This is a genomic window from Micromonospora sp. LOL_014 (assembly GCF_048060245.1).
GTDB lineage: Bacteria > Actinomycetota > Actinomycetes > Mycobacteriales > Micromonosporaceae > Micromonospora_E.
Map to the genome: position 1 here is coordinate 1 of NZ_JBHMIP010000015.1, position 54,392 is coordinate 54,392.

Annotated in this window: 62 protein-coding genes, 2 pseudogenes and 1 riboswitch (1 of these 65 running past the window's edge); of the genes and pseudogenes, 34 read left to right on the forward strand and 30 right to left on the reverse strand. The window is 70.4% G+C overall.

The features are described from left to right. Positions 1–136: 136 nt before the first annotated feature. A pseudogene (locus tag ACFHW1_RS14790) lies at positions 137–538 on the reverse strand (IS1380 family transposase); the annotation flags it as partial. Between the two features lie 557 nt (positions 539–1,095). On the opposite strand from ACFHW1_RS14790, the gene ACFHW1_RS14795 reads away from it, so the two are divergent. The 4 genes from ACFHW1_RS14795 (at position 1,096) to ACFHW1_RS14810 (ending at position 4,686) form a co-directional block, all read left to right on the forward strand. Further along, positions 1,096–1,470 carry a hypothetical protein gene (locus ACFHW1_RS14795; protein WP_416615620.1) on the forward strand — a complete coding sequence of 125 codons (375 nt, stop codon included), beginning with the start codon at positions 1,096–1,098 and terminating at the stop codon, positions 1,468–1,470. Between the two features lie 42 nt (positions 1,471–1,512). Next, the gene (locus ACFHW1_RS14800) at positions 1,513–2,109 is read left to right on the forward strand and encodes a hypothetical protein (protein ID WP_416592267.1); all 597 of its coding nucleotides are present in this window, start codon (positions 1,513–1,515) and stop codon (positions 2,107–2,109) included. 453 nt (positions 2,110–2,562) lie between these two features. Continuing rightward, the gene (locus ACFHW1_RS14805) at positions 2,563–3,111 is read left to right on the forward strand and encodes a hypothetical protein (RefSeq protein ID WP_416553543.1); all 549 of its coding nucleotides are present in this window, start codon (positions 2,563–2,565) and stop codon (positions 3,109–3,111) included. Positions 3,112–3,282: 171 nt separating this feature from the next. Continuing rightward, entirely contained in the window at positions 3,283–4,686 is a 1,404-nt protein-coding gene (locus ACFHW1_RS14810; protein WP_416553545.1) for an MFS transporter, read from the forward strand. Here the strand turns inward: ACFHW1_RS14810 and ACFHW1_RS14815 are convergent. From ACFHW1_RS14815 to ACFHW1_RS14855, 9 genes are all read right to left on the reverse strand, one after another. Next, positions 4,655–6,355, reverse strand: coding sequence for a glycoside hydrolase family 13 protein (locus tag ACFHW1_RS14815; protein WP_416615621.1), 1,701 nt, complete (start codon positions 6,353–6,355; stop codon positions 4,655–4,657). The genes ACFHW1_RS14810 and ACFHW1_RS14815 overlap by 32 nt on opposite strands. A gap of 111 nt (positions 6,356–6,466) precedes the next feature. Beyond that, positions 6,467–7,528, reverse strand: a complete 1,062-nt coding sequence (locus tag ACFHW1_RS14820; protein ID WP_416553549.1) for a LacI family DNA-binding transcriptional regulator — start codon at positions 7,526–7,528, stop codon at positions 6,467–6,469. 46 nt (positions 7,529–7,574) lie between these two features. Next, complete coding sequence (locus ACFHW1_RS14825) at positions 7,575–8,543, reverse strand: carbohydrate ABC transporter permease (RefSeq protein WP_416553551.1); 969 nt, start codon at positions 8,541–8,543, stop codon at positions 7,575–7,577. A 5-nt stretch (positions 8,544–8,548) separates the two neighbouring features. After that, positions 8,549–9,622 (reverse strand): carbohydrate ABC transporter permease, encoded by a 1,074-nt coding sequence (locus ACFHW1_RS14830; protein WP_416553553.1) that lies wholly within the window; start codon positions 9,620–9,622, stop codon positions 8,549–8,551. Between the two features lie 89 nt (positions 9,623–9,711). After that, positions 9,712–11,058 carry an ABC transporter substrate-binding protein gene (locus ACFHW1_RS14835; RefSeq protein WP_416553555.1) on the reverse strand — a complete coding sequence of 449 codons (1,347 nt, stop codon included), beginning with the start codon at positions 11,056–11,058 and terminating at the stop codon, positions 9,712–9,714. A gap of 163 nt (positions 11,059–11,221) precedes the next feature. Next, on the reverse strand, positions 11,222–11,680 hold the full coding sequence (locus ACFHW1_RS14840; protein WP_416553557.1) for a TspO/MBR family protein: 459 nt from the start codon (positions 11,678–11,680) through the stop codon (positions 11,222–11,224). A gap of 186 nt (positions 11,681–11,866) precedes the next feature. Next, positions 11,867–12,010, reverse strand: a complete 144-nt coding sequence (locus ACFHW1_RS14845; protein WP_199757467.1) for a GPGG-motif small membrane protein — start codon at positions 12,008–12,010, stop codon at positions 11,867–11,869. A gap of 49 nt (positions 12,011–12,059) precedes the next feature. Beyond that, positions 12,060–12,749 carry a metallophosphoesterase family protein gene (locus tag ACFHW1_RS14850; RefSeq protein WP_416553773.1) on the reverse strand — a complete coding sequence of 230 codons (690 nt, stop codon included), beginning with the start codon at positions 12,747–12,749 and terminating at the stop codon, positions 12,060–12,062. A gap of 29 nt (positions 12,750–12,778) precedes the next feature. Then, positions 12,779–13,069 (reverse strand): hypothetical protein, encoded by a 291-nt coding sequence (locus tag ACFHW1_RS14855; RefSeq protein ID WP_416553559.1) that lies wholly within the window; start codon positions 13,067–13,069, stop codon positions 12,779–12,781. A 272-nt stretch (positions 13,070–13,341) separates the two neighbouring features. On the opposite strand from ACFHW1_RS14855, the gene ACFHW1_RS14860 reads away from it, so the two are divergent. Together ACFHW1_RS14860 and ACFHW1_RS14865 are read left to right on the forward strand one after the other, a co-directional pair. After that, entirely contained in the window at positions 13,342–14,025 is a 684-nt protein-coding gene (locus tag ACFHW1_RS14860; RefSeq protein WP_416553561.1) for a dTMP kinase, read from the forward strand. Positions 14,026–14,467: 442 nt separating this feature from the next. Then, a complete protein-coding gene (locus tag ACFHW1_RS14865) occupies positions 14,468–15,460 on the forward strand; it encodes a sigma-70 family RNA polymerase sigma factor (RefSeq protein WP_416553775.1) in 993 nt (330 codons plus the stop codon). 120 nt (positions 15,461–15,580) lie between these two features. Here ACFHW1_RS14865 and ACFHW1_RS14870 read toward each other — a convergent pair whose 3' ends face one another. Beyond that, complete coding sequence (locus ACFHW1_RS14870) at positions 15,581–16,540, reverse strand: NlpC/P60 family protein (RefSeq protein ID WP_416553563.1); 960 nt, start codon at positions 16,538–16,540, stop codon at positions 15,581–15,583. 10 nt (positions 16,541–16,550) lie between these two features. Next, positions 16,551–16,682: riboswitch (cyclic di-AMP (ydaO/yuaA leader) on the reverse strand. Positions 16,683–17,155: 473 nt separating this feature from the next. On the opposite strand from ACFHW1_RS14870, the gene ACFHW1_RS14875 reads away from it, so the two are divergent. Then, complete coding sequence (locus ACFHW1_RS14875) at positions 17,156–17,692, forward strand: DUF6232 family protein (protein WP_416553565.1); 537 nt, start codon at positions 17,156–17,158, stop codon at positions 17,690–17,692. Positions 17,693–17,739: 47 nt separating this feature from the next. Here ACFHW1_RS14875 and ACFHW1_RS14880 read toward each other — a convergent pair whose 3' ends face one another. Next, positions 17,740–18,621: a helix-turn-helix domain-containing protein gene (locus tag ACFHW1_RS14880; RefSeq protein WP_416553567.1), complete on the reverse strand. Its 882-nt coding sequence runs from the start codon at positions 18,619–18,621 to the stop codon at positions 17,740–17,742. 246 nt (positions 18,622–18,867) lie between these two features. Between ACFHW1_RS14880 and ACFHW1_RS14885 the strand changes: the two genes are divergently transcribed. Then, positions 18,868–19,083: a DUF397 domain-containing protein gene (locus ACFHW1_RS14885; protein WP_416553569.1), complete on the forward strand. Its 216-nt coding sequence runs from the start codon at positions 18,868–18,870 to the stop codon at positions 19,081–19,083. A gap of 126 nt (positions 19,084–19,209) precedes the next feature. Here ACFHW1_RS14885 and ACFHW1_RS14890 read toward each other — a convergent pair whose 3' ends face one another. Further along, on the reverse strand, positions 19,210–19,539 hold the full coding sequence (locus ACFHW1_RS14890; protein WP_416553571.1) for a DUF3817 domain-containing protein: 330 nt from the start codon (positions 19,537–19,539) through the stop codon (positions 19,210–19,212). 25 nt (positions 19,540–19,564) lie between these two features. After that, the gene (locus ACFHW1_RS14895; RefSeq protein ID WP_416553573.1) at positions 19,565–19,999 is read right to left on the reverse strand and encodes a hypothetical protein; all 435 of its coding nucleotides are present in this window, start codon (positions 19,997–19,999) and stop codon (positions 19,565–19,567) included. A gap of 151 nt (positions 20,000–20,150) precedes the next feature. Here ACFHW1_RS14895 and ACFHW1_RS14900 point away from each other — a divergent pair, with 151 nt between their 5' ends. After that, positions 20,151–20,507 carry a DUF6158 family protein gene (locus tag ACFHW1_RS14900; RefSeq protein ID WP_416553575.1) on the forward strand — a complete coding sequence of 119 codons (357 nt, stop codon included), beginning with the start codon at positions 20,151–20,153 and terminating at the stop codon, positions 20,505–20,507. 3 nt (positions 20,508–20,510) lie between these two features. Beyond that, the gene (locus tag ACFHW1_RS14905; protein WP_416553577.1) at positions 20,511–20,840 is read left to right on the forward strand and encodes a hypothetical protein; all 330 of its coding nucleotides are present in this window, start codon (positions 20,511–20,513) and stop codon (positions 20,838–20,840) included. Between the two features lie 51 nt (positions 20,841–20,891). On the opposite strand, the gene ACFHW1_RS14910 is transcribed toward ACFHW1_RS14905, so the two are convergent. Continuing rightward, complete coding sequence (locus ACFHW1_RS14910) at positions 20,892–21,095, reverse strand: hypothetical protein (RefSeq protein ID WP_416615622.1); 204 nt, start codon at positions 21,093–21,095, stop codon at positions 20,892–20,894. 6 nt (positions 21,096–21,101) lie between these two features. Next, entirely contained in the window at positions 21,102–21,314 is a 213-nt protein-coding gene (locus tag ACFHW1_RS14915) for a hypothetical protein (protein WP_278167595.1), read from the reverse strand. Positions 21,315–21,454: 140 nt separating this feature from the next. On the opposite strand from ACFHW1_RS14915, the gene ACFHW1_RS14920 reads away from it, so the two are divergent. Continuing rightward, positions 21,455–21,745 (forward strand): GlsB/YeaQ/YmgE family stress response membrane protein, encoded by a 291-nt coding sequence (locus tag ACFHW1_RS14920; RefSeq protein ID WP_123600346.1) that lies wholly within the window; start codon positions 21,455–21,457, stop codon positions 21,743–21,745. 106 nt (positions 21,746–21,851) lie between these two features. On the opposite strand, the gene ACFHW1_RS14925 is transcribed toward ACFHW1_RS14920, so the two are convergent. Next, entirely contained in the window at positions 21,852–22,937 is a 1,086-nt protein-coding gene (locus ACFHW1_RS14925; RefSeq protein ID WP_416553579.1) for a 3-deoxy-7-phosphoheptulonate synthase, read from the reverse strand. A gap of 333 nt (positions 22,938–23,270) precedes the next feature. Here ACFHW1_RS14925 and ACFHW1_RS14930 point away from each other — a divergent pair. Then, positions 23,271–23,619: pseudogene (locus ACFHW1_RS14930) on the forward strand (translocation protein TolB); the annotation flags it as partial. Positions 23,620–23,657: 38 nt separating this feature from the next. Here ACFHW1_RS14930 and ACFHW1_RS14935 read toward each other — a convergent pair. Continuing rightward, positions 23,658–23,921 carry a hypothetical protein gene (locus tag ACFHW1_RS14935; RefSeq protein WP_416553581.1) on the reverse strand — a complete coding sequence of 88 codons (264 nt, stop codon included), beginning with the start codon at positions 23,919–23,921 and terminating at the stop codon, positions 23,658–23,660. A 65-nt stretch (positions 23,922–23,986) separates the two neighbouring features. Here ACFHW1_RS14935 and ACFHW1_RS14940 point away from each other — a divergent pair, with 65 nt between their 5' ends. The 5 genes from ACFHW1_RS14940 (at position 23,987) to ACFHW1_RS14960 (ending at position 29,535) form a co-directional block, all read left to right on the forward strand. Beyond that, complete coding sequence (locus ACFHW1_RS14940) at positions 23,987–25,279, forward strand: M16 family metallopeptidase (protein ID WP_416553583.1); 1,293 nt, start codon at positions 23,987–23,989, stop codon at positions 25,277–25,279. Beyond that, positions 25,276–26,619: a M16 family metallopeptidase gene (locus tag ACFHW1_RS14945; RefSeq protein WP_416553585.1), complete on the forward strand. Its 1,344-nt coding sequence runs from the start codon at positions 25,276–25,278 to the stop codon at positions 26,617–26,619. Before ACFHW1_RS14940 ends, ACFHW1_RS14945 begins: the two co-directional genes overlap by 4 nt. Before the next feature lie 706 nt (positions 26,620–27,325). Next, on the forward strand, positions 27,326–27,637 hold the full coding sequence (locus tag ACFHW1_RS14950) for a TraR/DksA family transcriptional regulator (protein ID WP_416553589.1): 312 nt from the start codon (positions 27,326–27,328) through the stop codon (positions 27,635–27,637). 120 nt (positions 27,638–27,757) lie between these two features. Further along, positions 27,758–28,384, forward strand: a complete 627-nt coding sequence (locus ACFHW1_RS14955) for a GNAT family N-acetyltransferase (RefSeq protein ID WP_416553591.1) — start codon at positions 27,758–27,760, stop codon at positions 28,382–28,384. A 125-nt stretch (positions 28,385–28,509) separates the two neighbouring features. After that, positions 28,510–29,535, forward strand: coding sequence for an aspartate-semialdehyde dehydrogenase (locus ACFHW1_RS14960; RefSeq protein WP_416553593.1), 1,026 nt, complete (start codon positions 28,510–28,512; stop codon positions 29,533–29,535). A 61-nt stretch (positions 29,536–29,596) separates the two neighbouring features. On the opposite strand, the gene ACFHW1_RS14965 is transcribed toward ACFHW1_RS14960, so the two are convergent. Next, a complete protein-coding gene (locus ACFHW1_RS14965) occupies positions 29,597–30,733 on the reverse strand; it encodes a PP2C family protein-serine/threonine phosphatase (protein WP_416553595.1) in 1,137 nt (378 codons plus the stop codon). A gap of 161 nt (positions 30,734–30,894) precedes the next feature. Between ACFHW1_RS14965 and ACFHW1_RS14970 the strand changes: the two genes are divergently transcribed. Together ACFHW1_RS14970 and ACFHW1_RS14975 are read left to right on the forward strand one after the other, a co-directional pair. Next, complete coding sequence (locus ACFHW1_RS14970) at positions 30,895–31,311, forward strand: CBS domain-containing protein (RefSeq protein WP_416553597.1); 417 nt, start codon at positions 30,895–30,897, stop codon at positions 31,309–31,311. A 156-nt stretch (positions 31,312–31,467) separates the two neighbouring features. Continuing rightward, on the forward strand, positions 31,468–32,775 hold the full coding sequence (locus ACFHW1_RS14975) for an NAD(P)/FAD-dependent oxidoreductase (protein ID WP_416553599.1): 1,308 nt from the start codon (positions 31,468–31,470) through the stop codon (positions 32,773–32,775). Between the two features lie 15 nt (positions 32,776–32,790). On the opposite strand, the gene ACFHW1_RS14980 is transcribed toward ACFHW1_RS14975, so the two are convergent. Genes ACFHW1_RS14980 through ACFHW1_RS14990 form a run of 3 tightly spaced genes read right to left on the reverse strand, consistent with a single transcriptional unit; the run spans position 32,791 to position 34,630 of the window. Then, positions 32,791–33,474: an ABC transporter permease gene (locus tag ACFHW1_RS14980; RefSeq protein ID WP_416590620.1), complete on the reverse strand. Its 684-nt coding sequence runs from the start codon at positions 33,472–33,474 to the stop codon at positions 32,791–32,793. After that, positions 33,471–34,295 carry an ATP-binding cassette domain-containing protein gene (locus ACFHW1_RS14985; protein WP_416553603.1) on the reverse strand — a complete coding sequence of 275 codons (825 nt, stop codon included), beginning with the start codon at positions 34,293–34,295 and terminating at the stop codon, positions 33,471–33,473. Before ACFHW1_RS14985 ends, ACFHW1_RS14980 begins: the two co-directional genes overlap by 4 nt. Beyond that, positions 34,292–34,630, reverse strand: coding sequence for a PadR family transcriptional regulator (locus ACFHW1_RS14990; RefSeq protein ID WP_278167623.1), 339 nt, complete (start codon positions 34,628–34,630; stop codon positions 34,292–34,294). The genes ACFHW1_RS14985 and ACFHW1_RS14990 overlap by 4 nt, the downstream gene beginning before the upstream one ends. Positions 34,631–34,681: 51 nt before the next feature. Here ACFHW1_RS14990 and ACFHW1_RS14995 point away from each other — a divergent pair, with 51 nt between their 5' ends. Continuing rightward, positions 34,682–35,389: an NADPH-dependent F420 reductase gene (locus ACFHW1_RS14995; RefSeq protein WP_416553605.1), complete on the forward strand. Its 708-nt coding sequence runs from the start codon at positions 34,682–34,684 to the stop codon at positions 35,387–35,389. A gap of 112 nt (positions 35,390–35,501) precedes the next feature. Continuing rightward, the gene (gene ahcY / locus ACFHW1_RS15000) at positions 35,502–36,971 is read left to right on the forward strand and encodes an adenosylhomocysteinase (protein WP_416568917.1); all 1,470 of its coding nucleotides are present in this window, start codon (positions 35,502–35,504) and stop codon (positions 36,969–36,971) included. A 13-nt stretch (positions 36,972–36,984) separates the two neighbouring features. On the opposite strand, the gene ACFHW1_RS15005 is transcribed toward ahcY, so the two are convergent. Next, the gene (locus tag ACFHW1_RS15005) at positions 36,985–38,436 is read right to left on the reverse strand and encodes a glycoside hydrolase family 3 N-terminal domain-containing protein (protein WP_416553609.1); all 1,452 of its coding nucleotides are present in this window, start codon (positions 38,434–38,436) and stop codon (positions 36,985–36,987) included. A gap of 179 nt (positions 38,437–38,615) precedes the next feature. On the opposite strand from ACFHW1_RS15005, the gene ACFHW1_RS15010 reads away from it, so the two are divergent. From ACFHW1_RS15010 to ACFHW1_RS15025, 4 genes are all read left to right on the forward strand, one after another. Beyond that, the gene (locus ACFHW1_RS15010) at positions 38,616–39,791 is read left to right on the forward strand and encodes an ROK family transcriptional regulator (RefSeq protein ID WP_416553611.1); all 1,176 of its coding nucleotides are present in this window, start codon (positions 38,616–38,618) and stop codon (positions 39,789–39,791) included. 73 nt (positions 39,792–39,864) lie between these two features. After that, on the forward strand, positions 39,865–40,674 hold the full coding sequence (locus tag ACFHW1_RS15015) for an ABC transporter ATP-binding protein (RefSeq protein ID WP_416553613.1): 810 nt from the start codon (positions 39,865–39,867) through the stop codon (positions 40,672–40,674). 12 nt (positions 40,675–40,686) lie between these two features. Continuing rightward, on the forward strand, positions 40,687–41,577 hold the full coding sequence (locus ACFHW1_RS15020; RefSeq protein ID WP_416553615.1) for a ribokinase: 891 nt from the start codon (positions 40,687–40,689) through the stop codon (positions 41,575–41,577). A 70-nt stretch (positions 41,578–41,647) separates the two neighbouring features. Then, entirely contained in the window at positions 41,648–42,055 is a 408-nt protein-coding gene (locus ACFHW1_RS15025; protein WP_278167634.1) for a YccF domain-containing protein, read from the forward strand. A 68-nt stretch (positions 42,056–42,123) separates the two neighbouring features. Here the strand turns inward: ACFHW1_RS15025 and ACFHW1_RS15030 are convergent, their stop codons facing one another. Beyond that, entirely contained in the window at positions 42,124–42,555 is a 432-nt protein-coding gene (locus ACFHW1_RS15030) for a DNA-binding protein (RefSeq protein WP_416553617.1), read from the reverse strand. Between the two features lie 79 nt (positions 42,556–42,634). After that, entirely contained in the window at positions 42,635–43,408 is a 774-nt protein-coding gene (map, locus tag ACFHW1_RS15035; protein WP_416553619.1) for a type I methionyl aminopeptidase, read from the reverse strand. Between the two features lie 77 nt (positions 43,409–43,485). Between map and ACFHW1_RS15040 the strand changes: the two genes are divergently transcribed. Continuing rightward, the gene (locus tag ACFHW1_RS15040) at positions 43,486–43,752 is read left to right on the forward strand and encodes a helix-turn-helix domain-containing protein (RefSeq protein ID WP_416553621.1); all 267 of its coding nucleotides are present in this window, start codon (positions 43,486–43,488) and stop codon (positions 43,750–43,752) included. Positions 43,753–43,766: 14 nt separating this feature from the next. Here the strand turns inward: ACFHW1_RS15040 and ACFHW1_RS15045 are convergent, their stop codons facing one another. Beyond that, entirely contained in the window at positions 43,767–44,534 is a 768-nt protein-coding gene (locus ACFHW1_RS15045; RefSeq protein ID WP_416590615.1) for a hypothetical protein, read from the reverse strand. 4 nt (positions 44,535–44,538) lie between these two features. Then, on the reverse strand, positions 44,539–45,138 hold the full coding sequence (locus ACFHW1_RS15050) for a DUF6232 family protein (RefSeq protein WP_416553625.1): 600 nt from the start codon (positions 45,136–45,138) through the stop codon (positions 44,539–44,541). Between the two features lie 94 nt (positions 45,139–45,232). Here ACFHW1_RS15050 and ACFHW1_RS15055 point away from each other — a divergent pair, with 94 nt between their 5' ends. The 4 genes from ACFHW1_RS15055 (at position 45,233) to ACFHW1_RS15070 (ending at position 49,740) form a co-directional block, all read left to right on the forward strand. Continuing rightward, positions 45,233–46,006, forward strand: a complete 774-nt coding sequence (locus tag ACFHW1_RS15055; protein WP_416553627.1) for an enoyl-CoA hydratase-related protein — start codon at positions 45,233–45,235, stop codon at positions 46,004–46,006. Positions 46,007–46,150: 144 nt separating this feature from the next. Further along, positions 46,151–47,773 (forward strand): acetolactate synthase, encoded by a 1,623-nt coding sequence (locus ACFHW1_RS15060; RefSeq protein ID WP_416615625.1) that lies wholly within the window; start codon positions 46,151–46,153, stop codon positions 47,771–47,773. A gap of 114 nt (positions 47,774–47,887) precedes the next feature. Beyond that, positions 47,888–48,928, forward strand: a complete 1,041-nt coding sequence (locus ACFHW1_RS15065; RefSeq protein WP_416615627.1) for an ATP-binding cassette domain-containing protein — start codon at positions 47,888–47,890, stop codon at positions 48,926–48,928. Then, positions 48,925–49,740: an ABC transporter permease gene (locus ACFHW1_RS15070; protein ID WP_416553633.1), complete on the forward strand. Its 816-nt coding sequence runs from the start codon at positions 48,925–48,927 to the stop codon at positions 49,738–49,740. The genes ACFHW1_RS15065 and ACFHW1_RS15070 overlap by 4 nt, the downstream gene beginning before the upstream one ends. 39 nt (positions 49,741–49,779) lie before the next feature. Here the strand turns inward: ACFHW1_RS15070 and ACFHW1_RS15075 are convergent, their stop codons facing one another. Genes ACFHW1_RS15075 through ACFHW1_RS15085 form a run of 3 tightly spaced genes read right to left on the reverse strand, consistent with a single transcriptional unit; the run spans position 49,780 to position 50,959 of the window. Next, positions 49,780–50,205: a PLD nuclease N-terminal domain-containing protein gene (locus ACFHW1_RS15075; protein ID WP_123600376.1), complete on the reverse strand. Its 426-nt coding sequence runs from the start codon at positions 50,203–50,205 to the stop codon at positions 49,780–49,782. 36 nt (positions 50,206–50,241) lie between these two features. Next, complete coding sequence (locus tag ACFHW1_RS15080; RefSeq protein WP_416553637.1) at positions 50,242–50,577, reverse strand: DUF202 domain-containing protein; 336 nt, start codon at positions 50,575–50,577, stop codon at positions 50,242–50,244. After that, complete coding sequence (locus tag ACFHW1_RS15085; protein WP_416553639.1) at positions 50,570–50,959, reverse strand: YidH family protein; 390 nt, start codon at positions 50,957–50,959, stop codon at positions 50,570–50,572. Before ACFHW1_RS15085 ends, ACFHW1_RS15080 begins: the two co-directional genes overlap by 8 nt. 33 nt (positions 50,960–50,992) lie before the next feature. Between ACFHW1_RS15085 and ACFHW1_RS15090 the strand changes: the two genes are divergently transcribed. From ACFHW1_RS15090 to ACFHW1_RS15105, 4 genes are all read left to right on the forward strand, one after another. Continuing rightward, positions 50,993–51,397: a hypothetical protein gene (locus ACFHW1_RS15090; protein WP_278167647.1), complete on the forward strand. Its 405-nt coding sequence runs from the start codon at positions 50,993–50,995 to the stop codon at positions 51,395–51,397. Positions 51,398–51,618: 221 nt separating this feature from the next. Further along, positions 51,619–52,398 carry an electron transfer flavoprotein subunit beta/FixA family protein gene (locus ACFHW1_RS15095; RefSeq protein WP_416553641.1) on the forward strand — a complete coding sequence of 260 codons (780 nt, stop codon included), beginning with the start codon at positions 51,619–51,621 and terminating at the stop codon, positions 52,396–52,398. Positions 52,399–52,412: 14 nt separating this feature from the next. Further along, positions 52,413–53,375, forward strand: coding sequence for an electron transfer flavoprotein subunit alpha/FixB family protein (locus ACFHW1_RS15100; protein WP_416553643.1), 963 nt, complete (start codon positions 52,413–52,415; stop codon positions 53,373–53,375). Between the two features lie 104 nt (positions 53,376–53,479). After that, positions 53,480–54,392: the 5' portion of a cysteine desulfurase family protein gene (locus ACFHW1_RS15105; RefSeq protein ID WP_416615629.1), read on the forward strand. It continues 284 nt past the right edge of the window; 913 of the gene's 1,197 nt are visible here — the first part of the coding sequence; it begins with the start codon at positions 53,480–53,482; its stop codon lies beyond the right edge, outside the window.

Here is a 54,392-nt window from a genome sequence, read left to right on the forward strand (position 1 = left end):
CCGACAGCAGCCACACAACCGCAGGCCACACCCCAAGATCAACTTAAGCTACGCAGCATTGCGTCTAGGCCGAGTTTCGTCAGGCCACCGGTGAGTCGCAGGATGGTCAGGCCGTGGACGGTGAACCAGACAGGGTGTCGGCGCCGGTCAGGATCGGTGCCCGGCCGGCCAGACCGATCAGGGTGTCGCGGGCGGCGGCCTGTAGCTGCCGCACGTGCCCGTGGGTGAACGTACGCAGGAACGATCCGAGCGTCGACGGCGCGTACACGCTGCCGAACAGCGACCGCATGCCACCGTGCCGGGCGATGTCGAGGTCGTCGATGCTGTCCGCGCCCGCGAGCATCCCGGCCATGATCGTGGCGACCTTCCCGGCGGGGTTCGCGCCCTTGTCCGTCGGCAGCCGCACCCGGTCGGTGACCGCGTCATGCAGACCGGCCTGCTCGGCCAGGCGCATCACCGGAACGAGACCGGCACACGACACCAGATTCGGATCGTCGAACGTCGCGCGCACCACCGGCGCGTCCTGGCGTGTTCTCACCTGCGAGGTGCCCTTTCGAGCCGAACATAGAAGCTTCGCAAATCCTATCATTCCAGCTCAGAGGGCACCTTCTACCCTCGGGGCTTCGCCAACCCGGCCTTCATCGGTGGATCGAGGCTCAGGCAACTGCCGCCTGCCAAGCCCACTAACACGGACCCGCTGACCATGAATATTACTCATGTTCTGGTTGTGTGTTGACCAGCGCGGGTACCCTACCTACCGACAAGACTGGTTCTCTGACGAACACTCTAGCTGTCTCGGCCGAATTTCAGACCATCGACCAGGCAGCCTAATGGCTGCTCTGACCGGCAGTTACTTGACGGCGTACTGGTGCTGCTTATGCTGCATCGTGCAGATCGAGGGCTGGCGCGAGCTGTGATGCCATTGTACGCTCGTCGGAGCGGACAACCATAACTTATGCGTCAGTTCCGATTCGAGGAGATGAATGCTTGCGATGCATGCGGAGTATCGGGAATCTGCCCCATCGAACTGCTATAGGAGTGCAAGATTCGGAAGGCTCGTCGTTTGTATCCCGTGCCGATAGGTTAGGGCACGTCTTGATCGTCGCTCTATTTGCGGCATTTGTGATCCTAACTACCGCCTCGCTGGCGCAGGCCGCTACCTATTTCTATTACGCCAATGATACGCCCACCGCAGAGCTTCAGCACCGCTACTCGAGTGTGCGACCTTCAATTTCCGGCGGTATGGCCAGCTCTATGCTAGGTGGTGACGCCGGATCTGCGTACAACGTCATCGAGACGTACTATTCCTACCCTGGCTATCAGACCGTTGGTTATGCTTCTTCGGGAGGGACGGTCTACTTGTCGCATGCCCAGGTGGTGGATGCTTCACAGAAGTTTCATTGGGATTGGCCGATCGCAGGCGGAACGATTCCCGGGGAACTGGATCTGACCTGTGCCTCAAGAAATTGATCGTAAACCCTACGGGCAGTCACGAAATGATGGGAGTTTCGAGTGCGAGTTCCGGCTCTCGGCGTAACGGCTGGCGTCGCGGCATTGATCGTGATTTCGACTGCGCTTCCGGCGCTTGCCCAGGATGCGCCCCGCGTGGAAGTCGAGAGAATGTTGCCTATTCTGGCGCTTCCACAATCTGTGCAGGATCGTGTGCCGGAGGATGTCGACCTGGGTCATCTCGGCAACGTCTCACGAGAGTCGGTGCGATTTCTTGGCGAAGATGATATCGCGGATTACTGGGTGGGGCGCTCTGGAAACACGCAGGTGTGTTTGATCGTCAAGATTTCTGGAGGAAATGGTGTATCGGCTTCTGCATGTGCTTCCCTGACAGATTTTTACCGGACGGGACTCGGGCTCGGTGCTGGCGAAAGCGTGAACGGTTCTGAGGGCTCTATCGAAGCTTATTTACTGCCTGCGGACATCGATCCGATCGATCTTGGTGCTGCGCGCCACATGAAACAAGCTTGGCAAGGAAGGCCTGATGCTCACTTGCTGACTGTCCGACCTCAGGTCGGATCCAACTGGAAGGGGTCCGAAGTCGAGCGAGACAATGGAATCTCCTTCCGGTTTACCCCTATCTCATCCAAGGGGAGATGAGAAGTGATCCTCATGCTCGATACGCTCTCAAGGCGCGAATCCATTCGCGTCTAGGAGTGATCATTTTCCTATCTGCTGCGCTCTTGGGTATCGCTGCCCCTGTCGCACGTGCGGCGAGCTATCAGTACGCCGACGACATTTCTACTCCCGAGCTTCACCCTCGAACTTCTGGGCTTCGATCGAGTGTTACAGGCGGTAGGGTTGCTTCAAGTCTAGGAGTTGGAACTAGCACGGTCGTAACCTATCACGACTACCCTGGGTATACCGAGATTGCCTACGCTGTCGGCGATTCTCCGCACTTTGTCAGCCTCTATCATGGGCACACCACCAATGCCCATAGCAAGTGTTATTGGTACGCTGGCGGCGTAGGTGGTTCAGCTGAGCTGGACTGTTGGGTATTTTCCTAATTACATGGCCGAGGTCGTTCGTAATGATGGGTATAGGTAGCAAAAGGTGAAGGCTCTGGCGTGGGGAATTTGTGGATTAGCTCTTGGCGTGCTGTTTGTTTTTGTCGTCGGCATCCTTAGTGTCCAGGTAGCTGGGCTGCGAGCAGGTGCGGTCTTCGATCTGAACAATGTGGTAGTGGCGGTTACTTCTCCACGGGTTCCGTTCCTGCAGATCTTTGCAATCGCCACGCTTGGTGGTTTGGTCACGTACTCATTTGTCCTGGGTGTTCGCAAGCTTGTCCGACCCTCGTGGTTGGCGCTTGTTTCTGGATTTGCTGTTTCGGTTGTAGTGCTGATTTTCTGGTCTTTTGTTATTGCGCCTAGTGTAAGTGTGGGTCGCGACCTGCCTCTCGGGATATTGGAAGGGTGGGAGGGTTGGATACAGGAAGGAGGCATGAATCCAGCTGTGCATGTAGTCTTCTTGTTAGCACTCGGCTCTTTGTGGCAGTTTCGACGTGCCTTCCAGCATCCGCCCGCTGCTAACCGCAGCGAGGAGGCGCCGGAGGGCAGTCAGATCATTATTCCCCGGGATTCCGACGAGCCTGGTGGCGGCTGAAGGCTCCCCGTTGTGACCGGTCAGGTCAGTGGGCGGTAGGGGTTTGCCAGACGGTGGTGCGTGGCAACGGCACCTTACATCGACAACCATCGCGGTATCGCCCCAGCGGGCAGGCAGCCAGGGCAACACCGCGTGCAGGGCCGGCTCGCCCGCTGTCCCATACTCAGCGGCATGACGCTGACCGGTGGGCGGGCGCACCGCATCTACAGCGTCGTCGTGTTCATCGTGCTCGCCTCGCTGGACAACGTGGCGATCGGCCTGGTCCCGCCGCTGTACGGCAGCATCGCCGACACGTACGCCGTACCGGAGGGGGCGATCGGGGCGGTCACCGCCGCGACCTTCCTCGTCAGCGCGATCGCCGCGGTTGGCTGGGCGTACGTCGGCGACCGAGGCGACCGCAAACCGCTGCTGATGGCCGGTACGGTGATCTGGGGGCTCGGCGCGGTCGGTACTGCACTCGCGGGCAGCTATCCGCTGTTCTTCGCCGCGCAGCTGGTCGCCGCCGTCGGCCTCGGCGCGGTCGCCTCGGTCGGCTTCTCCGTGGTCAGCGACCTGATCACCCCCGGCCGGCGGGGCCTGGTGATGAGCTTCTGGGGGCTGTCGCAGGGCGTCGGCACGCTGGCCGGCACGCTGCTCGGCGGGCTGCTGGGGCACGCCGACTGGCGGCGGCCGTTCCTGGTGCTGGCCGCCGCCGGGCTGGCCGCCACGGTCGCGTACCTGTTCACCTACGACGTGCGGCGCGGGCAGAGTCAGCCGGAGCTGGCCGACCGGTTCGCCGCCGGCGGTGAGTACGAGCACCGGATCAGCCGGGCCGACCTGCCGACGATCGCCCGGCGGCGGACCAACGTCTGGCTGGTGGCGCAGGGGCTCACCGCCCAGGTCGCGTTCGGCTCGCTGGTCTGGCTGCCGGCGCTGTTTAGGGCCCGTGCCGAGGAGCAGGGCTACACCGCCGGTACGGCGATCATCGTCGGCAGCGTCTTCGCCACCCTGTTCCAGCTCGGCGGGGCGCTGTCCATCGTCGGTGGGCTGGTCGGGGACCGGCTGCAACGGCGTACCCCTCGGGGTCGGGCCCTGGTCGCGGCGGTCGGCATCCTCGCGGCGGTGCCGTTCTACCTGGTGTTGTTCTTCGTGCCGATGCGCATCGACGTGCCCGACGGTGCCGGTGCCGGTGCGGTCACCGCCGCCGTGCTGCGCGGGGTGCTCACCGAGCCGACGATCGGGCTGAGTTTCCTCACCGCGCTGCTCGCGTTGGCGTTGACGTCGGCGAACTCGCCGAACTGGTTCGCGTTGATCGCCGACGTCAACCCGCCGGAGCACCGGGGCACCGTCTACAGCCTCGGCAACCTGGTCAACGGGGTGGGGCGGGCGACCGGCAACGCGTTGCTGCCGGTCGCCCTGCGGGCGGTCGGCGGTGTCGTCCCACCGCCGTTGAACTACGCCGTCGGCCTGGCCGTGTTCCAGCTGTTCTTCATCCCGACCGGGATCATGTACTGGCTGGCGTCCCGTACCGCCCCGCGTGACATCGACGACGTGCACACCCTGCTCAGCGAACGCGCTGCCGGGCCCAGACGGTGACGTCGGTCGGGACCCGTCCGCTGCCGTTCAGCGGGCCGCTGGCGATCAGCGGTTCGGTGCCCGGCGGCAGGGACACCGGCTCGGCACCGAAGTTCGTCACCACGGTCACCTCGTCGACGCAGAAGGCGAGCACGTCCTCCGGTGACTCCAGCCACCGCAGCCGGCCGGCGCCGAGCCCGAGCTTGCGGCGCAGCCGCAACGCTGTCCGGTACAGCTCGTAGGTCGACCCCGGCACGTCGCGCTGCCGGTCGAGGGCGTACTCGGCCCACACCGGCGGCTGCGGCAGCCAGCTGGCGTCGGTCGGCCCGAACCCGTAGGACGGGCTGTCCGCCTCCCACGGGATCGGCACCCGGCAGCCGTCCCGGCCGCGCTCGGTGTGGTCGGTGCGCCGCCAGGTCGGGTCCTGCCGGACCTCGTCCGGCAGCGTGGTGTGCTCCGGCAGACCCAGCTCCTCACCCTGGTAGAGGTAGGCCGAGCCGGGCAGCGCCAGCATCAGCAGGGTGGCGGCGCGGGCCCGGCGCAGCCCGAGCGCGGTGTCCGGCTGCGGGTCGTTCGCGCCGATGCCGCGCGGCCGGGCCGCGCCGATCGGCAGCGCCAGCCGGGTGGCGTGGCGCAGCACGTCATGGTTGGACAACACCCAGGTGGTGGGCGCGCCGACGGCTTCGGTGGCGGCCAACGACCGTTCGATCACCGTACGCTGCGCCTCGGAGGTCCACGCCGCCTCCAGGTACTCGAAGTTGAACGCCTGGTGCATCTCGTCCGGCCGGACGTACGCGGCGAGCCGCTCCGCCGGCTGCACCCACGCCTCGGCGACCAGGATCTGCTGCCCGGGGTACTCGTCCAGCACCGACCGCCACTGCCGGTAGATCTCGTGTACGCCGTCCTGGTCCCACATCGGCGGCCGGGGCTGGTCGACGTGATTGCCGGAGGTGGTCTCCTCCGGGTAGTGCCAGTCGGCCAGGTCGGCCTGCTTGACCAGGCCGTGCGCCACGTCGACCCGGAAGCCGTCGACGCCCCGGTCCAGCCAGAACCGCAGGATGGCCACGAACTCGTCGCGGACCTGCGTCGAGTCCCAGTTGAGGTCGGGCTGGCCGGCATCGAACAGGTGCAGGTACCACTGGCCCGGCGTACCGTCCGGGTTGTCGACCCTGGTCCAGGCCGGGCCGCCGAAGACGGACCGCCAGCTGTTCGGCGGCTGGTCCCCATCTGGGCCGCGGCCGTCGCGGAGAATGTACCGGTCCCGGGCCGGGCTGCCCGCCTCGGCGCCGAGCGCCTCGACGAACCAGGGGTGTGCCGACGACGTGTGGTTCGGCACCAGGTCGACGATCACTCGCAGCCCCCGGTCGTGGGCCTCGGCGATCAGCCGGTCGGCGTCGGCGAGCCGGCCGAAGATCGGGTCGACGTCGCGGTAGTCGGCCACGTCGTAGCCGGCGTCGGCCTGCGGCGACGGGTAGAACGGTGACAGCCAGATCGCGTCGACGCCGAGGGCGACGAGATAGTCCAGCCGGGCGATCACGCCGGGCAGGTCACCGATGCCGTCGCCGTCGGAGTCGGCGAACGACCGCGGGTAGATCTGGTAGATGACCGCCTGCCGCCACCAGTCGATGCCGGCACCGTCACCGGTACGGGCCCCGGCACCGTCACGGGTACGGGTCGATGGCGTGTTCACCAGTGTGCTCCTCAACTCAGCTCGGTTGGCGGGCTAACCCGCAGCCAGGAACGCCCTGGCCGCCGGGTCAGCGGTGCCTCGTACGTGGGTCTACCAGGTCGGCCGGTGCGGTCACCCGGTTTCCCGGGGTGGCGCGGTCGACTCGCGGACCACCAGTCGGGTGGGCAGGGTCACCGTGTCGGTCGGCGTGGCGGCGGCGGGCGGCGTGCCGGCTGCGAGCGGGTTGGGCGGCGTTTCGGCTGCGAGTGGGCCGAGTAGCGTGCCGGCGGCCAGTCGGCCCTGCTCGGCGGCGGGTTGGGCGACGGTGGTCAGCCCGACCACCCGGGCCACGTCGTGGTCGTCGATGCCGATCACGCTGACGTCCGCCGGCACCCGCAGTCCGGCCTGTCGCAGAACTGCGATGGCGCCGAGCGCCATCTCGTCGCAGGCGGCGAAGATCGCGGTCGGCACCGGGCCACGGCGCAGCAGTTCGGCGGTGGCCAGTCCGCCGCCGGCGATGGTGAAATCGCCCTCCAGGTCCAGTGCCGGGTCCGGGGTGAGGCCGGCCGTGACCAGCGCTTCCCGGTAGCCGCGGCGGCGGTCCAGGTGGGCGGTGAAGGCCAGTTCCTCGCCGGAGTTGCCGGAGATGTGGGCGATCCGCCGGTGCCCGAGCCCGATCAGGTGGCCGGTGGCGGTCCGGGCGGCGGCCACGTCGTCGATCCGGATGCTGGGCCAGCCGGGTACGCCGGTGCCGGAGCTGACCGTGACCCCCGGCATGCCCAACGCGGAGATGGCGGCAAAGTCGGACCGGTGCAGCGGGGTGGCGACCAGCATCAACGCGTCCACCCGGTGGCGCAGGCTGGCGGTGTGCAGCATCCGCTGCCGGGCGTTCTCCCGCCCGCCGAGGTTGTACAGCAGCAGGTCGTAGCCGGCTTCCTGCAGCGTGTCCTCGGCGGCTTCGACGACGGTGCTGAAGAACCAGCGGGTGATCCGGGGCACCACGACCGCGACGGCCCGGGTCTTGCCGCCGGCCAGCCGTGACGCGCTGGGCGAGGCGATGTATCCGAGTTGCGCGGCGGCGTCGAGCACCCGTAGCCGGGTCGCCTCGGTGACCGTCGGCAGGCCCCGGAGGGCCCGCGAGACGGTCGCCGTGGAGACCCCGGCCAGCCGGGCGACGTCGTCGATTCTGGTCATGGATCATCACCTCGCCCGCGTGGTCGCGGCCGGCGTCGCCCCGTGGTCAGCCCTTGACGCTGCCGGCCAGCAGCCCTCGGACGAAGTACCGCTGCAGGGAGAGGAAGACGATCAACGGCACGATGATCGAGACGAAGGCGCCCGAGGTCAGGCGTTGCCATTGATCACCTCGGGTGCCGGCGAGTTCGGCCAGCCGTACCGTCAGTGGCGCCACCCGACTCTCGCCGCCCGCGAAGATCAACGCGACGAGCAGGTCGTTCCAGACCCAGAGGAACTGGAAGATGCCAAACGCGGCCAGCGCCGGTGCGATCAGCGGCAGCACGATGGTCCGGAAGATCTTCGGGTGGCTGGCCCCGTCGACCCGGGCCGCCTCCATCAGGTCCTTGGGCAGCTGCGACACGAAGTTGTGCAGCAGGAACACCCCCAGCGGCAGGGCGAAACAGGTGTGCGCGAACCAGACCTGGACGTAGCGTTCGTAGCTGTCCAGTCCCCACGGTGGGGTGATGGTGACGCCGCCGATCGTGGTGCCCTGCGAGAAGAACCGCAGCAACGGCACCAGCGCCATCTGCAGCGGCACGATCTGCAGCGCGAAGATGCAGATGTAGATCAGGTCCCGGCCGCGGAAGTTGATCCAGGCCAGCGCGTACGCGGCCAGTGCCGCGAAGGCCAGCGGGAACAGCACTGACGGGATGGTGATCACCAGCGAGTTGACGAAGTAGCTGGACAACTGCCCGGACGACGAGGACCGGCCGAACAGCACGTCCTGGTAGTTCTGCAGGGTGACCTGCGGGTCGGTGAAGAAGGTCCACCAACCGGTGGTCCGGATCTCCTCGGCCGGTCGGAACGAGGAGACGAACAGACCGAACGTCGGGATGGTCCAGATCACCGCGATGACGATCGCGACGATCGTCGCCGTCGGAGTGTTGAGCCGCTTGCGGACCCGGCCGACCCGGGTACGGGGCCGTTCCTCCCCGCTGCTGGCCGGAGCGGCCACGGGGGGCGTGGTGGTGGTCACGGGTGTCACACCTCCCGCTGCTTGCGCAGGTTACGGATCTGGTAGATGACGATCGGGATGACCAGCACGAACAGGAACACCGCCAGGGCCGAGCCGTAGCCGTTCTGGCCGTAGCGGAACGCCTGGTTGTACATCTCGTTGGCGATCACACCGGTGTCGTAGTTGCCGTTGGTCATCGTCCGGACGATGTCGAAGACCTTCAGGGTGGCGATCGAGATGGTCACCACCACGACGATCAGCGCCGGGCGGATGCTCGGCATGGTGACCCGCCAGAACATCTGCCAGGCGTTCACCCCGTCGAGGCGGGCGGCTTCGATGATGTCGGCTGGAATCGCCTTGATCGCGGCGGAGAGCACCACCATCGCGAACCCGGCCTGGATCCAGATCATCACCACGATCAGCAGCAGCGTGTTCAGCGGGGCGTTGAGCTGCAGCCAGCGCTGCGGCTCGAAGCCGAACAGGGTGACCAGGTAGTTGAGCAGGCCGTACTGCTCCTGTTCGCCGCCCCGGTACGCGTAGACGAACCGCCAGATGATGCTGGCGCCGACGAAGGAGATCGCCATCGGCATGAAGACCAGCGACTTGGCCAGCGCCTCGAACCGGGCCTTGTCCACCATGATCGCGTAGAGCAGGCCGATCGCGGTCGCCACCGTCGGCACCAGGATCACCCAGATCAGGGTGTTGGTCAGCACCTGGATGATCTCGTCCTGGGAGAACATCCACCGGTAGTTCTCCAGACCGACCCAGTTCTCGCTACGTCCGTCCATGAACGACAGGACGGTGGTGCGCAGCGCCGGGATGACCAGCCCGATGCCGAGTAGCAGCAGGGCCGGCAGCAGAAAGAACAGGCCGAACAGGCCTTCGCCGCCGCGCCGAGGGCGGCCGACCGGCACCGATGCGCCGCCGCCGGCACCACCGCCGGCGCCGGCCGCGATCAGTCGCTGCTCCCGTCGGCGGGCGAACCAGCTCGGCACCGCGTCGAGCAACAGCAGCATGCCGCCGACGATCACCACGAACGCGATCAGGCCGTACAGCAGCATCAACAGCTTCGGGTACTGCTCAGCGAAGTCGAAGTACATCCGCCCTCCCAACGGATCGTCGACCGGAGCCAGCTATGGTGCGGCCGGCCCACCCCCGGTGTGCTCGTGGGTGGGCCGGCCGCGTGGTGTCAGCTGGTCGGCCAGGAGCCTTCGATGTAGTCGAGGGTCTCTTCGGTGTTCTGGCCGCTGAGCCAGTCCACCATGCCGCGCCAGAAGGTGCCCGCGCCGACCGCGGCCGGCATCAGGTCCGATCCGTCGAAGCGGAACGTGGTGTTCTCGTCCTGCAGGATCTCCACGGAGAGCCGGTCGATCGGGTTCTCCACGTTGGCGATGTCCAGCCCGCTGTTGGCCGACACCCAGTTGCCGAGCGAGGCCCGGCTGTTGGCGTACTCCGGCGAGGCCAGGTAGGTCTGCACCGCCTGGACCTCGGGCCGGTCGGCGAAGGCCACGGTGAACTCGCCACCGCCGAGGACCGGCTGGCCGGCGCTCGGGTCGTTGGTCGGGAAGTAGAACGCGAAGACGTCGCCGTCCTCGGCCACCTCGGTGCCCTCCGGCCACTGGTTGGCGTAGAAGCTGGCCTGCCGGTGCAGCGCGCAGTCACCGTCGAGGATCGGGGTGCCGGCATCCTGGAACGAGGTCGCGGTGATGCTGTCGACGCCACCGAAGCCGCCGTTGACGTACTCCTCGTTCTTGAGGATCGAGCCGGCCTGGTCGACGGCCTCGGCGACCCGCGGGTCGTTGAACGGGATGTCGTGGGTGGTCCACTGGTCGTAGACCTCCGGCGTCTGGGTCCGGAGCATGATGTCCTCGATCCAGTCGGTGGCCGGCCAGCCGGTGGCGTCACCGGACTCGACCCCGACGCACCACGGCTTGGTGCCGGTGGCGGCGACCTCGTCGCTGAGCGCGATCAGCTCGTCCCAGGTCTCCGGCACGGTCCAGCCGTTGTCGGCGAACATGCTCGGCGAGTACCAGACGAAGGACTTGACGTTGGAGCCGAGCGGGGCGCCGTAGAAGGTGCCGTCGACCGTGCCGTACGCCAGCCAGTCCTCGCTGTAGTTGGCCTCGGCCATCGCCTTGGTCCCGTCGGAGGCGGCCTGCAGCTGGCCGGCCTCGGCGAACCGGCCGAGCAGGCCGGGCTGCGGGATGAAGGCGATGTCCGGCGGGTTGCCGCCGTCGACCCGCACCTGCAGCTGGGCTTCGAACTCGCCACTGCCCTCGTAGCGGATGTCGATGCCGGTGCAGTCGACGAACTCGCTCCAGGACTGCTCGAGCAGGTCCGCCTCGGCGTCACGGATCGAGGCGTAGATCGTCACCTCGGTGCCGTCGTTGCCCTGGTAGTCACTGTATGGGGCGCATTCCTCGGACTCCGGGTCTGCGCTGGTGCCGCTGTCGGAAACACACGCCGTCGAGGCGAGGGCCAGCCCGAGCACGCTGGCGAGCGCGAAGGCCTGGCGTGGTCTGGTGAAGACCGCCATGGAGCGTTCTCCCTTCCTAGCCGGCGGGCCCCGCGTCCCCGCGATCGGGCTGCGCCGGTCGGTTGCTGTCTGGGCGTCTTCACATGTAAGCGCTTGCAATGGAAGCGCGTCCAGTCCTGACCAGCTACGAGCCAGTAACGATTCGGAAACCTTGACCCGCTACTCAGCTGTTGAGCTGCCAGATGGACAGGTTCAGCGCGGCGGCGAAGGTGACCCAGCCCCAGTACGGGACCATCAGCAGAGCGGCCGGTCGCCAGACCCGCCAGAACAGCACCACGGTGGCGCCGACGAGCAGCCAGAGGAGCACGATCTCAGCGAACGCCAGACCGTACCGGCCGGCGGCGAAGAACAGCGGTGTCCAGGCGGCGTTGAGCACCAGCTGGGCCAGCCAACTGGCGATCGCCAGGCCGGCACCGGCCCGTCGCCAGACGGTGAACCCGGCGACGGCGATCAGCACGTACAGGATGGTCCAAACCGGGCTGAACAGCCAGGACGGCGGTGCCCAGGACGGCTGGACCAGTTCGGCGTACCGGGAACCGGCGTCGCGGGCGGCGAACGCCCCGACCGCCGCAGCCGCCGCCACCAGGCCGAGGAACACCGGTAGACCCCACCACGAGCGCATGGCAACTCCAGGGAACAGCAAATTGGGGAGCGCGTAGCGACTCCAGGGAAACAACAGGTCAGGCCGGGGCCGCCGGCACCGGTCCGCAATAGGGAGGAGCGGGCCGGTCCGGCGGCGCCGGCAGGCTCGGGGTAGATGTGGTCAGGTCGATGTCGGTTGAGGGGGCCGGGGGTACGCCCGGCACCGTCAAGCGAACAGACTCACGCCACCGGGACCGACGAGCAGCCCGACGACGATCAGCACGATGCCCCAGAGCAGTTGCCGACGGAACAGCGCGAGAACGCCGGCGACGACCAGGACGACTGCGAGAATCCAGAGAAGTAGCTCCATGGCCGCTGAATACCCTTGCGACCGGCGACGGAAACCTGCACCAGTCTGGTCAAGCGACCGACCCGGCGAGCGAATACACGCTGTACGCCTGTTTGATCACCGGATGGGCGACGTTACGGACCCGAACCCCACCGGGGGTGGTGCCCCGTTCGCTGCCGAAGTGGGCGTGGCCGTGCACCGCGAGGTCGGTCGGTGCCGCGTCGATCGCCTCGGCAAGCAGGTAGGAGCCGAGGAACGGGTAGATCTCGGGCGGCTCGCCGGCTAGTGTCTCCGGCACCGGCGAATAGTGGGTCAGCGCCACCCGTACGTCGCAGTCCAGCCCGACCAGCGCCGCCTGTAGCCGATCTGCGGCGTCCGCCGTGGTGGCGACGAACGCCTTCATCTCCGGCTCGCCGAACCGGCTCGCGCACCGCCCGGCGAACCCGCCCCCGAACCCCTTGACCCCGGCCACCCCGAGCCGGCCGCCGGGGCAGTCCACCACCACGCCGTCGCCGTCGAGCACCGTGACCCCGGCGTCGCTGAGTATCCCGACCAGCTGCGGCACCTGGTCACAGTGGTGGTCGTGGTTGCCGAGCACCGCCACCACCGGGACCGCCAGACCGCCGAACTCGTCGGCCACGCACCGCGCCTCCGACTCCGTGCCGTGCCGGGTCAGGTCGCCGGCCAGCAGCAGGACGTCGGCCCGGTCACCGAGCTGCGCCAACGCTGGGCGGAACCGGCCCAGCACGTCGCTGTCCATGTGCACGTCTCCGACGGCCGCGACGCGGATCACGACAGCTCCTCCGCCTCGGTCGGCACGGTGGTGCGACTGACGACGATGTCGACGATCAGGCGTACGCCGGGGAAGCGCTCGGCCACCAGCCGGACGATCTCCGCCCGCCGGTGGGCGCTCTCGACCTCGCCGCACAGCACCAGGCTGTGGTCCCGGCGAGAGACGCCCACCCCCTGCTCGGCGGTGTCGGCGTGCTCGCTGAGCAGCCGCTGCACCGCCGCCTCGGTGTAGCCGTCGAGCCGGTCCGGCCCGGTCTGTCGCGTCGACTGCCCCGATATCCGGGTCATTGCCCCACCTCCTGGCTGTCGTCGGGTGCCCGTCGGTGGCATACCCGTTCCCGGCCGGTTCGTGCGTGCGGGCACGGCGCGTGACAGTGGGCGAGCGGGGTGACGACGTGCACGTGCTCGCTACCGTTGGGAAAGTGCTCGTCACAGTGACCCATGCGCCACCGTCACCATCAGAGTCACCGTCCCGGCCCGCGTCCCGCCCGCCGTCGCCCGTACAGTCCACGTCGTCAGCCGCGTCGCCATGCCCGCCACCGGACCCCGCAGGGAGCACAGTGGATGCCGATCCGGCCTGGTCGCCGCCGGCCGGGCTGCGACGGATCGCGTTGGTGGGCATCGACGGGGTCGGCAAGACCACTCAGGCACACCTGCTGGCCGAGGCGCTGACCGCCGCCGGCCGGCCCGCCCGGTACTGGCGCAACGCCGGCGGTCGACGCTGGCTCGACCGGTTGGCGGTCCGGATCGGCCGCCCGGACGCCCGACGGATGGTCGGCCGTGGCGGGCTGATGTTCCTCGAGGCGTTGCTGCGCTGGCTCGCGATCGCCCGGTCGGTGCTCGGCTCACGCCGGGCGATCGCGGTGATGGACCGGTACGCGGTCTGCCAGTACGCCAGCATCCGCACCCACGGCGCAGGCCACTGGGAGCGGCCCGCCCGGCTGGCCTACCGGGTGTTTCCCCAACCGGACGTGACGTTCCTACTCTTGCTGCCGCCCGCCGAAGCGGCCCGGCGGATCGACGCCCGGGGCACCGACCACGAGTCGCTGGAGTTCCTGGCGACCAGCGCGGCCGCATACGGGTCGCTGCCGGAGGCCGCCGGGTTCGTGGTCATCGACGCCCGGGGCACGGCCGCCCAGGTCGCCGCAGTGATCCGGCAGCGGCTGACCGAATGGCGGCCGGACGACGGCCGTCCAGCCGGCGCCTCGTGGCGGCCGGATCCAGACGATTCGCGTGCGTCGTGACCCGCAGGCCGGTGTCTGTCGGGTGGTGATGAACCGTGCACCCCGCTCGGGCCGTACTCCTGGCCAGGACCAACCGACCGGCGTTGGCCAGGACCAACCGACCGGGCGGGCAGTGACGAGGATCGCAGGAGGGGTAGTGACGGGAATCGCTGCGCCCCTGCCCGGTGTCGTGGTGTGCTGGGAGTCTGCCACGCCCCGCCGACCTGAGTGCATCGGGCAGTCGGCCGGCCCGACGCAGCGTGGCGATCGAGGAGCCTGGCAGGAAACGCCAATCCCGCTCACAGCAATTATTCAGGCAATCGTGTCAGCTTCGACTCACGAGACGGAATCTCTGACGCGTCTCATCTGTTGTGCAGGTGTCGGCGCCATACGGCGGGCCTGCCACATCAGGTTCGCCGGATCGGAGGCGGACGTGACGGGGGAGAGGCTGATGGAGATGCGCATCGCAGGTGACAGGGCACGACGTGGGGTTAACGAGGGGACCGTGAGCAACGTGGAGAAGACGATGGCTTTGCGGACCGACGAGGTCGCCGAGGAGCGGGACCTCGTTGGCGTCTACCTGCATGAGATCTCCCGCACGCCGCTGCTCGACGCGGCCCGGGAAGTCGACCTCTCCAAGGCGATCGAGGCCGGTCTGTACGCGGAGCACCTGCTGGAGCAGGGCGTGCCGCGGGCCGGGGTGAGCCGCGAGGAGCTGGAGCGGCTGGTCGTCGAGGGTGAACGGGCCAAGGACCTGTTCATCCGGGCCAACCTGCGTCTGGTGGTGTCGATCGCCCGCCGCTACGTCCGGTCCGGGATGCCGATGCTGGACCTGATCCAGGAGGGCAACACCGGTCTGGTCCGCGCGGTGGAGAAGTTCGACTACGAGCGTGGTTTCAAGTTCTCCACCTACGCGACCTGGTGGATTCGGCAGGCCATCAGCCGGGCGATCGCCCAGCAGGAGCGGACCGTACGGCTTCCGGTGCACCTGGTCGAGGACGTCAACCGGATGCGCAACGTGGCCCGCCAGTTGACCCGGGAGCTCGGTTCGGACCCGGAGCCGGAGCAGATCGCCGCCTCGCTCGGCGTGCCGGTCGAGCGGGTGCACGAGCTGGTGCGGTGGTCGCAGGACACGGTGTCGCTGGACACCCCGGTCGGCGACGACGGCGACACCAACCTGGGCGACCTGGTGGCCGACAGCGACGCACCGTCGCCGGAGGACATCGTGCTCACCGGTTTGGAGCGGCAGCGGATCGAGGGCCTGCTCAACCACCTGGACGACCGGTCCGCCGGCATCATGCGGGCCCGGTACGGCTTGGAGGACGGGCGGGAGCACTCGCTGACCGAGGTCGCTTCGCGCTTCTCACTGTCCCGGGAGCGCATCCGTCAGCTGGAGATCCAGGCGCTGGGCCGGCTGCGGGAGCTGGCCCGGGCGGAAGGGCTGCAGGCGGCCTGACGAATCGGCTGCAGGCGACCTGATCCGCCGATGAACTGACAACCCACCGACGAACTGCCGACGGCCCGGCATCCGCCTTGCGGATGCCGGGCCGTCGGCAGTGTCGCGCGAGCGACCGGGTCAGCGGACCCGGCCGTAGCCGTACGGCGGCATCATGTCCACGCTGGCCAGCTCGACGGTACGGCCGAAGGTGGGTGCGTGGATCACCTGGCCGCCGCCCACGTACAGGCCGACGTGGGCGAGACCGTTGTAGAACACCAGGTCACCGGGCTGCAGTGCGCCACGGTCGATCTTCGCGACCACGTCCCACTGCATCGCCGCGTTGTGCGGCAGGCTCTTGCCGGCGGTACGCCACGCGGCAAGCGTCAGGCCCGAGCAGTCGTAACCGTTCGGGCCGCTGGCAGCCCAGACGTACGGCTTGCCGATGGCTCCGTACGCGAACTCGACGACCGAGCCGGCGGCACCGGACACCGACGGGACGGTTCCGGTGTACGACGAGCCGGTCTCGCTCGCGGCACCGTAGGCCCGTTCCCGCTTGTCCATCAGCTCGTCGATGTCCGCTTCGATGCTCTTCTTGCGGTCGGCGAGCTCCTTGACCTGGGCGTCCTGCTTCTTCAGTGCCGCCTGCAGCTTCTCCTGCTCGGCCAGGTAGGTCAGTTGGGTGCTGGTGAACTCGCTGAGCCGCTGCTGCCGGTCCCGGGCCAGGTGGTCCAGGGTGCCGAGCCGGTGGATAAAGCTGCCGGAGGTGCCGTCGAGCAGGGCGCTCGCGGTGCTCAACCCGCCGGTCTTGTACGCGTTGACCGCGATCTGACCGACCTCGGTCTGCGCTGCCGCGAGTTCGGCCTGCAGCGGGCCGAGCTTGGCGTCGATCTCCTCGGCCGCCGCCCGGGTGGCCTTGGCCTCCTCCCTGAGCCGGTTGTACGACTCGACGACCTTGGCCAGCTCTTCGGATTCCTCGTCGATCTGCTGCGTGAGTTCGCTGACCGTCGGCTGGGCGGTCGCGGCGGTCGCCGGTACCACCAGGCCGAGGCTTACGCCGGCCAGCATCAGGGTGCGCAGCAGAATCCGCGCTGTTGACAAGAACGCAGAACCCTTCTTCCTCGCCGCCTACCGGGTTAGCTGACGGATTCGGGCGGGAAGTTCGCCCTACCGCGGTGAACCGCGGATTCACCCCAGTTGCCGATGGGTCCCCGGATCGCAACCGTGAGATCACTGTTTGTAACGTCAGATAATCTCAGGACGGCGATTCGGCGGCACTGGACCGGCGTCACCGCTTCCCGGCGACTGGTGACCGGACCAGCTGGTCCAACTTAGCCGCAAGGTTGCGACGCGGAAAGTGCTGCGATCGTGATCCGTGGCATGGAACTGGCCGGAGCCCGTTGACAGTTACTGGATGTGACGGTTGGCTGCTCTGGGCAACATTCCTGTTGTCTTCGCGTGACCGGTTGACTCCGGCGCGTCGTCATTGGACAGCGTCTGATCAATTGCGAATAATGCGTCATTAGTCGGTCTGTGCGGTTGTCGTCAGTAAGCTATCCGGATGAATAGCCGCAAAAGGTCTGATTCGCCATCCAGGACGCGGCCTGCCGTACGTCATTCTGCTAGGTGGCAGAATGACCACCTTCCATCGAGTAGCTAGCTGTTTGCACAATGGACCCGCAAGGTCAGCGCCGCACGAGCCCTTCGGAGGCAGCTATGCGTGCTACTCGCCAGACCCCACCCCGACGCGGTTCCCCGGTGCCCGCCCAGTCCGGCTCCAGTGTCGGACGGACCTTCTACCGGCAGCCCGGCATCTGCGTGACCGGTGAATGGTTCGTCGTGGCCGGCCGGCGTTTCGCCGTCCGCGACCTCACCGAACTCCGGACCGCGCGAGGCGCCCGCGACCGGCTCACCGGCCGGGTGATCGCGGTGACCGCCCTGACCCTGGCGGCGGTCGCGGTGACCGTCGGCTACACCCGCGGGTTGGACGAGGTCAGCGCGGGTGTCTACCTCGCCATGCTGGCGGCTGCGTTCGTGCCGGTGGCGGTCGCCTGGCTCGGCGACCGGTTGCGGCCGCGGGCGTACGAACTATGGGGCCGTCACCAGGGACTGCTGTTGCTGCTGTTCAGCACCGACGACGAACGCCAGTACGGCCAGGTGAGCCGGGCGTTGATGCGGGCTCGGGAGATCTCCCGGCTGGCCGGTCTGTCCGAGCCGGTCACCATCGAGCCGTGGGTGCCCGACCAGCGGTGAGCGGGCCCGGCCGCCGTCGCGGTCGTCGGCGGGCTGGTCGACGTCGATCAGCCCGCGTCCGGCCCGTCCAGCCGCCGGGCGAGGTCGTGCAGCATCGCCACCGAGTCGGCTGGCGACAGGGATTCCGCCCGTAGTCGGTCGAAGACATGCTGGTACGGCCGGACCTCGTCGGCCCGGTCGATGACCTCCTCGACCAGAGCGCTCTCCACGTACACCACGTCAGCGTCGGCCTGGTCGGCGAAGTGCAGGATGACGAACGGCCCGAGCACCGTGTTGCTTCCGGCGGCGAACGGCAGCACCCGGACCGTGACATGAGGCGCCGCTGACATCTTCGCCACATGCTGGAGCTGCTCGCGCAGCACCCGCGGGCCGCCGGTCATCCGGCGCAGCGCAGCCTCGTCGATGATCACCTCGATCTGCGGCGGATCGGCGCCGAAGAGCACCTCGTGCTGGCGGGCCAGCCGGATCTGCACCCGCCCTTCGATCTCGGCCGCCGGTACATGGTGCGGGCCGTCGGCCGGGATCACCGCGCGGGCGTACTCCTCGGTCTGCAGCAGGCCGGGGAAGCTGATTGGCTGAAAGTACCGCAGTGCCGACGCTTCCGCCTCCAGCCCGATGTAGGCCGCGTAGGCGGCCGGCACCCGATCCTTGTAGCCGCTCCACCAGGCGCGCCGTCGTGCCGCCCGGGCCAGCTCGACGAGCTCCTGCACCTGCTGCTGGTCGCGTACGCCGTACAGGTCCAGCAAAGCCTTGACGTCGTTGGTCGAGATGCTGACCGAACCCGACTCGATCCGGATCAGCTTCGACAGCGACCAGTCCATTTGAGCGGCGACGTAGTCCTGGGTCAGCGCGGCGGCATCGCGTGCCCGGCGTAGCGCCGCACGCAGCCGGCGACGCCCGATGGTCGGGCCCTGGTGTCGGGCAGGCATGGGAACGCTCCGGGGGGGTGCCTTGCAGAGTGCCACCTGGCTGGTTGCCACCCTGTTGCACGCTACACCGCCGCCGTCAGGTCTGCTAAGGACGGCCGGCCCTCCGCATGGTCCGAACGGCGGTTTCACCGGGTTTTCGCGGTGTCGCCCAGTCGCGTCGGCAAGATCGGGGACTGATACAGTCCGCCCGATTGCCTGCGTGCTCTGATGGCAAATTTACCGATTTATCCTTATTAAGGAGTCTAGGTGACTGTGATCAGCACTGCCGGTCCGGCGTGGCGTAAGAGCCGCCGCTGCGAGGCGACGACCTGCGTCGAGGTAGCCGAGATCGGCTCGGCGGTCGGGGTGCGCAACTCCACCGACCCCGGAGTGCACCTGGAATTCTCGGCAGCAGCCTGGTCGGCATTCGTCGCCGGGCTGTCCGGTGCGCCGACCAGCTCCGGCGGCCACACGATGGGTTGATCCGACGCCGCACGAGGCTCGGCTCCCCGGCCGCCGACAACGTCGGCCGTACGCCCCGGCCGGGTCGGCCCGACGACGGTGCCGGCCCGGCCGGGGCACCGTCAACCGGTCACCGCCCGCCCGGTCTCAGCCGGTGAACACCTTGTCCGGCTCGGTACGCGGTTGCTCGCTCGCCCAGCGGCTGACCACCCGCTCGGCGTAGAACGACACGAACGGCACCGTCCCGGCCAGCATGATCGCCAGGATCCGGCCGAGTGACCAGTTGGCCCGCCGGGCCAGGTCGAACGCGGCGACCAGATAGACCATGTAGAGGAACCCGTGCGCCGGCCCGACCGTCTCGACCACGATGGCCCGGTCGAACAGGTACTTCAACGGCATGCCGATCACCATCAGCAGGATCAGCACCACGCCGACCACGTACGCGATCAGCCGGTACCGGGTGAGTGCGCCTGACACTGTCGTCCGTCCCTTTCTCTTCCGGTCAGCCCGGGTAGTCGCCGGCCCTGGCGTGCGGATTCGCGTTCAGCCAGGCCAGGTAGTTGTTGTAGGCGGACAACTCCGGGTCGTCCGGGCCGGGGGCGGCGGTCACGCCAGGGGCAGACCGGACCCGTACCGGTCGGCCGAACGTCTCCTCCCGCGATGGTGCGTTCTTTGGTGTGCCGTTCCTCGGCGAGTCGTTGTCCGGTGTGTCGTTGTCCGGGCCAGGTACCGCCCGGTGGGCCTGCCGTATCTCACGGACCCAGATAAACACCACGAACGCTGCGAAAACCGGCCATTCCACCGCGTATGCCCAGCTCAGCGTGTTGCCGGCGGCGGCCCGGCTGATCTGCCACCAGCCGAGCGCGAGGAAGCCCACCACCAGCGCCACCGCCGCCAGGTGCCGCAGGATCCACACCGGGGTCCACAGCTGCCGCATGCAGGGAAGCGTACCGGCCGCCCGTCGGCTTCTCCGACGAGCCGTCGTAGTCAGATGCGTGGCCGCCCGGAAACCGCCGCCCGGTGTTTGCCGCCGACCGGCCGGGGAACCCTACGACGGTAATGCCTCGTCGACTCCCCGGAGGCTGGAGATGACGGATTCAGCGCGGTACGGCAGCTACTCCCCGGCGGCGGCCGGTCGGCCCTTCGAGCCCCGCCCGGACCATCCGCCCGGTGCCACCCCAACCTGGTCGGCGCCGCCCGGACCGGGAGCCGAGACGTGGGTCGACAGGGTCGACGACACCGGGATCGACCCGGTCGAGCTGGCCGACGACGAACTGCTCCGCGAGATCGGTAGCCTGCACCGGACCCGGCTGGACACGCTGCGGCACGGCACCGACGCGGCGCTGGCCAACCATCTGCACCGCACCGCCGACCTGGAGACCGAGTACCTTACCCGGCACCCGGGCCGAGAGGTCGATGCCGCCCGGTTGCGGCACGGGGAGTAGGTCGTGCCCGCGTACGCCGAACGCGGTGTCTCCGCGCCCCCTGAGGTGGCGTTCGGCACCGCGACCGACCCCGACCGCAGGGCCGCCTGGTTGCCGGGGCCGCTGCGCCAGGTGCCGGCGGAACCAGTCCACGGCGACCACCTGCAGGCCCGGTGGGCGACGGCGGGCGGCCCGTGGACGGCTGTTGTGCAGGTGTACCCGGTGCAGGCGGGCGGTGCAATGCTCCGCCTGGAGCTGGACTCCGACCTGCCGCACGAACAACTGACTCGGCTCGCCGACGAGACGCTGACCAGCCTGGTCCGGGCGGTCACCGACAACCTCAACGCCGGTTGACGGTCAGCCCGCAACGCCGGCTGACCGTCAGCCCGCAACGCCGGTTGCTTGTCAGTCGGCGGTGAACCCGGGCTTCTCCATCCCGGACCAGCCGCGAGGCGTCTCCGGCTCACGGTCCCGGTCGGTCCCTTCGATGATGTCGTGGGAGACCGCCGTGTCGTCGTGCTCGCCGGCGAAGTCCGGGTCGTCCTCGGGTGGCTGGCCGTCCGGGGTCTGGCCGAGTACGGCGGCCGGCCGGTTCTGGTGTTCGTCCATCGGTGATCAGGCACCTTCCGTAGATGAATGCAGGACCTCTTCCGCCTCGTCCTGGGCGTATTCGCCTTCCGGCAGAGCATTGATCCTGGTCAGCAGGTGAGCGGGCAGCTCGGCGGCGACCGCCCGGCGGGCGATCTCGGCCCGGCTCACCCGTTCCTTGCCGAGGTAGATGTCGTCGAGCAGTGCGTACAGCTCGGCACGGGACGTCTCATCGGTCACCTCCGCCTGCTACCCCGCCCGCGGCACGGCAAACGACGCCCCACGCACCGACCGGACCGCCGGGTTCATCCTGCCGACCGTCGGCGTTCCGCCCTCTCGGTCCGATCCGGGCACCTACGCTCGGGCCAGGAGGTGGACTCATGATCGGTACCATCTTGTGGGCGCTCGTCGCTGGCGCGATCATCGGCGCTCTGGGACGTCTGCTGCTACCCGGCCGGCAAAACATCTCTGTCTGGCTGACCATCGGCGTCGGAATTGCCGCCGCCCTGCTCGGCGGGGTGATTGCCGCCTGGCTGGGCATCGGCGAGACCGCCGGGATCGACTGGCTGCGACACGCGATCCAGGTCGCGCTGGCGGTGTTCTTCGTCTGGATCGCCGCGCGGGTGGCCGGCCACCGGCCGACCGACGCCCCGGGGCGCGCGACCCGGTGACCCGACGCCCCCGGTGCCCTGGCCACCCGCTGACTCCGCCCCGGGGCAGGCCGGTGCGCCGGCTGCGGCCTGGCTCCGCAGCCTGGCCGCAGCCGAGCGCGGCAGGCTACCGCTGCGCGGCGGCCAGCGCCGCCCGGCGGTCCCCGACCGCCGTCGCCAGCCGCCCAAGGACCTGAGCGGTCTGGTCCCAACCCAGGCAGGCGTCGGTGATTGACTGTCCGTGCACCAGTTCCCTGGTCGGGTCCAGATCCTGCCGGCCCGCCACCAGGAACGACTCCAGCATCACCCCGACGATGCCCCGTTGCCCGGCGCCGAGCTGCCCGGCGACGTCCTCGACGACCAGCGGCTGCCGGCGGTGGTCCTTGCCGCTGTTGCCGTGGCTGGCGTCGATGACCAGCCGCCGCGGCAGTCCGGCTGCCCGCAGCAGACCCAGTGCGGCGGCCACCGACTCGGCGTCGTAGTTGGGCTCACCGGCACCGCCGCGCAACACCAGATGGCAGTCGGCGTTGCCCCGGGTGTGCAGGATCGCCGGCGTCCCGGACATGTCGATGCCGGGGAAGACGTGCGGCACGGCAGCGGCCCGGATGGCGTCCACCGCGGTGGCGACGCTGCCGTCCGGGCGGTTCTTCATGCCGATCGGCATGGACAGCCCGGAGGACAGCTGTCGGTGCACCTGACTCTCGACGGTGCGGGCGCCGATCGCCCCCCAGGTCACCGCGTCGGCGATGTACTGCGGGGTGATCGGGTCGAGGAACTCGCAGCCCACCGGCAGCCCGGCCCGCAGCACCTCGAGCAGCAGCGAGCGGGCGATCCGCAGCCCGGAGTTGACGTCCCCGGATCCGTCCAGACCCGGGTCGTTGATCAGACCTTTCCAGCCGACCGTCGACCGCGGCTTCTCGAAGTACACCCGCATCACGATCAACAGGTCGTCGGCGTGCCGTTGCGCGGCATCGGCGAGCAGGTGCGCGTACTCAAGGGCGGCGGCCGGGTCGTGCACCGAACATGGGCCGACCACGACCAGCAGCCGGTCGTCCTGTCCGTCGAGCACGCCGGCGACGGCTCGTCGGCCGTCCAGCACCCGCGCGGTGAGCTGGTCGTCGAGGGGCAGCTCGTGGTGCAGCAGGGCCGGGGTGGTGAGCGGGACGACCCGGTCGATGCGCTGATCGGCGACGCGTCCGATGGAGATGCTCATGTGGTGTCTGTTCCTTCCGCCAGTCTCCCTGGGGAGCCGGCGCCCCCAGCCAAGCCGGCTGCTCGTTGGCATACGAAAGGGCAGGGGGCTCGATGCCCGCTGCCCTTGGCCGGCTCTGGTGGGGTGACGTCAGGTCAAGGCTGAGCCACCGGCACCAGGGCCGGCTGCCTAAACCATCGATACGTGCGCACCACGAGGCACACTGTACCGGATCAGCCGCTGAGCGCCACCCCGGCCGGGCCCCGGCAGTCGGGTGGAACCACCGGACTTCGGCCGGTTCTCACCGTCTGTCAACCACGACCGGCATCCGTGGCCGCCAGCAACACCTAGCGTCACGGCGGAGAAGGATGTCACTACGCCGACGGCGTCTGCTGGTACACCACCAGGGCGACAACCGGGTCTGGGCGTACGACGCGCTCGGCCAGCGAATCGATCTGGCCTACGACGACTCGCTGGTTTCGGCACCCCGCCACTGCCCGGCGTCGACAACATCGTCGGTACGCCGGGCGGCGACCTGTACGTCGCCGAGGACGGCGGCAACATGGAGATCTGCCTGATCACCCCGGACGATCGGATCGGGCCGTTCCCGCGGATCAGCGGCCAGTCGTCGGCGGAGATCTACGGTCCGGCGTTCTCCCCGGCCGGCGGTCGGCTGCACTTTTCGTCGCAGCGTGGCACCTGAACACTGACACCGACGACGACCCGTTCACCGGCCCACCATCACCGGGCGCCGCCACCACAGGTCAGGCGGCAGCCGACGGCGAAGCCGAGGCGGAGCGGATCGAATCGCGCGCCGGTCACCTGCTGCCGGAGGAGGAAGCGGCCGGCAGTGACGACCCGGTGCGTCAGGCCGCAGCCATCCTGGATGACTCCGACCGGCGCGAGCAGCCGCGTCCGCAGTCGGGCAGCATGCCGCGCGGCTGACCTCGATGGCGCCGGCCGACCTTTGCCGGCAACGGTCGAGCCATTGATGGCAACGGCCAACCCTCGACGGCACCCGGCCGGCCCGGTGCGGCCAGCCGGGGCCCCGATCGGATAACGTCGGGCGCATGTCGCCCAACGGGTACCCCTGGCCGATCGAGACCACCCGGCTGGACAACGGCCTGCGGGTCGTCGTCAGCCCCGACTCCAGCGCGCCGGTGGTCGCGGTCAATCTCTGGTACGACGTGGGCTCGCGTCACGAGCCCGCCGGCCGGACCGGATTCGCCCACCTCTTCGAGCACCTGATGTTCGAGGGGTCGGTCAACGTCGCCAAGACCGAGCACATGAAGTTGGTGCAGGGCGCGGGCGGCTCGCTCAACGCCACCACCAACCCGGACCGGACCAACTACTTCGAAACCGTCCCCGTCGAGCATCTGGCCCTCGCGCTGTGGCTGGAAGCCGACCGGATGGGCGGCCTGGTGCCGGCGCTGACCCAGGAGACGCTGGACAACCAGCGCGAGGTGGTCAAGAACGAGCGGCGGCAGCGCTACGACAACGTGCCGTACGGGGACGCCTGGCTACGGCTGCTGCCGCTGCTCTACCCGCCGGGGCACCCGTACCACCACGCCACGATCGGCTCGATGGACGACCTCAACGCCGCCGATCTGGCCACCTTCCAGGCGTTCCACGAGATGTACTACGCGCCGAACAACGCGGTGCTGACCGTGGTCGGCGACACCGACGCCGACGAGGTGTTCAGCCTGGCCGACAAGTACTTCGGTGGGATCGCCGCGCGGGTCGACATCCCGCCGGCACCGGACGGGCGTACGCCGACGCCACTGGCCGGCCCGGTGACCGAGACGGTCACCGCCGACGTACCGGCCGCCCGGCACTACCTGACCTACCGCACCTACCCGTTCGGAACCCCGGCGTACGACGTGGCGACCGTGCTCGGCACCGTGCTGGGCAGTGGCCGGGGCAGCCGGCTCTACCAACGGCTGGCCGACGGCGCCCGGATCGCGCAGCCCGACTACCTGGGTGCGTACGGCGTCGACCTGGCGCATGCGCCCGCACCGCTGATCATCACCGCGACCGCCCAGCCGACGGTGACCGCCGAGCGGCTCGCCGACGGCCTGACCGAGGTGCTCGACGAGGTGGCGCGCGACGGCGTCACCGCCGCGGAGGTCGACCGGGCCAAGGCGCTGCTCACCACGGGCTGGTGGCGTCAGGTCGCCAGCTTCGAGGGCCGGGCCGACACCCTCGGCCGCTACGCCACCCAGTTCGGTGACCCGGCCCGTGCCGGGGACCGGCTGCCGGGCTGGCAGGCGGTCACCACCGAGGCGGTCAACGACGAGGCCGCACGCCTGTTGCGGCCGGACAATCGGGTCCAGCTCAGCTATCTGCCGGAGGGCGACCAGTGACGATCATCGCGCAGCGGCCCGGACCGGGCGCCGCCCGGCCGTACCGTTTCCCGGACGTGATCCGGCGCAGCGTGGCCGGCGGCGAGATCGTCGCCGCCCACCTGCCCGGCCACCGGCTGGCGGTGGCGACCCTGCTGCTGGACGCCGGCGCCGGTCGGGAACCGGTCGGCCGGGAAGGGCTGGCCGGAGTGCTCGCCAAGGCTCTCGAAGAGGGCACCGAGACCCGGGACTCGGCCGCGTACGCCCTGGTCCTGGAGGGTCTCGGCACCGAGTTGTCCATCTCCGCCGACTGGGACTCGTTCCGGGTCGGCGTGCAGGTCAGCACCGACCGGCTCGGCGCGGCCGTCGAACTGCTCACCGAGGCGGTCCGCACCCCCCGCCTGGATCCGTCCGATGTTGAGCGGGTCCGCGACGACGAGGCGACCGCGCTGCGGATGTACTGGGCCAACCCGGGGCCGCGGGCCGAAGCCGCGTTGCGCGCCGACCTGTTCGGTGCCGACCAGCGGCACGGTCGGCCGATGGGCGGCGACCCCGACTCGGTGGCGGCGGTGACCGTGGCGGACGTCGTCGACTTCCACCGTGCGTGGTTCACCCGACCCGGCACCCTGCTGGTCGCCGGCGATCTGGACCTGATCGACCTGGACGCGCTCGGCGTGGCCGCCTTCGCCGGGGCGACCGGCTCGCCGTCACAGCCCGGACCGCCGCTGCCGGTCAGTTTGCGGGACCACCGGCGGATCATCCTGGTCGACCGGCCGGGCGCGGTGCAGTCCACGCTGCGGCTCGGCCATCCGGCCCCGCACCGGGCCCACCCCGACTACGTGCCGATGACCCTGGCCAGCACCGTCCTCGGTGGAGCCTTCACGTCGCGGCTCAACCACTTGATCCGCGAGGTACGCGGCTACACGTACGGCATCCGGTCGGACTTCGGGATGTCCCGCCGGTTCGGGCGCTTCGCGGTCAGCTCCAGTGTGCAGACCGGGGTCACCGCGCCCGCCCTGATCGACTCGGTCGGTGAGGTGTCCCGTACCCAGGCCGACGGGGTGACCGAGGAGGAGCTGGCGGTGGCCCGGTCCTGGCGGGCCGGCCAGCTCTCGGTCGAGCTGCAGACCCCGCCGGCGATCGCCAGCGCCCTGGCGACGCTGGTTGTGCACGGGCTGCCCGACGACTACCACGCCGGGCTGCGCGACGAGCTGCTGTCGGCGACGGTCGAGCAGGTCTCCGCCGCCGCCGCCACCCACCTGCGGGCCGAAGGGCTGACCCTGGTGGTGGAGGGCGACGCGGCCAAGATCCGCGACGAACTGACCGCCTCCGGCCTGGGGGAGCTGCACGACGCCGACTGATCCGCACCGGGCTCAGCGCCGTCGCAGCAGGCGCAGGGTGCGGAGCAGGTGTACGCCCGCGTACCAGGCCGACCCGAGGCCGCCCGGCAGCGCGATGACGTACGCCGCCCAGTAGCGGCCCTCAGCGGCAGGCCAGGAATGCGCTGACCGCGAGGCTGAGCCCGGCGAGGCTGCCGACCAGCATGGCGGGTGTGGTCCGCCAGAACGGTAGGCGTCGCTGCGGTTCGTGGTCGGCGAACTCCCGGGCGTACTCCTCGACTGGACCGAACCCGCTGTCCGGGGTCGCGCCCCGAGCCCACGCCGCGATCTAGAAGGATCTGGCCGGTATATCGACCACGATCCTCCTAGATCGCATCCGTCAGGGCCGTCAGGTCCGCGCGACCAGTCTGGTGTGTCCGGTTGGGTGGTTTACGTGTTGGCTTTCCGGTCAGGGTGTCATATGGTTGCCGGATGATCACCCCTGCGCAGCGCGACGGAGCCGTGACTGTCACGGCTCCGATCGGCGTGCCGGGCGTCGTGCTGCCGGGCGCCGACGTGCCGGGCGTCGTGCTGCCGGGCGCCGACGTGCCCGGCGCCGCCGGCCGGCCGGGCCTGCCGCGCCCCACCGGCCGGGGTCCTCCGGACGGCCGTCGCACCACCACGACGACGGCCACCAGGGGCGAAGCGGATCAGCTTCGGCCCTTTTCTGTTGTTGAGGGGAGACCCGATGAGCACCGAACTGCACGGCACCCGCGGCACCGAATGGATCGAACAGGTACGGGTGCAACTGGCCGACCAGTTGGACATGCACCGGGCCCAGCTGACCGAACTCACCGCCGACACCGGTGACCCAGGCGAAGCGCACACCCGGGCCGCGCTGGTCGTCGCCGCCCGGCGCGGCTACGACCAGACCGTCGAGGCGCTGAACCGGATCGCTGCAGGCCGCTACGGCCGCTGCGACAGGTGCGGCGGCGACATCCCCCGGGAACGGCTGGAGATCCTGCCGCACGCGCGGTACTGCGTACCCTGTACGCGCTGACCGCGATTTGCCCGCCTACCGACTCGCGGTCGGTAGGCGGGCAAATACATTCGAACCCGCGACGGTGTGTCGTCCGTTGTACCCGGGTGTCCGCAATGTGCCGCAGAGAGGCGAGCGCTGATGCCCCAGCTCCACACGTCGGTGATGATCCGCTACGCGACCTACACCGACACCCCGCAAGTGGCCAAGACACTGGTGGAGGCATTTCTGGATACCCCCGAGTCGTCCTGGCTGATCCCGGACCCGGTCGCCCGTCGCCGGGTATACCAGCGGTTCTGTCCGGCGCTGATCGACTACGGGCTGCGCCAGGGCAGTATCTACCTCACTGAGGATTACAGCGCGGTGGCGGTGTGGCGTCCGTGCAGCCTGATCCTGCCCAACCCGGTCGAGTACGAGCAGCTGCTCGACGACACCTGTGGTGAGTACGCGTACCGGTTCCGGTTGCTGGACAACGCCCTCGCCGAACGACACCCGGTGGGCGAGCACCACTACCTGGCGTACCTCGGGGTCGCCCCGGACCGGCAGGGCTACGGCCTGGGTACGGCGTTGCTGAACCACCGGCACGCCATCTTCGACACCGCCGGCAGCGCCGCCTACGTAGTGGCCAGCAGCCCCGGCGCCCGCGACCTGTATGCCCGGCTCGGCTACCGGCTCACCGCCGCGGCACCGTTCCACCTGCCCGACGGCGGACCGCTGCTCTGGCCGATGTGGCGGCAGCCGCAGCTGGCCCGCCGTTACCTGAACTGACCGTTCCTACCTGACCTGATCGCGTGAGGGTACGCCGACGGGCCGGAAGGTGACGCCGGACAACTCGGTTCCGGCCCGGCCCGGCCCGTCGGTAACCTTCGCAGCATGAGGATCGGGGTTGCGACATGAGGATCGGAATTGTCGGCGCGACCGGGCAGGTCGGTGGCGTCATGCGGCAGGTGCTGGAGCAGCGGGCGGTGCCCGTCGACGAGTTGCGGTTGTTCGCCTCGGCCCGCTCGGCCGGCCGGACTCTGCCGTGGCGCGGCGGCGAAGTCGTCGTGGAGGACGCCGCCACCGCCGACTACCGAGGGTTGGACATCGCGCTCTTCTCGGCTGGCAAGGCCACCTCGAAGGAGTTGGCGCCACGGGTCGCGGCGGCCGGTGCCGTGGTGATCGACAACTCGTCGGCCTGGCGGATGGATTCGGACGTACCGCTGGTGGTCGCCGAGGTCAACCCGCAGGCCGCCGCCGACCGCCCGAAAGGCATCATCGCCAATCCGAACTGCACCACGATGGCGGCGATGCCGGTGCTGCGCCCGCTGCACGACGAGGCCGGCCTGGTCAGCCTGGTCGTCTCGACCTACCAGGCGGTCTCCGGCGCCGGCCTGGCCGGTGTCGCCGAGCTGGACGAGCAGGTCCGCAAGGTCGCCGAGGGCGCGGCGGCGCTGACCTTCGACGGCGGCGCGGTGGAGTTCCCGGCGCCCCGGTCGTTCGCCGCACCTATCGCGTTCAACGTGCTACCGCTGGCCGGCTCGATCGTCGACGACGGCTCCGACGAGACCGACGAGGAACAGAAGCTGCGCAACGAGAGTCGCAAGATCCTCGGCATCCCCGAGCTGCCGGTGAGCGGGACCTGCGTTCGGGTGCCGGTGTTCACCGGCCACTCGCTGCAGATCAACGCCCGGTTCGCCCGGCGGATCGACCCGCGGCGGGCGGCCGAGCTGCTGGCCGACGCGCCCGGCGTGGCGCTGTCCGACGTCCCGACGCCGCTGCAGGCGGCCGGCCAGGACCCGACGTACGTCGGTCGGATCCGGGTCGACGAGACTGTCGAGCACGGCCTGGCACTGTTCTGTGCCAACGACAACCTGCGCAAGGGCGCCGCCCTCAACGCGGTGCAGATCGCCGAGCTGTTGATCACCGCGGCGGCCTGAGCCCGGCACCGCAACAGTCCGTGCCGCAACAGTCCGCACCGCACCGCCGGGCGGGTCGTCGTCAGTCGGCGGCGACCCGTTCGGCGAGCAGCATCGCGGCGTCGTCGCTGATCTGGCCGCCGGCGTGGCGCTGCAGCTCAGTGACGACGCGGTCCAGCGCCTCCCGCCGGTCCGGCAGTTCCAGGCACGCGGTCACCCGGTCCGGGGCGAGGAACTCACCGCGGCCGTTGCGGGCCTCCACCAACCCGTCGGTGTAGAGCAGCAGCCGGTCTCCGACCTGCCAGGGCCGGGTCACCCGGACCGGCTCCGGCGCGTCGCGGCGCAGCCCCAGCGGCGGGTGCCGGTCACCGGGCTCCAGGATCTCCAGCGTTCCGGCTGAGGTCCGCAGCGCCGGTGCCGGATGGCCACAGTTGATCACGGTCAGCGTGTCGTCGGTGAGCTGCACCAGGGCAGCGGTGACGAATTGCGCCGGCTGCCCGGTACCTATCCCGTCCCGGTACACCGCCTGGTCCAGATCGGCGGCGACGGCGGACAGTTCCGGCTGTACGAAGGCGGACTGTCGGAAGGCACCCATCACGGTGGCCGACATCTGGACCGCCTGCAGGCCTTTGCCGCACGCGTCCCCGATGATGATCCGGGTCCCGTACGGGCTGTCCACGACGGCGAACAGGTCACCGCCGACGTTGGCCGCCTCGGACGCGGACAGATATCGGGCGACCAGGGCGACGTCGCCCAGCTGCGGGGGCGGTGCGCGCAGCACCGCCCGCTGCGCGACCTCGGCGATCTCGGTCATCCGGCGTAGCCGGGCCTCCCGCAGGTTGCGAGACCGGGCCACGTAGATCGACACGATGCCGACCGCGAAGACGACACTGCTGCGCAGCAGATGGTCCAGGCTGCCGAACATGCCGCTGGGTAGCCCGGCGACCAACGCGACGACGCAGGCGACCGCGGTGACCAGCGCGGTCCGTCGGGTCTTCTCGACGGCGGCGGCGAGCAGCGGGGCCAGCGACAGGAACCCGAGAACGACCGCGTTTGTCTGGGTCAGCACGTCGATGACGGTGATGACCGCGATCAGCGCCAACGCCAGCGGCATCCCGCGCCAGCGTTCGGTGCGGTGCAGCAACGACCGGTCGGCCGGGTGCGGCACCCGCGAATCCGGCAAAGAAGGCTTACGCCAGCTGACCCGGCGTGCCCACACGACGTGCTCCCTACCCGGCCTGCCCGCCCGTGCACCTCGTGCCGGCGCGGCCGTTTCGACCTGCGAGCGTAGCCGATCCCACCGACCGGGGGAGGACGCTGGTTTTCCGCTCCCGACCCCGGGTACCCCGAGGACGGCGCCGACACCGAGAGGAGTGCGCGATGACGACCGTCGGAGAGTTCATGACGGCCCGGCCGTTCACCATGGACGCGAATGACATGTTGACGGCGGCGGCGCGGCAGATGCGGGATGCCGACATCGGCGACATCATCGTCACCAACGGGAGCGATATCCAAGGAATCGTGACCGACCGGGACATCACGGTCCGAGCGGTGGCATCCGAGATGGATCCGTCGATGACCCAGCTCAGCCAGATCATCACCGAGGACGTGGTGGTCGTGTCGCCGTACGACGACGCGGTCGCGGCCGCCGAGCTGATGCGGACCTACTCGGTACGGCGACTGCCGGTGGTCGACGACGGCCGGTTGGTCGGCGTCGTCTCCATGGGTGACCTTGCCGTCGAGTGGGAACCGGATTCGGTGCTGGCCGACATCAGCACCGACGACCCGAACAACTGACCACCGGACCGCCGCCGCGCCCACCGGGCCCGGTGAGCGGCACCGGAAACCCTCTGGTGGGTGTCCCCGACAGGTCTGCCCGGTCTCCTCGGCGCCCGGATCCGGCAGACAAGGGGACACCTGCTTGCGCTCTCACCCACCCGATCGGAGATCAGTATGAAGCGACCACGCATCGTCATCGCGGGTGCCGGCTTCGCCGGCTACCAGGCTGCCCGTACCCTGTCCCGGCTGGCCCGGGGGTCCGCCGAGATCGTCCTGATCAACCCGACCGACTACTTCCTGTACGTGCCGTTGCTGCCCGAGGTCGCCTCGGGCGTGCTGGAGCCGCGCCGGGTCACCGTCTCGCTGCCGGACACCCTGCCCGGCGTGCGGGTGGTGCTCGGCGAGATCGACCAGATCGACCTGCCGGACCGGCGGATTTGCTACGTCGACGGCGAGGGCGACCGGGCCGAGTTGAGCTACGACCGGTTGATCGTCTCCATCGGCAGCGTCAACAAGCTGCTGCCGATCCCCGGCGTCAACGAGCACGCGCACGGCTTCCGGACCCTGCCGGAGGCGCTCTACCTGCGCGACCACCTCACCCGGCAGATCGAACTCGCCGACTTCAGTGACGATCCGGCCGAGCGGGCCGCCCGGTGCACCTTCGTCGTGGTCGGTGCCGGATACACCGGTACGGAGGTCGCGGCGCACTGTGTGTCCGACACCGACCTGCTGATCCGCCGGCATCCCCGGCTCGCCGGCCAGCAGGTGCGCTGGCTGCTGCTCGACCTGGCCGACCGGGTGCTGCCCGAGCTGGACGAGCGGATGTCGGTCACCGCGCAGAAGGTCCTCGACGCGCGGGGCGTCGAGACCAGGTTCGGCACCTCGGTCCGCGAGGCGACCAGCGACGGGGTGCATCTGTCCGACGGGGAGTTCATCCCGACCCGGTCGCTGATCTGGTGCGTCGGGGTGCGACCCGACCCGGTGGTGGACGAATTGGGACTGACCACCCTGAAGGGCCGGCTGGTGGTCGACGAGTTCCTCGCCGTACCGCAGCATCCGGAGGTGTACGCGTGCGGTGACGCCGCCGCGGTGCCCGACCCGAACCGGCCGGGCGAGGTCACCCCGATGACCGCCCAGCACGCCGTCCGGCAGGGCAAGCTGGCCGCGCAGAACGTCGCCGCGTCGTACGGGCACGGCTCGTTCCGCCCGTACCGGCACAAGGACCTGGGGTTCGTGGTCGACCTCGGCGGTGCGCAGGCGGCGGCGAACCCGTTGCACGTGCCGATCTCCGGCCCGCTGGCCAAGGCGGTGACCCGGGGCTACCACCTGGCGTCGATCCCGGGCAACCGGATCCGGATAGCGGCCGACTGGACGTTGGAGTCGTTGCTGTCGCGGCAGGGTGTGCAGCTGGGTCTGGTACCGCCGGCGGCGGTGCCGCTGGACACCGCGTCGCCGGAGCTGGTGCACCCGGTCGGCCGCTGACCTGGTACGGAGCCGTCACCCGAACCGTAGGTGGGGTCGGCGGCGTAGCCGTACCCCGGTGGCGATCGCGACCAGGGCGACCATCGTGACCGCGACGACCGCGCCGTGCAGTAGCCCTCGGTCGAGGTAGCCGCTGTCGGTGTGGTCGATCGCGTAGGTGGCGATCTCCCGGCTGAACCAGAACGGCAGCGCCCGCGCGGCCGGGCTGGCCGGGTCCATCACCATCTGCAGCCCGACGATGGTCAGCAGGATCAGGGTGCCTTCCAGCTCGCGGGGCAGCACCGCGCTGATCGCCAGCCCGAACGGCACCGCCACGGCGACCATGACCAGCATGATCAGGCCGATCGCCCCGTGCCGTACACCGGGCTGGTCGAGCAGCACCAGCAGGAAGTACGGCACGGACAGCAGCACACCGACCGCCCACAGCGCCAGCAGACGGCCGGTCCACAACTGCGCTGGCCGGTAGCCGGTCAGCCGCAGCCGGGTCTCCAGATCACGGTTGGCGTTGCCGGCGAACAGCGCCGCCGTGCTCAGCGCCCAGCCGAGCCCGAGGCAGACGAACCGGATCGACTGCCCGGCGAAATCGCCCCGGCGGGCCAGGTAGAAGCAGAGCGGAAAGACCAGCAGGATCGCCAGTACGCCGCGTCGCCGGGACGTCTCGCGCAACGTCATCTCCGCCACGGTGAGCACCCGGCTCATCGACCGGCCTCCGTTCTGGTCAGGTCAAGCACCAGGTCGACCCGGTCGAGCTGGTTCAGCAGGTGGGTGACGACCACGACCGCCTTGCCGGCGTCGCGCCAGCGCCACACCTGGTGCCAAAAGTCCAGGTAGGTGCCGCGGTCGAAGCCCTGGTACGGCTCGTCGAGCAGCAGCAGGTCCGGGTCGCCGAGCCCGGCCAGTGCCAGGTTGAGCTTCTGCCGGGTGCCGCCGGACAGGTGCCGGGCCTGGACGGCGGCGGAGGCGTCCCAGTCGAGGACCGCGGCCTGCGCCCGTCCGGCGGTACGTGACTGTGTCCGGCTGAGCCGCCGGCCGGCACCGACCAGCGCGAAGTGCTCGTCCGGATGCAGGAAGTCGCCGGTGCCGCCGGACTGCGGGCAGTAGCCGAGGGTGCCGTACACCCGGACCCGGCCGCTGTCCGGGCTGGCCAGGCCGGCGCAGACCCGCAGCAGGGTGCTCTTGCCGCTGCCGTTGGCACCGACCACGGCGGCGATCTCGCCGGCCCGGACGGTGAGTCGCACCCGGTCCAGTACCGCGTGCCGGCGGTACCGCTTGGTGACGTCCTGCACGTCGAGCCGGACCGGGCCCGGGTGGACGCGGCGCGGGAGCTGAGCCGGCCCGCCGACGCTGCGCGCCACGTCGGTGGCGTAGTCGGCCGGGTTGCCGAAGACCGCCAATGGTGCTTCGCCGCTGTCATGCAGGTGGGCCGCGGCCTCCGCGACGACGTGCCCGGCCATCTCGCGGTCGATGCCGTGTCGGTGCAGCTCGCCGGTCAGGGCGGCGAGCCAGGTCTGCTGGTTCACGAGGTGGTCACCTCCTGCAGGATCGTGTCGACACCGGTGGCGAAGGACCGCCAGTCGGCGGTGGTTTGGCGCAGCCGCTGCGCACCGGACTCGGTCAGCCGGTAGTACTTGCGGGCCGGGCCGCTGGTGCCGGCCCGCCATCGGGCGTCGACCAGGCCGGTCCGTTGCAGCCGGAGCAGTACGGGGTAGAGGGTGCCGCCCTTGATCGGCCCGAGCCCGGCCGCCTGCAGCGACTGGGCCAGCTCGTAACCGTACGACTCGTGCCGGTGCAGCGCCGCGAGCACACAGAGGTCGAGCACCCCGCGCAGCCACTGGCCCCGCCGTTCCTGATCCACGGCCAGAAAGATAGCAGCGCCATCTAGATAGCGCCACAACTTATCCGGCTGTTGCGCACCGGGCTGTTTCCGTACCGGGCCGGCGGGTATCCGATCGACAGTGACGACCCGTCGGAGAGGGAGAGAATGATGGACATCGGCATCATCGGCGCCGGCAACGTCGGCTCGGCCCTGGCCCGGCGGCTGACCGAGGTCGGTCACCAGGTGACGATCTCCGCGTCCAGCCCGGATTCGCCGCGGCTGGCCGAGGCTACCGCCGGCACCGGGGTAGCCGCCGGTGACGCGGCCCAGGCGGCCGACGCCGAGCTGGTCGTACTGGCGGTGCCGTTCACCGATATCGGCGACACGCTCACCGGGCCGGTCGCCGACGCGCTGGCCGGCAGCACCATGATCGACGTGACCAACCCGCTCGGTCCGGACCACATGTCGCTGCGGATCGGCCATGACACCTCCGCCGCCGAGCAGGTCGCCGCGATGGTCCCGGCGGCCAACGTGGTGAAGGCGTTCAACACCGTGCTCGCCCCGAACCACGCCCGGCCGGTGCTCGGCGGCGTACGGCAGTCGGTGCCGGTCGCCGGCGACGACCTGGCCGCGAAGAAGACCGTCCAGGAACTCGGCACCCAGCTGGGCTTCGACACGGTCGACGCCGGCCCGCTGTCCAGCGCCCGCTACCTGGAGCCGGTCGCCGCGCTGCTCATCCAGGTCGCCTACGGCGGCGGTGCCGGTCCGACGGTCGGGTTCGCCCTCGCCCGCGACTGACGGCGGTCGAGCCCTTGGGTCGGAACACGTCATTCTGGCCGTATGGTGGACGGGTGTCGTGCGTGCCGTGTCCGGCAGGACGGACGCATCCGTTGAAACCCGAGGAGTTCTAGTGACCGTCACTCTGACCGCCGACAGCGCCGGATCGGTCAGCGACTTCAAGGTCGCCGACCTGTCTTTGGCGACCTTCGGTCGCAAGGAGATCGAGCTCGCCGAGCACGAGATGCCCGGGCTGATGGCACTGCGCCGTGAGTACGCCGCCCAGCAGCCGTTCAAGGGCCGCAAGATCGCCGGATCGCTGCACATGACCGTGCAGACGGCGGTGCTGATCGAGACGTTGACCGCGCTCGGCGCCGACGTGCGCTGGGTCTCCTGCAACATCTTCTCCACCCAGGACCAGGCCGCCGCGGCGGTCGTCGTCGGCCCGAACGGCACGGTCGACAACCCGCAGGGTGTCGCGGTGTACGCCTGGAAGGGCGAGACGCTCGACGAGTACTGGTGGTGCACCGAGCAGATGCTCACCTGGCCGGACGGCAGCGGGCCGGACTCGATCGTCGACGACGGCGGCGACGTTACCCTGCTGATCCACCTCGGCAAGCAGTTCGAGGAGGCCGGCGCGGTGCCCTCCACCTCGGAGACCGACTCGGTCGAGTACGGCATCATCCTGGAGACCCTGCGCCGTTCGCTGGCCGCGAACCCGACCAAGTACACCGAGATGGCCAAGCCGATCATCGGGGTCTCCGAGGAGACCACCACCGGCGTGAACCGCCTCTACGAGCTGGCCCGCGAGGGCAACCTGCTCTTCCCAGCGATCAACGTCAACGACTCGGTCACCAAGAGCAAGTTCGACAACAAGTACGGCATCCGCCACTCGCTGGTCGACGGGATCAACCGGGCCACCGACGTGATGATCGCCGGCAAGCTCGCGGTGATCTGCGGCTACGGCGACGTCGGCAAGGGCGCCGTGGAGTCGCTGCGCGGCCAGGGGGCCAGGATCGTGGTGACCGAGATCGACCCGATCTGCGCGCTGCAGGCGGCGATGGACGGCCTCGACGTGGTGACCCTGGACGACGTCGTCGACCGCGGCGACATCTTCATCACCACCACCGGCAACAAGGACATCATCCTGGCCGACCACATGGCGAGGATGAAGCACAACGCGATCGTCGGCAATGTCGGTCACTTCGACAACGAGATCGACATGGCCGGTCTGGCGAAGGTGCCCGGAATCGAGAAGATCAACGTCAAGCCGCAGGTCGACGAGTGGCGTTTCCCGGACGGCCACGCGGTGATCGTGCTCTCCGAGGGGCGGCTGCTCAACCTCGGCAACGCGACCGGCCACCCGAGCTTCGTGATGTCGACGTCCTTCTCCAACCAGGTCATCGCCCAGGTCGAGCTGTACGCCAAGATCGGCGAGTACGGCAAGCAGGTGTACGTGCTGCCCAAGCACCTTGACGAGAAGGTGGCCCGGCTGCACCTGGACGCGTTCGGCGCCAAGCTGACCGTGCTCACCAAGGCCCAGGCGGACTACATCGGCGTCGACGTGGCCGGCCCGTACAAGCCGGAGCACTACCGCTACTGATCCGACGGCGTACTCAGGCGGCCAGGCCGAGGGCCTCGGCGGCGGCTCGGCCGTTGGCGTGACTCGCACCGTACGTGGTGACGAAGGCACGCACCCCGGCCGGGCGCCAGGCCGAGGGCCAGCCCATCTCCACTACCGCGACCGGGTGCCGGGCGGCCAGCCGTTCGATCAGGTCACCGGCACCGGGCACCCGGTGCAGGTGCCGGCCGACCAGCACCAACGGCCGGCCGTCGGCGGCCGTCGCGACCTGCTCGGCGGTCACCTCGGCCGGCGCCACCCGCAGCTGCCGGGCGGCGCCGAGGTGCGGTCCGAGGCCCCACGGCACCCGGCCCTCGGCGATCGTCGAGCCGGCGGTCAGCTGCACCACCAGTGCGTCGGCCAGCCCGTCGAGGGTGCCTTCCACCCGGACGGCGCGGCGGGCGGCGGCGTACCCCAGATCGGCCGGGCCGGCGGTTCCATCCGCCGCCGGCCGGACCACGGCGGCCAGCGCGGTCACCCGGTCGGCCGCCTGCTCGACCCGGCCGACCGGCAGCGTCCCGTCGCCGATCGCGGCGACGATGCCCGCCGCGATCCGTTCGACCAGTGCGTGGTCGACCCGGGCGCCGATGCAGAGCAGGTCGGCACCGGCGGCCAGGGCGGCGACCGCCGCCGGGACGATCCCACCGGCGGCCAGCGTGGCGCCGCGCATCTCCAACGCGTCGGTGACGATCACCCCGGTGAAGCCGTACTCGTCGCGGAGCAGGCCGGTCAGCGCGGCCCGGCTGAAGGTGGCCGGCGCGTCGCCGGTCAACGTCGGGACCCGGATGTGCGCGGTCATGATCGCCGGGGTGCCGGCTTCGACCACGGCGGCGAACGGCGGCAGGTCCCGCCGGCGCAGCACCGCCATCGGTACGTCGACAGTGGGCAGTTCGAGGTGCGAGTCGGTGACCGTTGCGCCGTGGCCGGGGAAGTGCTTGGCGCAGCCGGCGACCCCGGCGTCGGCCAGCCCGGCGACGGCCGCCGCCGCGTGCGTGGCGACCAGCGCCGGATCGGCGCCGAACGACCGGGTGCCGATGATCGGGTTGTCGTCGGAGGTGTTCACGTCGACGGTCGGTGCCAGATCGAGGTTCGCCCCGCAGGTGGCGAGCTCGTCGCCGATCGCCCGGTAGACCTGCCGGGTCAGTGCCGGGTCGTCGACCGCGCCGAGCGCCGCGTTGCCGGGGTACGGGCTGCCGGTGGCGTGCGCCAGCCGGGTGACGTCGCCGCCCTCCTCGTCGATGGCGACCAGCACGTCGTCCCGGGCGGCCCGCAGCGCGGCGGTGGCGGCCCGCAGCTGCTCGGGTCGGTCCACGTTGCCGCCGAACAGGGTGTGTCCGGCGAGCCCGTCGCCGACCAGGTCCACCGCCCACTGCGGGACGGTGGTGCCGGGGTAGGCGGCGAGCAGGGTGCGCAGCGCCAGTCGCCGCAGCGCCGGGTCGTTCGGCATGTTCTCCCCCTCCGTGGCGTCTCCGCGGTCCGAGTGGCGCACCGGGGAGGCGCTGTTCGTTGCCGGTGAGTGCCGGGTCGTCCGACCGCCGAGGGTGTCACCGGCGACTACGCTACGGCTACTTCCGTTGCGGATGCCAAGATGATAGTTAACTTTCCTAAATTCTAGAGGACGACCACATGGGTTCCCCGCGCCTGCCCGGCACGCCCCGGCTGCTGCGAGCGCTCAACGACCGGGCGGCGCTGGAGCTGCTCATCGCCCGCGGACCACTCACCCGGGCACAGCTCGGCGAGCTGACCGGACTGTCCAAAGTGACAGCGTCGCAGCTGGTCGAGCGGCTGGAAGGACGCGGGCTGGTCACCCGGGTCGGCGAGCAGGCCGGTGGCCGGGGCCCCAACGCCCAGCTGTACGCCGTACAGCCGGCCAGCGCGCACGTCGTCGGAGTCGACGTCGGACCGGACCGGGTGGTGGCCGCCTGCGCCGACATCACCGGATCGGTGATCGGCCGGGTCGAGCAGTCCACCAGGGACACCGACGATCCGGTCGGTGTGGTGCACAACGCGGTCGTGCGGGCCGCCAGCAGCGCCGAGACCCAGCTGGCCAGCGTACGGCGGGTGGTGCTGGGCACCCCCGGCCTGGTCGATCCGGCCAACGGCGACATCACCTTCGCGTACAACCTGCCGCGCTGGCACCGCGGCCTGCTCGCCGCGCTGCGCGAGGACCTGGACACCACCGTCGTGTTCGAAAACGACGTCAACCTCGCCGCGGTCGCCGAGGCACACGCCGGTGCTGCCCGCGACGTGCCCGACTTCGTGCTGGTCTGGGCCGGCGTCGGGGTCGGCCTGGCGATCATGCTCGGCGGCCGGTTGCACCACGGCAGCACCGGCGCGGCCGGCGAGATCGGCTACCTGCCGGTGCCCGGCGCACCGATCCCGCGCGACGTCTCCCGCCGGGCCAAGCCGGCGTTCCAGCAGCTCGCCGGTGCCGACGCGGTCCGCGCGGTGGCCCGCGAACACGGGTTCCGGGCGGCCAGCGCGGGCGACGCGGTGCGGGCCGCGATCGCCGCCGGCACCCGGGGCGGGCCGTTGCTCGACGAGCTGGCCCGCCGGCTCGCGCTCGGCGTCGCCAGCAGCTGCGTGGTGCTCGACCCGCCGCTGGTCGTGCTGACCGGTGAGGTCGGCCAGGCCGGCGGCAGCGCCCTGGCCGAGCGGGTGCAGCACGAGGTCGCCGCGATCAGCCTGGTCGCGCCCCGGGTGGTGGTCACCGAGCTGACCGAGGAGCCGGTGCTGCAGGGCGCCCTGCGGACCGCCCTCGACGCGGCCCGCGACGAGGTCTTCGGATCCACCGTGGCCTGACCCCGGCGACACCCGTCGGGTGGTGCCGGCCACCCCGGCGCGGCCAGGTGGGGCGGCACCACCGGCGGCGTGATTGGATGGTCCGGTGCCTACCGTTGCTGACGACCTGGTGATCGAGCTCGACTCAGTGGGCGTGACCCGCTCCGGCACGGCCCTGCTGCAGGACATCACCCTGCGGGTGCAGCCCGACCAGCGGTGGGTGGTGCTCGGCCCGAACGGTGCCGGCAAGACCACCCTGCTCAGCCTCGCCGCCGGCCGGCTGCACCCGACGACCGGGACCGTCCGGGTCCTCGACGAGCAGCTGGGGCGCACCGACCTGGCGGAGCTGCGAACCCGGATCGGGCTGACCACCGCCTCCCTCGCCGAACGGATCCCCGGCACCGAGCGGGTGCTCGACGTGGTGCTGACCGCCGCATGGTCGGTGGTCGGCCGGTGGCGGGAGCGCTACGACGAGCTCGACGTGGGTCGGGCGCAGGAGCTGCTCGGCCAGTTCGGCGTGGCCGGGCTGGCGCAGCGCGAGTACGGGACCCTCTCCGAAGGTGAACGCAAGCGGGTGCAGATCGCCCGGGCGCTGATGACCGATCCGGAGCTGCTGCTGCTCGACGAGCCGGCGGCCGGGCTCGACCTCGGTGCCCGCGAGGAGCTGGTCGGCCGGCTCGGGGTCCTCGCCCAGGACCCGCATTCCCCGGCGTTGATGCTGGTCACCCACCACGTGGAGGAGATCCCGCCGGGCTTCACCCACGCCCTGCTGCTGCGCGGCGGCACCGTCGTCGCGGCCGGCGAGCTGGCCGCCACGATCACCGGCGAGCACCTGTCGGAGACGTTCGGCGTGCCGCTGGTCGTCGAGCGGGCGGGCCAGCGGTACACCGCCCGGGCCGCCTGAGCGGAGGACGTCGTGACAGCGCCGCGGATCGCGGTGGTGGGCAGCGCGAACATGGACCTGGTCGCGACCGCGCCGAGACTGCCGTCGCCGGGGGAGACCCTGCTCGGCACCGACTTCGTCACGGTGCCCGGCGGCAAGGGTGCCAACCAGGCGATCGCGGCGGCCCGCGCCGGTGGCGACTGCGTGTTCCTCGGCGCGGTCGGCTCGGACGCCTTCGGCGTCACCCTGACCGGCCGGATCGCCCGGTCCGGGGTGGACACGAGCCAGCTGCGGGTGGTGTACGGGTCGTCCGGCGTCGCGATCGTGATGGTCAACGCGGCCGGCGAGAACGCGATCGTCGTCACCCCGGGTGCCAACGCGGCATTCCGTGGGCTCACCGAGCCGGAGCTGGCGGCGGTGCGCGACGCCGACGTGCTGGTGGCGCAGTTGGAGATTCCGTTGGAGACGGTGCTGGCCGCCGCGGCGGCGGCCCACGAGGCGGGCACCCGGGTGATCCTCAACGCCGCCCCGGCCCGCGAGCTGCCGGCCGAACTGCTCGACGCGGTGGATCTGCTGGTGGTCAACGAGGCTGAGGCGCGGGCGATCGTCGGCGTCGGGCGGGAGGATCCGGCGGCGCTGCTGACGGTGGTCCGTCGGGCGGTGCTCACCCTGGGTGCCGAGGGTGCCTGGTTCGCCGACCGCGACGGTACGGTGCACCACGTGCCGGCTTTTCCGGTCGAGACGGTGGACTCCACCGCCGCCGGTGACGCGTTCACCGGCGCGCTCGCGGTCGCCTGGGGCGAGGGCCGGGACCTGGTGTCCGCGGTCCGGTGGGCGTCGGCGGCCGGCGCGGCCTGCGTACGCCGCCTGGGGGCCTCGGTGTCGTTGCCGCAGCGGGCCGAGATCGACGTCCTGGCCGGCTGATCGCGTCCTGGCCGGCTGGCTGCCTGCGAAGCGCCGGTGCCGGGTGGCGCGGGTGCGGGATCATCGAGACATGCGAGTCATTCTCAACCTGCTCTGGCTCATCTTCGGCGGCGGCATCGTGCTCGGCCTCGGGTACGCGGTGGCAGCGCTCGTCTGCTTCGTGCTGATCGTCACGATCCCGTTCGGGGTGGCGTCGCTGCGGTTGGCCTACTACTCCCTCTGGCCGTTCGGCCGGACGCTGGTCGCGAAGCCAGGGGCGGGGATCGGCTCCGGGCTGGCGAACATCCTCTGGGTGGTGCTGGCCGGCTGGTGGCTGGCGCTCACCCACATCGTGACCGGCGTGACGCTCTGTCTGACGATCATCGGCATCCCATTCGGCATCGCCAACTTCAAGTTGGTGCCGGCGGCGTTCTGGCCGCTGGGCCGGGAGGTCGTCGACGTCGAGGATCTGCGTCGCCCGGGGCTGGTCCACGCCTGACCCGGCCGGCCAGCGAGTCCCTGCCCGGTGCCGGTCAGGTGATCGGCACCGGCGCTGGCCCACTCTGATCAGTCGGCTTCGCCGGCCGGACCGCTGCGTCCGGCGAGCCGTTCGTAGCGCTGCCGGGCGGCCTGCGCGGTGCCCAGGCCGAGCCCGAAGGCGATCGCCTGCCAGGTGAGTCCCCGGCTCCGGGCGGCCTCCAGCAGGCCCAGTTCGACGGCGTCGAGGTCGGCGCGGACCGGGGCGACCAGGGTCAGAGCCGCGATCAGGTCGCTGACGTCCAGCTCCGGCTCGTCCGGGTCGGCCTTGGCGCCGCCACTGGCCAGGCTGAGTGCCAGCCGTACCGCCTCGTACGGGTCGACCACCTGCGGGTGCAGATGGCGGTGCCGCCGCGCGGTGGTGTCGGCGTGCCGCTCAGCGATCCGGAGCAGGGCATCGTGCCGACGGTGCGCCCGCGACTGCGCCGCGTCGGGCGGGGTGAACAGGTCGTCAGTGGTCACAGTGTCGACTCAAGCACGCCAACGCACCGATGTCAACTCAACGTTTTCAACAGAACGTTTAGCAACCGTGTTGCTCCGGTCAGGGGGTCGGGCGGCCGGTCAGGATCCGGGGACCGGACGGGGTGATGGCGACCGTGTGTTCGGAGTGGGCGGTACGGGAGCCGTCGGCGGAGCGGATCGTCCAGCCGTCCTCGTCGTACCGGATCTTGTTGGTGGAGTGGCAGAACCAGGGTTCGATCGCGATGGTCAGGCCGGGGTCGAGCCGCATCCCACGGCCGGCACGGCCGGTGTTGGCGACGTGCGGGTCCTCGTGCATGGTGCGGCCGATGCCGTGACCGCCGAACTCGCCGTTGACGCTGTAGCCGTACGAACCGGCGACCTCGCCGATCGCGGCGCAGACGTCGCCGAGCCGGCCGCCGGGCTGGGCGGCGGCGATCGCCGCCGCGAGGGCGACCTCGGTTGCCTCGATCAGCCGCAGATCGGCCGGATCGGGGGTGCCGACGATGACGGAGACCGCGGAGTCGGCCACCCAGCCGTCGATACCGACCGCCATGTCGATGCTGAGCAGGTCACCGTCGCGCAGCACGTAGTCGTGCGGGAGGCCGTGCAGCACCGCGTCGTTGACCGACAGGCACAGCACGTTGCGGAACGGACCGCGGCCGAACGACGGGGCATAGTCCCAGTAGCAGGACTCGGCGCCGCGTTCGGCGATCCGCCGCCGGGCGTGGTGTTCGATGTCCATCAGGTTGACGCCGACCGCGGCGACACCGCTCAGCTCGGCGAGCAGCTCGCCGACGAACTGGCCGGTAATCGCCATCCGGTCGATCTCCTGGGCGGACTTGAGCTCGATCACGACAGACTCCCTCTCCCTCTGCGGTATTTTTATACCACGTCGGATCGAGGGCGCGCCGGAGGGCTATCCTGCTGGGCATGGTTCGCCAACCACTCACCGCCGAACAGATCGCCGCAGGCCAGCGACTCGGCGCCGCTCTGCGGGTCGCGCGGGCCGGCCGCAGCCTCGTCGAGGTGGCGCTGGCGGCCGGGATCTCCCCCGAGACGCTGCGCAAGATCGAAGCGGGCCGGCTTCCGGCGCCGGCGTTCGGCACCGTGGTGCGGCTCAGCCAGGCCCTCGACGTCCCCCTCGGTGACCTGGCCGACGTCTGGCTGGCCCAGATGCCCGTCCGCCAGGCGTCCTAGCGCTGTTCTGGCGTTCACTCGCCCGGTGGCAGGGCCTCGTCCTCGCCGAGCCGGTCCGCGCCCCGGCGGCGCAACATCCGCAGACCCGGGATGCCGGCCACCGCCAGTTTCAGGTCCCGGGTCACCTCCAGCAGGTCGTGGATGTCCGGCCCGACCCGGTCCAGGGTGGCCAGGATCGGCAGCACGTCGGCCTTGAGATGCTGGGTCAGCCGGGGCAGCTCGTCAACCAGCCGGACCGCCGCGTCCACCTCATCCTCGCTCAACTGCTCGACGAAGTGCCGGGCCATCGGGGCACCCCGGCGCAGCGCCGGCTCGTACTCGCCGATCAGCTCGACCGACCGGTCGGCGATCTCCTCGCTGCGCCCCACCAGGCGGCTGGCCCCCACCGCCACCCGGTCGGCGTCGGTGAGCAGCGTCTGCGCGGCAGCCGCCACCCGGGTCGCGGCCGCCACCGCGTCGGTCGCCGCCGTGGCGATCGTCTCCACCCGTAGCGTCGCCTCCTCCGCCTCCGCGACCACTCGCTCGCTGCGGTCGAGCAGCACCTCGACCCGGTCGACCACGGTGCCGACCCGTTGCACCAGAGCCTCGATCTCATCCAGTACGGCGAATGCGCGCGACGGCACGGCGGCGTACTCGGAGGTGAGCCGGCCCATCCGGGTCGCCACCTCACCGGCCTGGCCGGTGGCCCGTCCGGCCGCGCCGGTCAACGCACCGGCGACCTGCCCGACGGTAAATCTGGTCAGTGCGATGAGACTCGCCGGAGACGGCAGCGGGAGCGGCATCTCCCTATTGTGCGGCGCGCCGGCCACCACCGCTGGCGCGCCGGTCGGCGGAACCCGGCGTGGGCCGGGGCGGCGCCGGCCGGCCCGGTGTTGCCCGGCCCGGTATGGCTCGGGTCGGCGTGGCGCGGGCCGGGACAGGCGCTTGCGATGCCAGCGCGGCCTCGACCGCACGGCGTAGCGCGCGGTGGATGCGGCCCACCCGCAGCGCGTCCCGGTCGGACACCAGTAGCACCGGGGCGCCCCGTACCTCGACCCAGAGTTCGAGCAGGTGCGCCCCCCGGTCGTAGGAGTCGTCGAGCAGCCCGAGCAGCAGGTCCGCGATCGGGATGATGACCAGCCCGACCAGGATCGATCCACCGATCAGCGCGATGGTGACGGTCGGCGAGGCGTCGATGGTCAGTGCGGTGACCAGCCCGATGATCGCGGTCGCCACCGGGGCCAGGAAGGCGACGCCGACCATTCCCCGGCCGGCCAGGGCGCTCCACGAGCGGGCGCCCCGCCGCTGCCAGATCCGGTGCACCTGGGTGAGCGGATGTCGGTGCTGGTCCACCCGGATCTCGGTGGAGGTGATCCGTACGGATTTGTCATCGTAATAGGTGATCATCCGCCTGCCTCCCTCACGTTGTGGATCACGTTACCCACACTCCGGCGCGCCCCGTAGGCTGTCCCAGAACGCGACGTCGATGGGGAGGTTCGCCGTGTCGGAGTTGGTGCTGGTCGAGGTCGAGCAGGGGGTGGCCACCATCCGGCTGGCCCGGCCACCGATGAACGCACTGAACGCGGCGGTGCAGGAGCAGCTGCGCGACGCCGCACGTACCGTCGCCGACGACGAGCGGGTCCGGGCGGTCGTGGTCTACGGCGGAGAGAAGGTCTTCGCCGCCGGCGCCGACATAAAAGAGATGGCCGATATGTCGTACGTAGACATGGCTGCCCGCGCGGCGCAGCTGTCCAGCGCCTTCGACGCGGTCGCCCGGATCCCGAAACCGGTGGTCGCCGCGATCACCGGCTACGCCCTCGGCGGCGGCTGCGAGCTGGCCCTGGCCTGCGACTGGCGGGTGGTCGCCGAGGACGCCAAGCTCGGCCAGCCGGAGATCAAGCTGGGGGTCATCCCCGGTGCCGGCGGCACCCAGCGGCTGGCCCGGCTGGTCGGCCCGGCCCGCGCCAAAGACATCATCCTGACCGGACGGATGGTCGACGCCGCCGAGGCCGGGCGGATCGGCCTGGCCGACCGCGTCGTCCCGGCCGACCAGGTGTACGCGGCGGCACTCGACATGGTGCGGCCGTTCGTCACCGGACCGGCCCAGGCGGTCAAGGCGGCCAAGTTGGCCATCGACGGGGGCCTGGAGATGGACCTCGCCTCCGGCCTGGCCTGGGAGAGTCAACTGTTCGCCGGTCTGTTCGCCACCGACGACCGCACCGAGGGGATGGCGGCGTTCGTCGCCAAGCGCAAGCCCGACTTCACCGGTCGCTAGCCCGTACCGGCTTTCGGCCGGCCCCTGAACCGGCTCGGTGTCGGCGGTGCCGGACACGCTTGGGTGCCGGGCGAAGTGACTGGGCGGTAACCTGCTCGGGGGCGCGCCGGCCGGGCGGGCCCGGGGCGACGGGAGGCAGCGGCGATGGCGGAGCGGATCGAGGGGCACGGCGGGACGTTGGCGCTGGCCGCCGCGCAGGCGTACGGCGTACGTGAGCTGTTCACCCTCTCCGGCGGCCACATCTTTCCGCTCTACGACGCCGCGCACGCCGCCGACTTCCCGATCTACGACGTACGGCACGAGCAGACCGCCGTCTTCGCCGCCGAGGCGGTAGCGAAACTGCAGCGTCGTCCCGGGCTGGCCGCACTCACCGCCGGTCCCGGCGTCACCAACGGCATCTCCGGTCTGACCAGCGCCTTCTTCAACGCCGCGCCGGTGCTGGTGCTCGGCGGCCGGGCACCCGCGTTCCGCTGGGGGTCGGGCAGCCTGCAGGAGATCGACCACGTACCGCTGGTCGCCCCGGTCACCAAGCACGCCGCCACGGTCGCCGCGACCGACGACGTACCAGCTGCGGTCGGTGCCGCGCTGTCCGCCGCGCTCACCCCGCACCGCGGCCCGGCCTTCCTCGACCTGCCGCTGGAGGTCGTCTTCTCGACCGCCGAGGTGACCACGCCGACCGCCGACGCGGTGCCGGTGGTCGAGCCGGACCCGGACGAGGTCGCCCGCGCGGCCCGGCTGATCGCCGCCGCCGACCGTCCGGTGATCGTCGCCGGTTCCGACGTGTACGCCGGGGACGCCGTCGCCGCGTTGCGGGAAGCCGCCGAGGCGCTGCAGGTGCCGGTCTTCACCAACGGCATGGGGCGTGGATCGCTGCCGCCGGGGCACCCGCTGGCCTTCACGAAGGCGCGGCGGGTCGCGTTCGGTCGGGCCGACGTGGTGGTCGTGGTCGGCACCCCGCTGGACTTCCGGCTCAGTTTCGGTGACTTCGGCGCCGCCCAGGTGGTGCACGTCGTCGACGCGCCGAGCCAGCGGGCGACCCACGTGCAGCCGGCCGTTTCGCCCGCCGGTGACCTGCGGCTGATCCTGTCCGCGTTCGCCGACCACAGCGGCGACCGGGCCGACCACACCGGCTGGCTGGCCGACCTGCGCGCCGCCGAGGAGCAGGCCCGGGCACGGGACGCGGCCGAGCTCGCCGCCGAGTCCGACCCGATCCGCCCGTCGCGGATCTACGGCGAGCTGCGGGCGGTGCTCGACCCGGACGCCGTCACCATCGGCGACGGCGGTGACTTCGTCTCGTACGCCGGCCGTTACCTGGAGCCGTCGGTGCCCGGCAGTTGGCTCGACCCTGGCCCGTACGGCTGCCTCGGCACCGGCATGGGCTACGCGATGGGCGCCCGACTCACCTACCCGGACCGGCAGGTCTGCCTGCTGATGGGCGACGGCGCGGCCGGCTTCTCGCTGATGGACGTCGAGTCGCTGGCCCGGCAGAAGCTGCCGGTGGTGATCGTGGTCGGCAACAACGGCATCTGGGGGTTGGAGAAGCACCCGATGCGCGCCATGTACGGCTACGACGTCGCCGCCGATCTGCAGCCAGGGCTGCGCTACGACGAAATCGTCGGGGTGCTGGGCGGCGCGGGGGAGACGGTCACCAAGGCCGGCGACATCGGTCCGGCGCTGCGCCGGGCCTTCGACGCCGGGGTGCCGTACCTGGTCAATGTGTTGACCGACCCGGACGACGCCTATCCGCGCTCGTCGAACCTGGCCTGAGCGCTGGTCGGGCCTGGCCTGACGGATCGCCGACCCGATCTGGTCGGCAAATGCTTGGCGGAATGTCGGTCCTGTCGTTCATTGTGGGTCTGCAGACAAACGACAGGAGTGAGGATGTCGCACGCGATCTGGGCCGAGGGCCTGGTCAAGCGATTCGGCGCGACGACCGCGTTGGCCGGGGTGGATCTCGCGGTCCGTACCGGCACCGTGTTCGGGCTGCTCGGGCCGAACGGGGCCGGCAAGACCACCGTGGTCCGGGTGCTCGCCACCCTGTTGCGGCCGGACGCCGGGCACGCCCGGGTGCAGGGCTTCGACGTGGTCGGCCAGGCACACCAGGTCCGCCGGTTGATCGGCCTGACCGGGCAGTACGCCTCGGTCGACGAGACGCTGACCGGCGTGGAAAACCTGATCATGATTGGTCGGTTGCTGGGGTCGTCGCGGCGTGACGCGCGCGCCCGCGCCCGGCAACTGCTGGCCGAGTTCCAGCTCACCGATGCCGCTGATCGCGCGGCGAAGACCTACTCGGGCGGTATGCGCCGCCGGCTCGATCTGGCCGCCAGCCTGGTGGGACGGCCTCAGGTGCTGTTCCTCGACGAACCGACCACCGGGCTGGACCCGCGCAGCCGCAACGAGCTGTGGGAGCTGGTCCGTGGGCTGGTCACCGGTGGTGTGACGGTGCTGCTCACCACCCAGTACCTGGAGGAGGCCGACCAGTTGGCCGACGAGTTGGCCGTGGTCGACCACGGGCGGGTGATCGCCGGCGGTACGCCGGAGGAGCTGAAGGCCAAGACCGGTGCCCAGGTCCTCGCGGTGCGCCCGACCGATCCGAAACAGTTGCCGACGGTGCTGACTACGCTGCGGGACCTGTCCGGCAACGAGCCGTCGTTGGCCCAGACCACGGTGACGGTGAGCACCGCCGATGCGGACCTGCTGCCGGCGGTGGTCCGCCGGCTCGACGAGTCCGGGGTGAAGGTCGGTGAGCTGGCGTTGCGCAGCTCCAGCCTGGATGAGGTCTTCCTGTCGCTCACCGGCCACCGGGCCGATCCGGGCTCCGGCGGTTCTGCGGCCGGTACCGGCGAGCGGCCGACGCCGGCGACCGGGCCGGCCGGTACGGGAGCACAGCCGACCGCCGCCACCATGGAGGGAATCCGTTGACCGCCACCACCGTCACCACGCCCGAACTGCCCGGGCGGCACCAGTGGGTCAGTCCGGTGGCCGGGCTGCGGCATACCGGCACCCTGGCCTGGCGGAGCCTGGTGCAGATCAAGCACAACCCATTGGAACTGCTTGATCTCAGCGTCCAACCGCTGATGTTCCTGCTGCTGTTCACCTATGTGTTCGGCGGTGCGATCGCCGGCACGCCGGGGGACTATCTGACCTTCGCGTTGCCGGGAATCATCGTGCAGAACGCCCTTTTCGCGACGATGACCACGGGATTCGGGCTGAACACCGACCTCACCAAGGGGGTGTTCGACCGGTTGCGTTCGTTACCGATCGCCCGGTGGGCGCCGCTGGCCGGGCGAATTCTGGCCGACACCGTCAAGCAGGCCTGGTCGGTGCTGCTGCTGCTAGGTGTCGGGATGATCCTCGGCTACCGGGTCGACGGTGGTCCGGTCGGCCTGCTCGGTGCGTTCGCGCTGATTCTGGCCTTCACACTGGCCGCGTCGTGGATCTCGGTGCTGGTCGGGGTGATGGTCAGCGAGCCGGAGAAGGTGCAGATCTTCGGCTTCATGGTGATCTTTCCGCTGACCTTCACCAGTAACGCATTCGTGCCGACCGAGACCATGCCGGGCTGGCTTCAGGCCTGGGTCGAGGTCAACCCGGTGACGATCCTCGCCGACGGCCTGCGTGGCCTGCTCAGTGGCGTGCCCGCCGCCGGCCCGGTCGGCTACTCGCTGCTCTGGGCAGCCGGCATCGCGGCGGTGTTCGCGCCGCTGGCACTCGCCCGGTTCAAGCGTCGGGTCTGACCTGACCGTCCTCCGGGCGGGCCGCTCGGGTCGCCCGAGTCAGGCACCTGACTCGGGCCGGCGGTCCTCCCGGGGGTCTGCGGCGTCCCGGCGGCGCAGATCGTCCTCCCGGCGGCGCAGATCCTCCTCCCACCGTTCGAAGAGCTCGCGATCCTGCTTCGACTTCTCGGCGTCGAGCGCGCGCAGGAACTCGGGATCGTCGTCGGGGGCCGCCGGGCGGTTGCGCGGTGGCGGGGTGCCGGTCGGTCGGGGGACGCCGCCGAGCGGTGACGGGCTGCCGAAGCCGGGCCGGCGGCTGAGGAACCAGGCAGCCGGCCCGAGGAGGGGGATGACGATGATGACCGGCACCCAGAGCAGGCGCGGCAGGGCGCGGACGTCACCTTTCTCCGCTGAGAGGCAGCTGATCAGCGCCACCGCCATGAGCACGACGTGGAGCATGAAGAGCAGGATGAACACGCGGGCCATCCCGCAATGATGCCCCGCCCGGCGGGCTCAGCCTAGTCACCTGAGGATCAGGATCATGCCGAGCACCGCGTAACCGGCGGTGACCAGCCCCAGCAGGGGCACCTCGGCGCTGATCTGTCCGGCTACCGGACGTCGTGGGCCGCTGGCGTGCCGGTAGGCGTAGCCGATCAGCCCGGCCCAACCGACCACCGCGAACAGCCCGAGCAGCATGGCGACTCCGCCCCGCTCGACGGCCAGCCGCATGGTCAGCGCCACCACCAGGGTGAGAGCCAGAGCCGACCGCCGCCAGGCCAGCCGGGTCCGTTCGGGCTGTAGCCCCGGATCGCGGGTCGGCGGGCCGTGCTCGTCGGCCGGCGGGTCTGGATCAGCCACTGGCCGCCTCGACCAGTACGACGATAGTCAACGCGGTGGCACCGACACCGACACAGATAGCGAGGAACGCCGGAAAGCGGGACGCCGGTAGGTCGGTGCCCAGTCGCATGGCCCGCTCGGTGCGGGCCCAGTGGTCGACCGCCCGCAGCGCGACGGCCCCGCCGAGCAGCAGCAGGGTCACCGCCAGCCCTTCCCGCAGATGGACCACGGACAGCTCAGGCAGGAACTGCGCGATGGCCAGCCCGCCGGCGACCAACGCCAGGGCGGTCCGGATCCAGGCGAGGAAGGTACGCTCGTTCGCCAGCGAGAACCGGTAGTCGGGCGCGGTGCCGATCCGGCGCAGCTCCTGGGGATCGAACCACCGGCGCAGCGCACTCCACACGTGGATCATTATCGCCGGCTAGACTTCCTGTCTGTGGCCGAGCTGACCGATGACGAGCGCAGCACGCTGAAGACCGGCGCTTTCGGCGCCGTCTACCTGGTGTCGGCTGCGGACCCGGGGCTGGTGTCGATGGTCCGGGAGAGCTTCGCCGCCTCGGACGTGTTCGCCGGGACATCGGGTCTGGTGAACGACGTGCTGACCAGCGGCGAGTTGCCCAAGTTGGCACGGGACACCCCGGAGGCGGTGGAGCAGCTGGTGCTGCCGGCGCTGCGGCAGTCGGTGGCGGTACTCACCGCGAAGGCCCCGCACGATCTGGAGCACTACCGGTCGGCGGTGACCGAGGCGGTCGACCGGGTGGCGCGGGCCGCGTCCGGGGTCGACCCGGCGGAGACGGCGATGATTTCCAAGATCAGGCAGGCGCTGGCCACTCCCTCCTGACCGATCCGTCCTCCTGGCCGATCCGTCACCTCTGCTGACCAGGGCGGCCGTTTGGTCCGGCCGGCCCGTCGGCGGGGCCGTTTGGCCCTTGGCTACTTGCGGGTAACATAGTGGGTGGGGCATTCCACAGCGATGCTCGGTTGACCGATCGTTAAGGAAAGCGGCAGGCTGCGCCGAGAGTGGTAGAGCAGCACCACCTACAGGAGGGGTGTCGAAGCGCGATGAACATCGTCGTACTCGTCAAGCAGGTGCCCGATTCCGGCGCGGAACGCGCCCTGCGCGGCGACGACAACACCGTCGACCGCGGGTCGGCCAACAACGTGATCAATGAGATGGACGAGTACGCGATCGAGGAGGCGCTGCGGCTGCGGGAGGCCAACGGCGGTGAGGTGACGATCCTCACCATGGGCCCGGACCGCGCGGCCGAGTCGATTCGCAAGGCGCTGTCGATGGGGCCGGACAAGGCGGTGCACGTCGTCGACGACGCCCTGCACGGCTCCTGCGCGGTCGCCACCTCCAAGGTTCTCGCCGCAGCGCTCGGCACCCTCGGGGCGGATCTGATCCTCTGCGGCGCCGAGTCCACCGACGGGCGGGTGCAGGTGATGCCACACATGCTCGCCGAACGGCTCGGCATCGCCGCCCTGACCGGCGCCCGCAAGCTGACCGTCGACGGCGGCACGCTCACCGTCGAACGGCAGAACGAAGAGGGCTACGAGGTGGTCAGCGCCGCAACCCCGGCGGTGGTCTCGGTGTGGGACACCATCAACGAGCCGCGCTACCCCTCGTTCAAGGGGATCATGGCGGCGAAGAAGAAGCCGGTGCAGAGCCTGTCCCTGGCCGATCTGGGTGTCGCCGCCAGCGAGGTCGGCTTCGACGGGGCGACCAGTGAGGTCGTCGAGCACCACAAGCGCCCGCCACGGTCGGCGGGGCAGAAGGTCGTCGACGACGGCGAGGCCGGCGTACAGCTGGTCGAGTTCCTGGCGTCCGAGAAGTTCGTGTGAGCGGGGAGGTTGACATGGCTGAGGTTCTCGTTGTCGTCGAGGCCACCGGTGAGTTCGGCGTCAAGAAGGTCACCCTGGAGTTGCTGACCCTGGCCCGCAAGCTGGGCGGCGAGGTGTCCGCGGTGGTGCTCGGCGGGCCCGGCGCGGCCGCCGCGATGACCGACAAGCTCGGTGAGTACGGCGCCAGCAAGGTGTACGCCGCCGAGGGCGAGGAGATCGACGGCTACCTCGTCGCTCCGAAGGTGACCGTGCTGGCCGAGCTGATCGGCCGGGTACAGCCCGGCGCGGTGCTGCTCGCCTCCTCCCAGGAGGGCAAGGAAATCGCCGGGCGGCTCGCCGTACGGCTGGACAACGGCCTGCTGACCGACGTGGTCGACCTGGCCGCCGACGGCACCGCGACCCAGATCGCGTTCGCCGGCGCCACCATCGTCACCTCCCGGGTCACCCGGGGCCTGCCGCTGGTGACGCTGCGGCCCAACTCGGTGGCGCCCGAGCCGGCCCCGGCCACCCCGCAGGTGGAGCAGCTGCAGGTGCAGGTCACCGACTCCGACAAGCTGGCCAGGGTGGTCGAGCGGGTCGCCGAGCAGTCCGGCTCCCGACCGGAGCTCACCGAGGCTTCGGTGGTCGTCTCCGGCGGGCGCGGTGTCGGCAGCGGCGACAACTTCAAACTGGTCGAGGAGCTCGCCGACCTGCTCGGTGGCGCGGTGGGCGCCTCCCGGGCCGCGGTCGACTCCGGGTTCTACCCGCACCAGTTCCAGGTGGGGCAGACCGGCAAGACCGTCTCCCCGCAGCTGTACGTGGCGCTGGGTATCTCCGGGGCGATCCAGCACCGGGCCGGCATGCAGACCGCGAAGACCATTGTGGCGGTCAACAAGGACGGCGAGGCGCCGATCTTCGAGCTCGCCGACTTCGGTGTGGTTGGTGACCTGAACAAGGTGGTCCCGCAGGCAGCCGAGGAGATCCGCAAGCGCAAGTGAGGTGACCGTCTCGCAGTGCGTCGTGGTCACCGCCGTACCGACCTGGCCGGTCGGGTCCAGCCGCCTATCCGCCGGACCCGACCCGGCGGATAGGCTTGCTGGTGATGGCTTATCTCGACCACGCTGCGACCACGCCGATGCTCGACGAGGCGGTGGAGACCTACGTCGCCATCGCCCGTCGGGTCGGTAACGCGTCGTCACTGCACGCCGCCGGACGGGCGGCCCGGCGTACAGTCGAGGAGGCACGGGAGCGGGTCGCCGCCGCCCTCGGCGCCCGGCCGTCCGAGGTGATCTTCACCGCTGGCGGTACGGAGAGCGACAACCTCGCGGTCAAGGGAATCTTCTGGGCACGTTCGGCGGCGGCTCCTGCCCGGCGGCGGATCCTGGCCAGCACCGTCGAGCACCACGCCGTGCTCGACGCCGTGCAGTGGCTCGCCGAGCACGGGCAGGCCCAGGTGACCTGGCTGCCGGTGGACGCCACCGGTCGGGTCGACGCCGCCACCGTACAGGCCGAGCTGGACGCCGTCGCCGACGAGCTGGCCCTGGTCACCGTCATGTGGGCGAACAACGAGGTCGGCACCGTGCAACCGGTCGCCGCCGTCGCGGCGATGGCCGCGCGGGCCGGCGTACCGCTGCACACCGACGCGGTACAGGCGGTCGGCCAGGTCCCGGTCGACTTCGCCGCCAGTGGCGCCGCCGCGCTGACCGTCAGCGGTCACAAGCTCGGCGGCCCGGCCGGCGTGGGTGCCCTGCTGCTCGGCCGGGACGTCGCCTGCACCCCGCTGCTGCACGGTGGTGGCCAGGAGCGCGACGTCCGCTCCGGCACGCTCGACACCGCCGGGATCGCCGCGTTCGCGGTCGCCGTCGAGGTGGCGGTGAAACGCCAGGCCGAGCACGCGGCGCGGGTCGGCGCGCTCCGCGACGACCTGGTCCGACGGGTACGCCAGGCGGTACCGGATGTGATCTACAACGGGGACCCGACCGACCGGCTTCCCGGCAACGCGCACTTTTCGTTCC

Coding starts and splice junctions, on each gene's coding strand:
- ACFHW1_RS14810 (WP_416553545.1), top strand. CDS start 3,283: ATGACGCTGACCGGTGGGCGGGCGCACCGCATCTACAGCGTCGTCGTG.
- ACFHW1_RS14820 (WP_416553549.1), bottom strand. CDS start 7,528: ATGACCAGAATCGACGACGTCGCCCGGCTGGCCGGGGTCTCCACGGCG.
- ACFHW1_RS14830 (WP_416553553.1), bottom strand. CDS start 9,622: ATGTACTTCGACTTCGCTGAGCAGTACCCGAAGCTGTTGATGCTGCTG.
- ACFHW1_RS14835 (WP_416553555.1), bottom strand. CDS start 11,058: ATGGCGGTCTTCACCAGACCACGCCAGGCCTTCGCGCTCGCCAGCGTG.
- ACFHW1_RS14840 (WP_416553557.1), bottom strand. CDS start 11,680: ATGCGCTCGTGGTGGGGTCTACCGGTGTTCCTCGGCCTGGTGGCGGCG.
- ACFHW1_RS14845 (WP_199757467.1), bottom strand. CDS start 12,010: ATGGAGCTACTTCTCTGGATTCTCGCAGTCGTCCTGGTCGTCGCCGGC.
- ACFHW1_RS14850 (WP_416553773.1), bottom strand. CDS start 12,749: ATGGACAGCGACGTGCTGGGCCGGTTCCGCCCAGCGTTGGCGCAGCTC.
- ACFHW1_RS14855 (WP_416553559.1), bottom strand. CDS start 13,069: ATGACCCGGATATCGGGGCAGTCGACGCGACAGACCGGGCCGGACCGG.
- ACFHW1_RS14875 (WP_416553565.1), top strand. CDS start 17,156: ATGCGTGCTACTCGCCAGACCCCACCCCGACGCGGTTCCCCGGTGCCC.
- ACFHW1_RS14880 (WP_416553567.1), bottom strand. CDS start 18,621: ATGCCTGCCCGACACCAGGGCCCGACCATCGGGCGTCGCCGGCTGCGT.
- ACFHW1_RS14895 (WP_416553573.1), bottom strand. CDS start 19,999: ATGCGGCAGCTGTGGACCCCGGTGTGGATCCTGCGGCACCTGGCGGCG.
- ACFHW1_RS14900 (WP_416553575.1), top strand. CDS start 20,151: ATGACGGATTCAGCGCGGTACGGCAGCTACTCCCCGGCGGCGGCCGGT.
- ACFHW1_RS14910 (WP_416615622.1), bottom strand. CDS start 21,095: ATGGACGAACACCAGAACCGGCCGGCCGCCGTACTCGGCCAGACCCCG.
- ACFHW1_RS14920 (WP_123600346.1), top strand. CDS start 21,455: ATGATCGGTACCATCTTGTGGGCGCTCGTCGCTGGCGCGATCATCGGC.
- ACFHW1_RS14925 (WP_416553579.1), bottom strand. CDS start 22,937: ATGAGCATCTCCATCGGACGCGTCGCCGATCAGCGCATCGACCGGGTC.
- ACFHW1_RS14940 (WP_416553583.1), top strand. CDS start 23,987: ATGTCGCCCAACGGGTACCCCTGGCCGATCGAGACCACCCGGCTGGAC.
- ACFHW1_RS14950 (WP_416553589.1), top strand. CDS start 27,326: ATGAGCACCGAACTGCACGGCACCCGCGGCACCGAATGGATCGAACAG.
- ACFHW1_RS14955 (WP_416553591.1), top strand. CDS start 27,758: ATGCCCCAGCTCCACACGTCGGTGATGATCCGCTACGCGACCTACACC.
- ACFHW1_RS14960 (WP_416553593.1), top strand. CDS start 28,510: ATGAGGATCGGAATTGTCGGCGCGACCGGGCAGGTCGGTGGCGTCATG.
- ACFHW1_RS14970 (WP_416553597.1), top strand. CDS start 30,895: ATGACGACCGTCGGAGAGTTCATGACGGCCCGGCCGTTCACCATGGAC.
- ACFHW1_RS14975 (WP_416553599.1), top strand. CDS start 31,468: ATGAAGCGACCACGCATCGTCATCGCGGGTGCCGGCTTCGCCGGCTAC.
- ACFHW1_RS14980 (WP_416590620.1), bottom strand. CDS start 33,474: ATGAGCCGGGTGCTCACCGTGGCGGAGATGACGTTGCGCGAGACGTCC.
- ACFHW1_RS15005 (WP_416553609.1), bottom strand. CDS start 38,436: ATGCCGAACGACCCGGCGCTGCGGCGACTGGCGCTGCGCACCCTGCTC.
- ACFHW1_RS15010 (WP_416553611.1), top strand. CDS start 38,616: ATGGGTTCCCCGCGCCTGCCCGGCACGCCCCGGCTGCTGCGAGCGCTC.
- ACFHW1_RS15025 (WP_278167634.1), top strand. CDS start 41,648: ATGCGAGTCATTCTCAACCTGCTCTGGCTCATCTTCGGCGGCGGCATC.
- ACFHW1_RS15040 (WP_416553621.1), top strand. CDS start 43,486: ATGGTTCGCCAACCACTCACCGCCGAACAGATCGCCGCAGGCCAGCGA.
- ACFHW1_RS15045 (WP_416590615.1), bottom strand. CDS start 44,534: ATGCCGCTCCCGCTGCCGTCTCCGGCGAGTCTCATCGCACTGACCAGA.
- ACFHW1_RS15050 (WP_416553625.1), bottom strand. CDS start 45,138: ATGATCACCTATTACGATGACAAATCCGTACGGATCACCTCCACCGAG.
- ACFHW1_RS15060 (WP_416615625.1), top strand. CDS start 46,151: ATGGCGGAGCGGATCGAGGGGCACGGCGGGACGTTGGCGCTGGCCGCC.
- ACFHW1_RS15065 (WP_416615627.1), top strand. CDS start 47,888: ATGTCGCACGCGATCTGGGCCGAGGGCCTGGTCAAGCGATTCGGCGCG.
- ACFHW1_RS15075 (WP_123600376.1), bottom strand. CDS start 50,205: ATGGCCCGCGTGTTCATCCTGCTCTTCATGCTCCACGTCGTGCTCATG.
- ACFHW1_RS15095 (WP_416553641.1), top strand. CDS start 51,619: ATGAACATCGTCGTACTCGTCAAGCAGGTGCCCGATTCCGGCGCGGAA.
- ACFHW1_RS15100 (WP_416553643.1), top strand. CDS start 52,413: ATGGCTGAGGTTCTCGTTGTCGTCGAGGCCACCGGTGAGTTCGGCGTC.